Genomic DNA, 57671 nt, shown 5'->3' on the forward strand with positions numbered 1-57671 from the left:
CGTTCAGCACCGGTCGCAACCATCTCTAAAACATGGCGAGTTGCCGAAGCGATCGATGGCGCTAGAGAGTTAGAAAACAGATAGGGGCGAGAACGCTGACGCAACAGGTCCGTGACCGATTTGCTTGCCGCCGTGTAACCACCCGATGCACCACCAAGCGCCTTACCTAGGGTTCCGGTAATGATATCTACACGATCCAATACCCCACAGTACTCGTGGGAGCCCTTGCCATTAGCGCCCAGGAAACCTACCGCATGCGAATCGTCAACCATCACCATGGCATTGTACTTGTCCGCCAAATCACAGATCGACTTAAGATCAGCGATGACACCATCCATTGAGAAGACACCATCGGTGGCAATCAGTTTAAATCGAGCGCCCGCTTTGTCAGCAGCAATTAACTGCTCTTCCAGTGCGTGCATGTCATTATTTGCATAACGAAAACGCTTGGCTTTACAAAGACGAACACCATCGATTATCGAGGCGTGATTGAGAGCGTCGGATATAATGGCGTCTTCTGGCCCTAATAGCACCTCGAACAAGCCACCATTAGCGTCGAAACAGCTAGCATAGAGAACGACATCCTCGGTACCAAGAAATTTTGCAAGATCTGCTTCAAGTTGTTTATGAATATCCTGTGTACCGCAGATAAAACGCACCGAAGCAACTCCGAAACCATAGTCAGCTAAACCATTCTGGCCGGATTTAATCAATTCAGGGTCATTCGCCAAGCCCAGATAATTATTCGCACAAAGATTAATGACTTCACCGGTGCTTTGAACATTTATCTCAGCGCTTTGCTGCCCAGTAATAATTCGTTCACCTTTGAACAACCCTGCCGCTTTTATATCTGCAAGTTCAGTATTTAGATGCTCGTAAAACGCAGATTTCATCATCATCTCCCACTCAAAATTAACGCCGATTGAGACTATTTTATCCCCAATACAGTTAAATAGACAATTAAATAAACGTATAGATTTACTTATGTAAATATTCTCTCCCGCCAACGGAATCCCCTCCAGAAGAATTACAAGAGGGGTGAAGTAAACCGAAAATAAGCGGCTCAGCCTTAAATGTAGCTTAAAGCTCAGACAAAGGAGAACTGTCACCGTTGACGAAGTACTCGCGGGTTCCCGAGCGTTTTCTTAAATAGAGAAAATAATTACTAATTTTGTGAACTTTCTCGACTTACCCCGGTCTGATAATTCAGATACCCGCTTGAAATGAGTATCTCTCCCCCAAAAAAGAAACGGCCCAGTTAGTTAACTGGGTCGTTTCTTTTTCTAGCTACTTACTCAATTTTTTATATTTGCGCTTTATCATTAAGCTAGCACTTAGTGATTCACTTCGTCTTATGCTCAATAAATTCTTCGGGCTGGCAAATTACCTCCTGAAGAGTAGCCAATAGCTCAACGACTCGATGATCCGCCAAACGATAGTGTACTTCAGTTCCCTTTCGAGCAGTGGACACAACCCCGGCCTGCCTAAGGTTGGCCAAATGCTGGGATAGCGCAGATTGTGAAAGCGAAAGTTTAGACTGCAGCGAACTCACTGATAGTGTCTCTTCATGGAGATAGCATAAAATCAGCAACCGATGACGATTAGCCATTAGCTTCAATAAGGCCGCTGCTTCCCCACTTCGTTCCTCCAATAAATCCGCTTCAATACTAGGCATCTACAGCACTCCGATATATAACGCCAAACTAATAATTAAGGCATACGAAAACGTTTGCCAAATGCCGACAGTAAAATAGTCTTTGGTCTGATACTCGCCAGACGCTTGCACCAGTGTATTGACCTGTGAACTGGACAGCACAAAGGTGTTCGACACGGCAATGGCTACGCCTAGCGCCAGAGAGTTCACGTCAAGGTCCATTGCCACAGCTATTTGAGCCGCCACCGGGATCATCACTGTTGCGGCACCGACGTTGGTCATTGCCATACCGGCAACTAACGCAAAAAATGAAAGGAACATACACATCTCGAAGAAGTGCATCCCGTAGAAGAAGTGCTGCAGAATATCGGCTAAATAAGCTGCACTGCCCGAGAAAGAAACCGCTGAACCAATAGGTATCATGGCGCCCAATAGAGCTACTGTCGACCAATTAACCTCTCTGATGACATCTTTAAAATTAAACAATTTCGCTGACACCATCCAAGCCACGCCCAAGCTAAAGGCTAGCGATGAAGGGATTTCGAGCAGTAGTCCAACTGCCGCGATGGCGAGACCTACAAGAGCATGTGGAGCCTTGTCACGATTGTAAGGCGTGGGTGCGGTTCCTAGTAGCCAGAGCTCTCGAGGCTTATTAAAGCGAGTGAGGTTATGCCAAGCGGCGTAGCCATAAATCATATCTCCTTCACGTAATCTCCGATTGCGGAGATTATATTGTTTCAATTTACCACCAGAGGAAATTACCAGTGGCGCAACGCCATAGTTCTTCCGAATACTGACTTTGCGAATACGTTGTCCTGCCAATGGTGAGCCTACGGGAACCAGCATTTCAACAAAATCTGCAGTCCCCGTGGAGAATGCACTGGGCTTTAGTTTGCAGTTATTAATTCCTGGTTCTTTGATCAAATCAGCGAGCTCTTCGTCGGTTGCAAAGACGGCAATAACGGTGGATCGTGGAATCGAATCGTGACGATAGGGTGTATAGATCCACTTTCCATCGCGCAAGTATGCCGCGACAGTAATCCTAAAGATTCGTTCAAATGAACCAAATTTACGTCCCACAAAGCGACTATGATTATCGAGTGTAATCCCTCGCAACCGAGGACGAATACTATACTGGTCACCGCGACTTAAGGACTTTAAAACGGATCGACTTGGCAAGAGGCGCTGGCCGATTAATAGATGAATGACAATGGCTGCGAGTAAAATGAACAAACCCGTAGTGAAGGGAGCAAGAAAACCAATATCGACGTGCTCGACGGGGATTAGATCCTGAACCAAAATTAACGGCGCGGTTCCCACCAATGTCATGGTGCCTCCGGCGGCCGCAGCTATAGCAATCGGCATTGCTAGACGAGAGATAGATATCTTAAGCTGTCGAGAGAGGACCGTTGCCACAGGCAAAAATAAAGCAACTACCGCCGTATTTTGAATAACAGCAGAGACCATCCCGGCTACCAACATCAACAGACCAGTGACTCTTAACTCATCATTTCGACCGTGCCGTGCAATCCAGCGACTAATACTGTCCATCAATCCTGCCGTTTGCAGGCCGACCGCAACTAACATAACGGCGACTAACGAAATCACTGCATTAGATGAATAACCATCCCAAAGGCTGTTGATATTAGGCAAAAGTTCTAGCCCAAAGTAGCTAGCACTGCCGAGCACCAACATTCCCCCCAAGGCCACAGATTCCGAGCGAAATCGGCCCACAAGAAATAGCACTAGTAAGCAACTAACTAAAGTAAGCGTGAAAAAAATACTGGGAGTCATCAACGGTCCGCTAATAAAAGACAACTTTAATTTTAATATTAGTTAAATCTAAAGTATTAGGGGAAATTTTTATACAAGAAATCACATAGCTACAGCGTATTTCCGCGGATAGTACTCAAGTTGCTAAATTGAGATTATAAATCCCGCAAGCAGTAGCAATTCTCTCTACGAGAATTTTTAATCCCGGTACTCTCCCCCTTATATAGAGCCGGGATTTTTTTTGCCTATCGGAAACTCAATTATTCTCGCTCAGCGCTCGGTTGATTAACGAGCTGATCTTGAGCCCAAAGTTTTCGCCGCATCCCCGCATCGACATTTCCTCCCGATAAGACGATCAAGATGCGCTGAGGCAAAACTGAACGCTTAACGTGTTGTAACACCGCCGACATCGTCATGGCACTAGTCGGCTCAACTTGAAGTTTTAGAAGATGATTCAGCCATTGATACCAATAGACAATATCCTTTTCAGAAACCTCGTAGAAACCATCTAATTGCTGTAATAGAGGGAAGTTATGTTCCCCCACGCGCAATGTCATAGCGCCATCGGCTAGCGTGCTTGGCGCCTCGGCCAATCCGCAAATTCTTCCCGCTCGCAAAGATTGTGCGGCATCGTTAGCCGCCTGAGGCTCTGCACCCACAATTTGAGCATGGCTTCCCGCGTTCTTTACAGCAAGTAATGAACCCGCTAGGAGTCCACCGCCACCACAGGGGGCTGCAATCACATCAAGATCAGCGACTTGCTCGAGTGCTTCGGCGACCGCAGTGCCCTGCCCGGCAATAATATCGGGATGATCATAGGGGGGAAGCCAGAGCGTACCGGGTTCTGTGGATAATCGATGAACTTCTCTATCTACCCAAAACCGATCCTCCCCAAGGATAACTTCAGCGCCATAACCTCGGGTTGCCTGAGCTTTCACTGGCGAGACACTCTTGGGCATTAATATTGTCGCTGGCAAGCCCGCTTCACGAGCGGCCCAAGCAACTGCCTGAGCATGATTACCAGAACTATTTGCTACCACTCGTTGAATACCATGATCAGGACTAGAAAGTGCCTTAGTTAGCATATTTAAAGCGCCTCGAGCTTTAAATGCACCAACTGACTGTAGACACTCTGCCTTAAAGAAAAACTCATGACCTAGGTAATCATTAAGCAATTGACTACTAAAAATGGGCGTCCTTTTTATTCTCCCCGCTAGGCGAACCTGAGCCTCGCGAATTTCTCTCGGGTCAATCACGTCATCTCCTCATTCAACATCTCATTCAGTGGCTCGCTCAACATCTTATTCGAGATATCAGTTAAGTTCTCACTCAGCGTCGCGCTCAACACCTTGAGGAAAGTTACGAGGGGAATCAACTCATCTAAGTGAATGATAGCCATTAGCGTAGCCCCAACGCCTGTTTCAGCGGAGCAAGTTGCTCTGAGTATCGTTTCCATGCAGCAACCGATGATTGGTAAATTGGCTGCCTTACCTGCGAGGCACTCGGTGTACGAACAAGGCGTTTTGAAGCATGAAAATCAAGCACTTCAGCTTCAAACTCCAAGTCGATAAAGTCCAGTAAATGCTTGGCTTGAGTCTCTAGATCGGCAACCGTTGCCTCATATTCACAGGCGTAAACCCGCCCTGGGAATTGCTGCTGCCAGCCTGCCATGAGGTGTTCGTAACGGCGATAGTATTGCCCAAGGGATTGCAAGCTGTGCGCGTAGGATTGGGAATCGCCAAAGGGTAATTTAAAGATCGAAAAACAATTATCCATCGGTTCACGAATGCAGTTAATGAACTTCGCGCTTGGGAAAATACGCGCCAATAGCCCGATGTACTGAAAGTTTAATGGTGTCTTATCAACAATCACCTTATTAGCAAGTGCTTCTTCGCTAAACCTAACCAAGTACGCCTTTGCCAGACTCGAAAGCTGGTCGGCCTTCAGGGATTGTACCCCAGCGGGGTATGTCGCTCCGGTTAAATTCTCTACATCACGCGCAACATCATAGGCATAGGAAACTTCGCCCGCACCAAACACATCACTATGGCTAGCCAAAATCTGTTCAGTTAGAGTGGTACCAGAACGCGGCATGCCCAGTACGAATACTAACTGAGGGCTGTCCTTGAGTGAGTCTTCGACATTCACTGAACAGGCTGCTGACTCACTCAATAGACTGTCTAGGTAACGTTCAGCCTGAACGTCATCATAGGGGTTGTGTTGGGCATTAATCTTATTTCCCGCTGCCAAGAAGGAAAAGGCTTCGTCATACTCGCCCTGTTGCTCAAGTGCCTTGAATAAACCGAAGCCCAGGTGCATTCGTTCTTGCTCAGGGATGCCGTCAAGATTCCATAAACGTTTCATCTCTTCAATTTCTTCGAGCGAGGAGCGTCGTCCTTTTAACTGCGCCAACTGATAATGCGACATGACATTATTTGGCGCTTCATCAATCGCTCGCAAAAAGTATTCAGCAGCCAAAGTTAAATCGCCTAACTGCTCCGCCAACACTCCTAAACTCGTTAGCGCTTGAGGATTATTCGGTGAAAACTCGAGCACCTTTTCTAGCACCAATTGAGCCTGTTTAGGTTGCTCACTTTCACGTAGTACATTCGCTAAATTAATATGAGCGTCTGTATAGTGCGGGTGAATCTTAATTGCCGCCCGATAATCCAGGATCGCCTGATTAAAGTTGGCGAAATGACGTGCGATCTCAGCTCGGGTATTGAGTGCCTGGGCGATATTAGCATCCAGTCTCAATGCCCTGTCGCAGGCAATAGCGGCTTCTTTATGCTGGCCTGTCATTAATAACGCTGAGCCAAGGTTAGTCCAAGCCTCGGCGTACTGAGGAGCCTCAGCCAAAGCCCTATCAAACAGGGGAATGGCCTCTCCCGGGCGTTGTAATTCCGTAAGTAGGTTCGCGAGGTTGTTTAAGACGACAGGGTTGCGGCCATTCAAACTAAGACTTCGTTTAAAGTGCTGCTCCGCCAACTCGGCTTGGCCCAGTTCACGATATGCTAAGCCAATATTGCCATGCGCCTGAGGATCAGCTTCGCGATATCGAAGCGCTTTTTCAATGTTCTTTGCGGCCGATTCGGCTCTACCCTGACCAAGTTCCGCAACCCCAAGTAAATTTAACGCCGGAACATTGCTAGCATCCTTATTCAGAACCTTCTTGAAAAGCTTTATTGCCTGATCAACCTGACCTAGCTGCTGCGCTTTCAAACCGGCTTTAAGCCACTCGGCTAATTTTGGATTCATTACTTATCCTAAAAACAGATTAACAATAGACTAGCAAAAAAAAGCCCCGCTAGGCGGGGCTCATTTTATCATGAATATTCGCGAGCGTTAGAAGTTGTACGCTACACGAACACCGAAGGTACGCGGTGCGTTGTAATCACCCATTGCGCGGCCACGAGAGAATACGGTTGTTTCAGTGAGGTAAACCTCTTCCGTCACGTTCTTCGCGTAAGCCTGTACTGAGACGTCATCTAGCGGCGTGAACCAAGTAGCACGCAAATCTAGTGTAGTGTAAGCCTCTTGCTTAGCGAAGAAGTACTCTACGTTCTGCGTCTTGTACTCAGCCGAATGGTAAAGGAATGCTCCTGGAACCAACTCACCCATCGAACCCAGTGGGATGCTGTAAGAAGCGCCTAAGGCAATCGTGTAGTCAGGCGAGAAGCGAGCGTCTTTACCCTGCAGGTAATGGAAACGATCACCCGAATCAGGATCAAGTGTACCACCTTCGTCGAAACGACTTTCCTGCTCAGAGAACTCATCCAACTCGGAGAAGTCAAATGATACACCAGCGTTTAGGAACAACTGACCAGTTGCCTGCCAGTTCATCTCAATCTCAAGACCCTGCGAACTCATGCTGCCGCCCGGAGCCTGCTGCGCCAAGATAGTACCATTCTGCTCTACGAAGACAGTAGTCGAAAGACCATCAAAGTCATTTCGGTAGGCCGCGGCGTTCAAGCGCATTGAGCCGTCTAACAACGTAGACTTAACACCAATCTCGTAAGCATCAACTGTGTTTGGATCCGTCAATTCGAAGCTACCGCCACCTTTTGGTGAACCACCGATGTAACCTGTTGCCACCGAACCGTACATCATAACGTCATCGTTTAGGTTGTACTTAAGTGCCAATTTGTAGTCAGTATTGCTTGCCTTGCCATTGATCTCTTCACCTTTAACGGTGAACAACGTCGGCCAATCTGATGTGCGATCCGCAACCCACTCTGGATTATCAAAGCTTGGCGGCCAAGTACCCCAGTTTAGACCCGTGTCTAGGTACATGGTGTAAGAACGGCGCTCATCTTCCGAGTAACGGAGACCGGCTTCAAGCGTTAAGTCATCAGTTAGATCGTATGCCGCTTGACCGTAGATAGCCTGAGACTGAGTCCCACCATTACCCTGATACAACCAGTGGGCCCATACTGGGTTTTGCGGTGTAGCAGATGAGGTGTAACCCCAAACGAATTCACCACTTGTGTCACCATCACCTGAGTCATCATAGAAGTAATAGCCAAGAGTCCACTGCAGTGGGCCTTCGCTGTTAGAGTTCAAGTTAACGTCAGCTTGGATAGCTTTCGAATTAACACGCTGACCGGCTACCAGACCACAGTCTGTTGCTGGGTAGTAGTTCCACCAGGTGCAATCCAACGCTTGAGGACCACGGTTATCAAGATCTGCAGACGGGTTTGGTGAAAGGTCAGAATCCGTCAAACGGTATTCTTCATAGTCAAATAAGGTCGCAGCAGCGCGGAGCGTAGCGAAGTCTAGATCCCAGTTCAGTGCAGCACTGAAAGAGGTCTCTTTAATGTCTCGGCTAGCACCAAAATCATTCGCGATACGGTATGGATCTGGGTCAGTCGCTGCCGTGAAATCAGTTGGGTATTCGCCGGCCTGCGGACGACCGCCATTAGCGGAAGCACTAGTACCTTGACGAGGCTCCATCACGCCAGTCATACCGTTGGTTCCGCCGGTAGACGGGTTAACTGGTACACCCAATACTTTGTACGCGTAGTCAGCATTACCGTTAGCGGTATCTTCCCAGTAAGTTGCCGTTAGCGTTAGATCGAAATCATCGCTTGGATAGAAACCAAGTTGTGCACGAGCGTAGGTGTTGTCGGCATCTTTAAGGCCACCATCTTCGTTGAAAGTGTTTACAACGTATGGGTCACGGAAGGTGTCACTCGCGGTAATACGAGCGGCAAACATATCGCCCATAGGAATATTAACAAAACCTTCAACCTTACGAAGAGAGTAGTTGCCTAGCGTTGCTGCAGCCCCGAAGTCGAAATCTTCGGTACTGGGCTTGTTAGCAATAACGTTAACCAAACCACCTAAAGTGTTACGACCAAATAGCGTACCCTGCGGACCTCGAAGCACTTCGACACGCTCGACGTCTAGGTAAGAGGCTAGTGCCTGACCAGCGCGCGGTCGGTACTGTCCATCAATGTAAACAGGTACTGAGATATCGTTAGTACCAGCTGCACCAGCACCACGCATGATAATTACCGGATCGTTACCGGAGTTCTTAACCTGCATACCTGGAACGGTCTTGTCGAGATCGAGGATATTAACGATTGATAGCTCAGTTAGCTGATCCCCAGTAACAGCGGTTACTGCGACAGCCAGATCCTGAACACTTGACTCACGTTTAGTAGCGGTAACGACAATTTCCTCTAGTCCTACCGACGACTGGCTTGATGCTTCCTGTGCAGCAGCAGTGTTAGCTGCAAGTACCGCAGCAATCGATGTCGCTAGGACTGAATGCTTGGCCTTAAAGTTTGTACCCATGCCTGACTCCTCAGATGTACGTATTTGTATAATTATATTATCTGACCGATAGGTACTAGTAACTACCCATCTAGCTGCATTCTGTACTTCGAATGCAAAAAAAGTCAATAGTAACCCGCAAAAAAGTAGAATTACCTTTAACAATTAGCTGTAGAGGCTTTACCTAGTCTAGTGTTTAAAGCACAGTTCAATAAATTCACTGAGAGCTTTATTTGGAGGGTTATTATTAAAAAAATAATCATCGATCGACAATCAAAGATGGTCAACCTCTGTAACGATAAAGCAGTATTATTTGATAATTAACTCCGAATGCAATATTGGACAAAAAATAAGCAATACTTACCGCGCTTCGAATGCTTAACGAAGCTATGCCGAAAGCTAATTTACCTCGCTATTCGATACCTTCGAAGTTAAGATCAGTTTACGACTTAAGAACAGGGCACACTGAGTATGTCGGCTATAAGAAACTTCATTAAAAATGCCATCATTGGCGGCGTGGTAGTTATCCTACCTATTATGATTTTAGCGCTACTATTTCGCTGGTTATTCAGTGTGATTTCCGAGTTAATCAGCCCGATCACATTAGTCCTTCTAGAAAATTTTGATCTACCGCCCCTAGTCGGAGATATTCTCGCTCTTTCACTCATCTTGGCGCTCTGCTTCTTGCTGGGAACACTTGTTGCCACCAGTATTGGCGCTTGGGCTCATGAACGCTTCGATCGCTATGCCTCCCGATTAGCGCCGGGTTACAATTTAATCAAGGAGATTGTAGGGCAATTTTTTGGTGATAAAAGTAATTCACCCTTTGCTAAGGGCGAGGTTGCCGTGGTGCAACTTTTTGGCGTTAACTGCCCTACTAAAGTAACCGCCTTGGTTACTTCGAGACATTCGAATGGTGATTTCACCGTCTTTGTCCCCACTGGCCCGAACCCCACTTCAGGGTTAATGTATCACCTGCCACCGGAAGCTGTGACCTTATATCCTGACATTGGCGTTGAAGATATGATGCGCACAATTATTGCTTGCGGAGCGGGAACCGGAGCGCTTCTTAGTCGCCATGAAGGTGTCGCTCAAATAAAGACGGATAGTTAGAAATCTTCGCCCACGCAGTCATTGCGGCGTGTTAGATCTAGAACTATTATAGGCTCATCAATTTTTAACCTCTTCAGGACTTACTGCGCTATGCCATCCTCTCTTCAAGACCAATTACTTGCAGCCGGCCTTATTTCTAAAAAAGATGCCACCCAAGCCAATAAAAAGAAGAACAAACAGAAGAAGCAGCAACTCAAAAGCAAGCAGCCCGTTGTCGACGAGAATAAATCCAGATTGGAAGCCGAGCGTGCTGCAGCGGCTGAGCGCGACCGCAAACTCAACCGAGCGAGACAGGAAGAACAGCGCAAGAAGGAGCTTGTAGCTCAGGTTAAGCAACTCATTCTTACCAATCGAATCGCCAAAGACGGTGAGGTCGACTACAACTTCAGCTACCAATCTAAAGTCAAAAAAATTTCCGTTAGCGCGAAGCAGTTCACTGCGCTTGAAAAGAAACTTTTGGCGATAGGTATAAATGGTGATCAGTTCGAATTAATTCCAGCCGCCGTGGCATCCAAAATTGAGCAGCGTGTCCCTGACGCCGTATTATTCTGCGAAAACAAAGATGTGTTCGAACTGAGCGAAGAAGAGAAGGATTGGTACCAAGATTTTGAAATCCCTGACGACCTCGACTGGTAGCATTCCAGAGAGATGTTTTTTTGCATCCAAATAAGTGGCTCTGCCGTCTATTAAGGTAAGCAAGAAAAATTCATCTTAATAAGGAATGTAATCATGACTGAAGTTATCGCAATTTTAACGGTTTTCGGCGTTCCAGCGCTCGTACTCACTTACTTTATTCGAGCTCGAACCGCATATCGCCTCGCGATGCAGGAGACGCTTCGTTTGGCTATAGAAAAAGGCGAGACCTTGACGACCGAAACACTAGAAAATCTCAACAGAACTCGTCGAGCACCCGATGCCGACCGCCGAACCGCGTTGATTCTTCTCAGCCTGGGTGCGGCTGCGATGGCTGTTGGCTTCATGAATGGAGATCTTGAAGGATTTAAATATGCCGGTATTTTCCCATTCTGCATGGGCATAGCACTGCTACTTAACTACCAACTCCGTACTACTCAAGAAGCCTAATTTTAGTTAAGTGAACAACACAAAGCCTTCAGTTTATTGAGGGCTTCGTTGTTTCAGTTGTATCTATCCACTCCCACGACTATAATCAGGTTGAACTGACGTCATTCATACAGCTTACTCGGGGGGCAAATGAACATAACGTCCTTCAAGCGTCTAACTGTTATCGCCGTACTAGCCATTTTGGTTAGCCTGCCTATTCTTTCGTCTTTTCATAACATTGACCACCCTGGGCACACCCACGGAGAAATCTGTGTAAGTTGTGCGGTGATTGATGGTTCGTCGAAAGCGGTTAACACCACTTTAGACTTTGCCCACCGTGTCGTTTCAGACTTATTCGATTGGGCATTCCAGCAAGTAACTCCCACATTTGAACTTGCCGAGCAGCCCAAGGCAAGAGCACCGCCCTCGTCCACCTCTATTAGCTAAACCACGCTCAAACGCAAAACATATCTAATAGCACTAGCCTGCTGGGAAAAATCCCTGCAGCGTTATGGACGATTTTTAAATGAAAACTAAAACATCTAACATCTCAAAAACTACCTCTCTCAGCAGCGCAATCGCTTTCGCTTCGTTGGCATCAACACCCGTTCTGGCTCAATCAGACATTAACATTTCTGCGGTCCTTGATGGGTACTACCAAGAGGACGCATTAAGTGAAGGATTGCGCGAGGACGGATTCAATCTAGGGCACTCGGAACTTGCTATCTCTGCACCCGTTGATGATTCCTTTTACGGCAAAATGACATTGGTCGTCGCTTCGCACGAAGGTGAAGTTGAAGTTGAGCTTGAGGAAGCCTTCATTCAAACCACAGCATTACCTGCAGGCTTTGGTATCAGAGCGGGACGCATGCTGTCGGATATTGGCTATTTAAATAACCAGCATTTGCATACTGATTCTTTCAGCGAGCGCCCTATCGCCTATCGTGCCATGTTGGGTTCACATTATGCTGACGATGGTATTCGTGTTAACTGGGTCGCTCCTACAGAGACTTACCTCGCCTTTGGTGCAGAAGCGTTTTCAGGAGACGCTCTGGCACTGGAAGACGCCGAGGCTTCAGATAGCAGCATTGGTGTATCGACGCTCTATGCAAAACTTGGCGGTGACATTGGTGCATCAAGTAGCTGGCAGTTGGGTGCCGCTTATCTCCGCAATGAAAATGCTCAACGTCATTTAGAAGAGCACGATGATCATGGCGAACACGAAGAGCACGAAGAGCACGAAGAGCACGAAGAGCACGAAGAGCATGGTGATGTCGACGCACACGATGACCATGCTCATGGCCACGGTCCTGCGTATGGCGGCAAGAACATGGCAATCTTCGATGCCACCTACAAATGGGCGCCAAATGGCAACTACAAGTATCAGAGCCTTTCACTAAGCGCTGAACTGCTAATCGCCGACGACCTCTACGAGGAAGTCGATTTAGATGAGCAAAACACCGGTTGGTACGTGTCTGGTATTTACCAGATCAATCCAAATTGGTCAGTTGCTTCGCGCTACGGTAAATTCAAAGGCTGGAGCTTCCATGAATTCCATACTGAAGCTGATGGCACCACCGTTGCTGAGTTCGAAGCGGAAGAGACAACTAACACTAGCCTTTCCGTTGGCTGGCATCCGTCACACTTTTCGGTGATTCGATTATTTGCCGCGAAAGAAGAAATTTCCGGGGACTCATCAAGCAGTGACACTGTTGTCGGCATTAGCTTTAACACTGCCATAGGAGCTCACGGTGCACACGCCTATTAAAAAAATGGTGTTGGGGGCGGCGCTTATAGCAGCGTCCGCCACCTCTCAAGCACTAAATATCTTCGCCTGCGAACCAGAGTGGGCGGCCCTAGCTAAAGAGATTGCGCCGGATGCTAGCATCTATGCCGCCACTAGCGCACTGCAAGATCCTCACAACGTTCAAGCAAGACCCAGTCTGATTGCACAGTTTCGCCGTGCCGACTTGGCGATTTGCTCGGGGGCGGAACTCGAAGTTGGCTGGTTACCGATGCTGCAAATGAAGGCGAATAACCGCGATCTACGAACAGGTCAACCGGGTATGTTTTTCGCCGCGGAAGTAGTGGAGACGTTGGATAAACTGGAACGAGTAGATCGCTCAATGGGTGATGTGCATGCCGCTGGTAATCCTCATTTCCACCTCTCCCCAAGCCGGGTTGAGTTGGTGGCTAAGGAGTTGACTAAACGCCTTGGTGAGGTCGACGGGGAGAATCGGGCGAGCTATCAGCAAAACCTGAGCGACTTTTTGACCAGATGGTCTACTGCAACGCAGCGCTGGGAAACACGTGCCGAGGTGCTTAATGGCAATAAATATATTGCCTATCACTCTAGCTTTCGCTATCTATTCGATTGGCTTTCGTTGGAACAGATTGGCGATTTGGAGCCTCAACCCGGCCTTCCGCCTACGCCTGCTCACCTCGCTTCACTGCTCGAATTGAGTCGCAGTGAAAACGTGGCCGCCATTGTCTACACTGGCTATCAAGATAGCCGGGGTGCCGAGTGGCTAAGTGAACGTACTGATATTGAAGAGAGCCAGCTATCTTATACAGCGAGTGAGGCCCATCCAAGCTTATTCGATGTTTATGAATCTCTAATCGATGAGTTAATGCGACTGCACGATGATAAATAGCGATCTCATTGGTATCCTTCTGCCCGCTCTCGTAGCGGGCCTTATTGTCCTGGCGACACATATTCCGCTTGGCAAGCAGGTACTCAAGCGCAATATTATCTTCATTGATCTCGCAATCGCTCAGATTGCGGCATTCGGCGCCATCTTGGCTGAACTCCATCACCACGAATGGACGTCAGAACACTGGCATTGGCTACTTCCCATCGCCTTCGCGCTCGCCGGCGCCCTGCTAATTAGTCAGTTGGAAAAGTTGGTTCGCCAAGAATTAGAGGCCTTTATTGGGTTGCTCTATGTCCTTGCTGCAGTCTGTGGCGTGCTAGTTCTAGCGGACTCACCCCATGGCGATGAATTACTTCAGTCGATGCTGGCGGGACAAATTCTCTGGACTGACTGGGGTGACCTCTTCGTTCCAGCCATTGTTTCTGCAGTGCTAGTAGGCTTATGGATATGGTTTCCACCTCAGCAAAACGCAACCATTTTCTACCTCAGTTTTGCCGTCGCAATCACCCTTAGCGTTCAACTTGTTGGTGTATATCTCGTCTTTACCAGCTTGATTGTCCCCGCGGTTGCCACCAGCGCACTGAAGAGCTATCGCACAACCATTGCGGTGATCATTGGCGTGCTAGGCTACTTCTTGGGTTTGCTAAGTTCTTTACTCTTCGACCTCCCCTCGGGCGCCGCCATCGTGGCAACGCTGATTACGGTAGGACTATGCAGCAAAGTCATCATCGCGCTCCTATACAGATTAGGAGCCGTTGCTAGCTCCTAGTTTAGTTAGAAGCTCGGTTAAGGTTGTCGCTGAATTTACTCCCAAGCGGCATCCTTTTTCCTTCCCTGCATCGTTTATGAATAACAACTTTTACCTGTACTACGCTGGATATTCCTTCGTCGAACACTCGGAAATTACCCACCATTTTAATCTTGACTAGTTTACTAGGTTATTTATAATGCGCGGCAGTACACGAGGTAAATTTCATGCGCTTAACTACCAAAGGTCGATATGCTGTAACGGCATTGCTAGATCTCGCAATTAATCAACGTAATGGCACGATTAGCTTGGCAGATATTTCTACACGTCAAGAGATCTCCTTATCCTATCTTGAGCAATTATTCTCTAAACTACGCAGACGTGGCTTAGTAAGCTCTGTGCGCGGTCCAGGTGGCGGCTATCGTTTAGCCGTGGATACCAACGATATCAACATTGCCGATATTGTCGACGCGGTTGACGAAAGCATTGATGCAACGAATTGTAACGGCCGAGGCAACTGCCACGAAGGCAACATGTGTTTAACACATCACCTATGGATGGACCTGAGTGTGCAGATTCGTGACTTCCTAAAAAGTATCTCTCTGGCCGCCCTCATCGAGCGCGAGGAGATCCGACGAATTTCAGTTCAACAACAGCAATTACAGACTAGCGGCAAGATCCCTCTAACCGCCATCTAGTTTAACCACTGGGTCTGTTCTGCCGCTGAGTAAGCGGCTTCTGATTTTTAGAGACTTATTATGACTGAACAAATAGATCAAGCCATCCAACGAGAGTACGAAGCGGGTTTCGTTACCGACGTGGAAACCGAAACCTTTGAGCCCGGGCTGAATGAAGATGTCATCCGCCGAATCAGCGCGATGAAGAATGAGCCTGAATGGATGCTTGAATGGCGCCTCGATGCTTACCGTGACTGGTGCAAAATGGAAGAGCCTGATTGGGCTCACGTTGAATATCCAAAGATTGATTTCCAAAAAATCGCCTACTATTCGGCACCTAAGAGTATGGCCGACAAGCCTCAAAGTCTTGATGAAGTTGACCCTGAACTATTGCGTACCTATGAGAAGCTGGGTATCCCCCTTGAAGAACAAAAGATGTTAGCTGGGGTAGCCATGGATGTGGTCTTCGACTCGGTTTCAGTCGTGACAACCTTCAAAGAGAAGCTCTACGAGGCAGGAGTCATCTTCTGCTCGATTTCCGAGGCTTTGCAGAAATATCCAGAACTCGTTAAACAGTACATCGGCAGCGTGGTTCCGAAAAAAGACAACTACTACGCAGCGCTAAATTGCGCCGTATTTACCGATGGAAGCTTTGTCTATATCCCTAAGGGCGTTCGCTGCCCCATGGAACTGTCAACTTACTTCCGTATCAATGAGCAGAACACGGGGCAATTCGAACGAACACTCATCATTGCCGACGAAGGAAGCCACGTAAGTTACCTAGAAGGTTGTACCGCACCCCAACGCGATGAGAACCAGCTTCACGCTGCAGTGGTTGAATTGGTTGCGCTAGACGATTCGGAAATTAAGTATTCTACCGTGCAGAACTGGTACCCCGGCGACGAAGAAGGCCGCGGTGGTATTTATAATTTTGTTACCAAGCGTGCCGTCGCGCACACCAATGCGAAGGTTTCTTGGACGCAGGTGGAAACAGGTTCGGCTGTCACCTGGAAATACCCAAGCTGTATCCTCCGCGGTGACAATAGTGTGGGTGAATTCTACTCGGTGGCATTAACTCGGGGCCGTCAGCAAGCTGACACTGGAACCAAGATGATTCACCTTGGTAAAAATACGAAGTCGACGATTATTTCCAAGGGAATTTCCGCCGGCAGATCCAATAATAGTTATCGAGGTCTTGTTCGCATGGGTCCACGCGCCGACGGGGCACGTAACTTCACCCAGTGTGACTCGCTGCTGATTGGCGATCAATGTGGTGCACATACTTTCCCGTATGTAGAGACTAAGAATCCTACAGCCATTGTCGAGCATGAGGCTACCACCTCGAAGGTCTCCGACGATCAAATGTTCCTCTGTCAGCAACGGGGTCTAGATCCAGAAAAGGCGGTATCAATGATCGTCAACGGTTTCTGTAAAGAAGTGTTTAAAGAATTACCCATGGAGTTTGCCGTCGAGGCGGGCAAGTTACTTGAAATCAGCCTTGAAGGCTCGGTCGGTTAAGCGTTTAGGAAACAACATGTTATCAATCAAAAATTTACACGCACGCGTAGAAGAAAAAACCATCCTTAAAGGACTTAATCTTGAAGTTAAGCCGGGTGAAGTTCACGCTATTATGGGTCCTAACGGAGCTGGTAAGTCTACCTTAGGTTATGTACTGTCTGGCCGCGACGGCTATGAAGTAGAGTCTGGTAGCGCCAGCCTAAATAACGCCGATCTCCTCGACTTAGAAGCCGAAGAACGTGCCCATGCCGGATTATTTCTCGCGTTCCAATATCCCGTTGAGATTCCTGGCGTTAGTAACCTGGAGTTTCTCAAGGCGGCTGTTGATGCAAATCGTGCTGCGAAGGGCTTAGAGCCAATGTCGTCAAAGGAACTTCTTAAGACGGCGAAGGAAGTCTGTAAGGAAGTTGATCTTCCCATTGCTTTCCTCAAGCGTGGCGTCAACGAAGGCTTCTCTGGTGGTGAAAAGAAACGTAACGAAATCATGCAGATGATGATGTTGAAGCCGTCACTGTGCATTCTAGATGAAACCGACTCAGGTCTTGATATCGACGCGCTGCAGGTTGTTGCGAAAGGCGTTAATAGTCAGCGCAGTCCAGAGCGTTCATTCGTAGTGGTCACTCACTATCAACGCCTTCTAGACTTTATTAAGCCGGATTTCGTTCACGTACTTGCGGACGGTAAGATTGTGAAGTCTGGCGGTCCTGAACTGGCCCTAGAGCTCGAGAAACACGGTTACGCTTGGTTAGAGGAAAAATCGGCATGAGCCACTGGTTTGATCGCACCCAAGACGCGGCAAAGCGTGGCCCGTTAACCCAGTTTCAAGCACAGCAGCTCCAAGCTCTTGCGAATACGGCTTGGCCTACTCGCAAGACCGAAGCGTGGCGCTACACGAGCCTATTCGGTCTGGCTGAAGAACAGTTCGCTGCACCGAGTCAGCAGTTGTTGAACCCGGACTTCGCTGACATTGAGACCATTGATGTCCTATTCGATGGCGAGCAATGGCAGCTGCCAACGTCGCTACCCAATGGCTTAAGTATTCGCTTAGAAACAGTTGATACAGCGCTGACTAAGCCCAACCACCATATTTTTGGCTTGATTAATGACACCCGTACCCAGCAGTCACTAACTATCAAAGTAGCTGAGTCGGCTTCCATTACTCAGCCGATTCGAATCGCTGTAGCAGCTCAGCTTAACTGCGAGCAATTTGCTCGTGTTACCGCCGAGCTAGGCAATCACTCACAATGCACGGTCATTGAGCAGCTCGCTGGCAACAGCGAAGGATTGAGCTCCCTGTTCTGCGAGTACGACGTTGCTGATTCGGCTCACCTCAACCACTATCGCTTCCAATTACAGGGCGACCTACATTACAGCATCGGTGGTAACCATATCCGTCTGGGCAACCAATCGCAGCTCGATAGCCATGTAGTCGGGTTTGGCTCAAAGCTAAGTCGCTTAGATATTGACGTAGAGCATGCCGGTGAGCACGCGCAAGCTAATCTCAATGCCATTTTCTTGCTCGATGGAAAAGAACATTTTGACCTCCACACTACCATTGAACATGCGATGCCTAATGGCACCACGGAAGAGAATGTTCGAGGCATTGTGGCAGACCGCTCAAAGGCCACCTTTAACGGTAGAATCCATATCCATCGTGATGCTCAGAAAACCTTGGCCGAGCTAAATAATCGCAACCTATTGATGTCCCGTAATGCGGAGCTCAATACCAAGCCAGAGCTTGAGATTTACGCGGATGATGTTCGCTGTGCACACGGTGCTACGGTGGCTGAACTCGATGAAAAGTCGATGTACTACCTCACCTCTCGCGGAATTTCGCGTCAAGATGCCCAAATTATGTTGAATTTTGGTTTCATCAATGAGTTAGTCGACCAAATGCAACATGAGGCCGTCGCCGAATGGTTGCGCCCTCAACTGCGCCAGCGCTTCGCTCAGATGAAGCAGGTTTAGGAGAAGTCAGTGTTTAACGTTGATGCCATTCGTCAAGAATTTCCCATTCTTCAACGAGAAGTGCATGGGAAGCCACTAGTTTATTTAGACAATGCAGCGACTACCCAGAAGCCGCAGTGTGTGATCGACAGCCTGACAGCCTACTACACCTCCACGAATTCAAACGTCCATCGAGGTGCCCACTGTCTTGCTGACGAAGCAACGCGCGCCTATGAAGGGGCACGGACACAAGTGGCAGGCTTTATCAATGCCGCTACTGAGCGAGAAGTTATTTGGACCAGTGGTACCACTGAAGGCATCAATATCATTGCCCGCGGTATGGCGGATCGTTTAGCGCCGCGTCACAACGTTATCGTCTCGGAAATGGAACACCACGCTAACCTCATTCCCTGGCAGCAGGCGTGTCATCGCAGCGGCGCTGAGTTGCGTATTGCCCCTATTAATGAAGCCGGTGATATTGACCTTGAGGGTCTAGCGAAGCTTATCGATGCCAATACTGCAATCTTAAGTGTGGCGCATATTTCCAACGCTCTGGGTACCATCAATCCCGTCAAGAAAATTGGCGAGATGTTAAAGGCGACTAATCCAACTGCCCTGTTAATGATTGATGGCGCCCAGGGAATTGCCCACGGCGATGTCGATGTGCAAGCGCTTGGCTGTGATTTCTACGCCTTTTCTGGCCACAAGGTCTTTGGACCAACCGGCGTTGGCGTGCTTTGGGGACGCGAAGCCGTTCTGGCCGACTGGCCGGTTTGGCAAACGGGTGGTGAGATGATCAGCTCCGTTACCTATCAATCGGCCGAGTGGAACGTTCTGCCTTCGCGACTCGAGGCAGGTACGCCTAATATCGCGGGTGCAATTGCCCTAGGTACTGCTATTAACTGGCTAGGCCAACAGGATCTCGAAGGCTTACGCGCCCACGAGCAACAACTTATTCGTTATGCCGATGAACGCGCAGCGGCACTATCCGGCTTTAGACAAATTGGTACCGCCCAACAGCGTATTGGCGTATTGAGCTTCGTCCTGTCTCAGGGGCACGCTGCGGATGTCGGCTTCCTTCTCGATCGTCAGGGAATTGCTATTCGCACCGGTAATCACTGCGCTGAACCCTTAATGGAGCGCTTTGGTTTGAATGGCTCTGCACGCGCATCCTTTTCTATTTACAACACACTCGATGAAATCGATCTGCTGTTTAATGGCATTGAAAAAGCCAAGATGATGCTGGAGTAGACCAATGACCACTGCCTTTGATCCAACTCAAGAACTAATTTCCGTCACCGACGCCGCGGTAGAATTTCTCAGCGCTGCCGCCGCTAAGCAGCCGGAAAAGTCGGTGAGGTTTAGCACTAAACCAGCGGGCTGTAGCGGCTACGCCTATACGCTCGATTTCGTCGACGAGACTCACACTAGCGATGTAATGGTTAGCGCCGGTAATGAGCTTAAAATTGCTGTTGATACCGAGTCCATCGCGATGCTGAAGGGCACGATTATTGACGTCGAGCAGCTTGGCTTAAATCGAGTTATTAAATACATTAATCCCAACGTCACCGGCGAGTGTGGCTGTGGCGAAAGCTTCTCCGTAAGCTAAGAGACCGTTATTTTATGCAACAAAAGTTGGTCACAACTGTGAAAGAATGCCCGGCTCGTCGAGTACCAAGTGGTGAGAGCGCCATCATTCCGGTCGGTCAATTTATCACGATCAATCAGAGTCTAGGTGGTAACTTCACGGTAACGTACCTGGGTAATATGTATCGAATTGATGGAACCGATGCCGATGCGATTGGCCAAACCGTAGATGTAGTCAAGTTTGCACAGCACGGTGGTACACATGTTGATAAGGATCAGATTTGGCAGGCATTAGATTCAATCTTCGACCCTGAGATCCCTATTTCGCTAGTCGAATTAGGGCTCATCTATAAAGTCGCCATCAACGATCGTGATAATAGTGTACTGATCGATATGACACTCACTGCACCAGGGTGCGGCATGGGTCCGGTTTTAGTTGGCGACGTGGAATACCGTGTAGCCAAGGTTCCCAATGTAAACAGCGTAGTCGTTAACCTCGTTTTCGATCCACCATGGACGCGCGAAATGATGAGTGAAGAAGCACAACTTGAAGCAGGACTCTTTTTCTAATGAATTTGACCACTACCGAGATCATTGACGATTTAGAATTCTTTGATGATTGGGAAGAACGCTATAAGTACATTATTGACTTGGGCAAAGAGCTTCCGCCCTTCGAGGAACAGTTTCGCCTTGATGAGAATCTCGTAAAGGGCTGTCAATCGAGTGTCTGGCTACATACTGAGCGCGATAACAACGTTTTTCGCTTTAGCGTGGATAGCGACGCAATCATTGTTCGAGGACTACTAGCGCTAGTTTTGGCGGCGTTTGATGAGAAAACTGCGGCGCAGATTACCGACTTTGACATCGACGGCTATTTCTCGGAGATTGATTTAGAAAATCATCTTTCGCCTACGCGCGGAAATGGCTTGAGAGCAATCGTTGCTAAAATTAAGGCGTTAGCTGCAGCAGCTTAGCACTGCCCGCAAACTATCTTGAGTTCCCTAAGCGTCCGTCAGTGCGTCGGCGCAAAGTTTGATGTGGATGGCCATGTGTGCATCGCGCTGTAACTGACGCACGGTATCTTCTAGATAAACAATCCTCGCCTGCGCCTCAGCGGCAATCACCGCGGCATCTTCAACACTCGCTTCGCCAGAGGCTATGGATTCGAGCTTATCTTTCACTGACATCTTATTCTCTTTATCTAGCAGGATGGGATTGGTACGGCTAAGTTATTATCACAAAAAACAACGCGTTAATGAATGATTAATCTGTGTTTTGATCGGTTAATAATAGCCGCCTGCCTATTAGCCCTACCGACGAGGTATAGCCACGACTCAGATAAAGAATTTCACCCGGATAGTTAATCCAAAGGTATGTAGGCGTTACACTTGCTCCCATTGACTTAAACCAGCGGCCTTCGCGATCATTATAAGCCACAAAGTCATAGCCTTTGCGGCTTATGAAATCCTGTATCTCGCGATCGCTACCAGACTGAACTGCCACGGTTGTGCTGAGATAGTCCCTACCGTAGTCACTAACGTTCGCTGAGCTGATACTACAGACCGAGCACCAGGTGGCCCAAATGTAGACGAGAAGAGGCTCACCAGCCTTAAACCGCTCCAGTTCCTCAGGAGCAAGTTGCGCGACGATGGGTGCGAGCTGAGCAGCACTGAGCCCCGCTCGCTCGTTAGTTGACAGGAGCCAACGTTCGAACGCAAACAGTACCGCGATAAATATGAGTATTTGGATGCCCAGCGTCGCGATCAGCTTTGCCGGGCGTTTAGGCCACGCTATTTTTTGAGTGAGGCCACTTGGAAATAGTTTCATTGGTTGAGATTAACAAACTGCGATCAACTTCTCTATTGCGCAGTTACCGAGGCACTTAGCTCTGCATTCGTATCCGCCGTCGAATCTAGCTCCATCATAATTTCATTACGACGAAAGAACGGGAGTATCCAAGGCGCATCATAGAATGCATATACTGGAGCCCCCTTGACTAGCAATTCGTTGGCTTCAATGTAGGCCATGAGTTCCGCCTGATGTTCGCGCATGTTTGCACTGGTGTTTCTGCCCGAGAATTCAATGGCGACGTAACGTTTAGCCGAGATCGGTTTGATCTCAATACGCTCGTTTACAGGCATAGGAAGTGTGTTCATGGTGTATTCTGAAGGCATAACAAAGCTCACCTGCCAACCTTCGTCGTTAAGCTGTTGCTGAACCGGTGCTGTCATGGCAATCTCGGCACTTTGATTTTGCTGAACTGGAGCCGTCATCGCAATTTCTTGATTAACCGTGTTATTGCCAAAAATATAGTCTGCGAGAATCCTGAAGCCGTCACCCATGGCATCAGTGCGTTCTCCCGTCATTCTAACCTCGGCAATAATCATCGGCTGATATTCACGGATCTCGATATTGTCGGTAGAGCGAATAACGTCGTAGCGTGGTATTTCAACGTCACTCACCGCGTTCCCCGCAAATAAAATCCCGAAAACAGTAAAACTCACTAGCGTGTAAGTCCATTTCATTATCATCGTGTCCTCTCTAAACAACCGTAAAGGTTGACCATGATTTATCTCAAAAATTATCCGAAAGTAAGCAGGAAGCTCAATGCTCAATGCTCAATGATTCATTTCATAACCGTCTTCGTTCTGATCAAGCTGTTGGATCATTGGACTAATACTTAGTATTGGGTAGTCGAATCGCGTCTACTTGCTAAAACGAATACTGGGGATCTACTAACCGAAGGTTCAACGTACGGCGCCGATGGGCACAAAGTGTCAGGAACACAAGTGTCGATGTTTCGCTACCCGGCCCGATACCCGTTTACGCCAAAGTTTAAAACTCGACGCTTTCAGATGCCTCCTCATCAAACGTATTGTTTGCCGTTCACTGAATCCGGTTTCTAACTCAATATCATCGAATGAAGTTTTATCACACCACGCCATAGCGACCAATTCGCTAACAAGGGCCGGGGATAAGCTATCAGACGAAGGATGTTCTGCGTTCATATCAGCGCCCCCCTTAAGTGTCTAACAACTTTAGCGGCTGACGTGAAGGCACCTTCTACCCGCCCTCCTTCACACCAGTCGCCGCAGACGGCGAGATTAAGCCGAGTGTCCACAAACGCGTCGTGACTAAGATGATGCTGAGTGTTGTTGGCGTATCTCCAGGTGTGCAGTGCTTGATGTTGTGCTTGGCTTAAATCATGTCCTATTACGCGCCCTGCTTCAGCAATCAGGTGGGACATCGATCCACTGGGATCATCAAGGTTTAAGCGTCCGTACTCCTCAGAAGAATGTACCACCAACGAAAACGGCTCGGTTCGCCCGGGTTTAGAGCTATTCACCGCAATCCAGCTAACGTCTGACTGTTCAATATGCGCGGCATCAAAGTTGACCTCTATGGCGCTTTCAAAGCCTAGCATTAATGAAATACAGCCCACCATTTGAATGGCCTTAATAGCTCCTAAATGTTCAAAAGACTGAGGAAGTAGCGCGACAGACTGCGGAGCAGGCGCGCAAAGAATCACCCAGTCGTATTGGCCATGGCGAGTGCCACTCTGATCAACCAAGTACCAACTATCATGCTGCTGTCTAAGGGATTCTATTCGCGTCCCAGTAATGACTTCGACCCCACCAGCGATGTGCTTACAAAGCTGGTTCATGCCGCCAACTCCCACATAGCGTGGTTCGCCGGTAGTCCAATCCGATACGTCAATAACTTCGCTGCCCGCAAACTTTTGATAGCGAGCGTTCCAACGCGCAATCGCGCCACTTGAGACATAGGGTGAAATAAAGGCAGAGAATTCGGGGGTACGAGCGGTAAAGTACTGTGCTCCGTGATCAAAAACATAGGGTAAAGCACGCCGAGTAGCCTGGCGCCCACCTACTCCTCTGGCTTTATCAAATACTGTCACCGAGGCATAATCTCTGAGTAGAGTTGCCGCTGTTAGACCGGCTAAACCTGCGCCTATAATGGCTATTTTCGTCATTACGAATCCTCAAGTAGCTAATTAACAATAGTTTGTTGGCTTCGCCACCCGTCAAATGTGGCCCACCATTACCCACCTTTAATCAGAGCGTGACGCAGCTAATAGGATGGGGAAATTTAAGGCTATTTTAGAGTAACCCTTATATCGGTATTGGTGGTGTTTGGATCAGCCTTAGTAGGTCAATGTGTTCAAACGGTTTGTCTTGATCTGCTATGCCAATCAATTCTTCAATTGCTAAAAATCGATGGACGAAGAGACTGTGTAACGTTAATGATGCGACTCATGTCATGCTGGTCTATGATCAATTTACGTTACCAAAATATAGTCAGGAGAACTACGGTATATGTTTGATACGCTTGATCCTGTGTTGCTGGCGCGCCTCCAGTTTGCCTTTACGGTTTCTTTCCACATTATTTTTCCAGCTTTTACCATTGGTTTAGCCAGTTGGTTGGCTGTAGTGGAATGGCGCTGGCTGAGAACAGGCGATAAAACCTACGAGCAAGTTTATCGGATGTGGGTTAAGATTTTCGCCGTTTGCTTTGGTATGGGCGTCGTCTCAGGTGTGGTGATGTCGTATCAATTCGGTACCAATTGGTCATTATTTTCAGACAGAGTGGGCAATGTGATTGGGCCTCTATTGGGCTATGAAGTACTCACGGCTTTTTTTCTAGAAGCCTCATTTCTCGGAATTATGTTATTTGGTTGGGGGCGTGTCAGTAAAAAGATGCACTTTGCGTCCACCTGTATTGTCGCTGTCGGAACGATTATTTCAGCATTCTGGATTTTAGCTGCGAATAGCTGGATGCAAACCCCACAGGGATTTGAAATCGGTCAAGACGGCTTACTTTATCCAACCAGTTGGACTGAGATTATCTTCAATCCTTCCTTTCCTCCCCGGTTCGTTCACATGGTAACAGCGGCCTATCTCACTACTGCTTTTGTAGTGGGTGGTGTGGGTGCCTATTATCTTTGGCGAGAAAAATATCTAAAACATGCCAAAATCATGTTCGGTATGGCCATGCTGATGGCTATCTTTGTGGCGCCGTTACAATTGATCATTGGCCATTGGCATGGTGAAAACACGATGCAGTACCAGCCAATAAAGGTTGCCGCTATGGAGGGTAACTGGGACCGAGGAACTAACAAGCCGTTGTATCTCTTTGGGATTCCCAACGAAGAAACCGAGACGACAGATTATGGCATAACCCTCCCTGGCGCTGCGAGCTGGATATTGACAGGGAGTACTGATGGAGAAATACCGGGCTTAAAAGACGTGGCTAAAGAAGATCGTCCGCCTGTTGGTATTGTCTTTTGGTCCTTTCGAGTAATGGTGGGTGTGGGCTTAGGTATGATCCTAACTGGTGCTATTGCGATATGTTTGTACTTCCGGAAACGACTATTTGATACTCGGTATTTTCAGTGGTGGTGTATGGCTATGACGCCGGCAGGATTTATCGCCGTGCTAGCCGGTTGGTTTGTGACCGAAGTAGGCCGTCAACCTTGGACCGCTTATGGCGTGATTCGTACTGCTGAGAGTATTTCACCCGTCATAGCCGAACAAGTCTTGGTCACGCTGGTTGGCTTTGTGGTGGTGTACACTTTTGTCTTCGGAGCTGGAAGTTACTATATCGTTAAGTTGATTCGTACTGGCCCTAAGATTATTGACGAGGGTGAGGAATTTTATAGTCTCAGGATGGACGCAAGTGTAACGAAGCGTGTCACCGGTGGAGGTACGAAATGATTGATTTTTCAAGTTGGTTAAACCTCCCTTTGATTTGGGGTGCAATCATTGGAATCGCGGTTTTTCTCTACGTGGTGTTGGATGGATTTGATTTGGGCTGCGGTATTCTTTTTCCCTTCGCGCCATCAGATAAATGCCGCAGCCGTATGATGAATTCCATCGCCCCATTTTGGGATGGTAATGAAACCTGGCTGGTCTTAGGCGGGGGCGGTTTATTTGTTGCATTCCCCTTAGCTTATGCGATTTTATTACCGGCATTATATTTACCCATCACACTAATGCTCATGGGGTTAATATTCCGCGGCGTGGCTTTTGAGTTCCGATTTAAAGCAGGAGAACGTGACCGAAAACTATGGGATATCGCTTTTCACGGAGGTTCGTTATTGGCAACCTTTATGCAAGGAGTGGTACTGGGCAACTTCATCCAGGGTATTGATGTAGAAGGTCGGCAATTTTCCGGCGGAGCATTAGATTGGGCGAATGGTTTTGCTATCGTGACCGGCATTGCTTTGGTGTTTGGCTATGCTTTACTCGGCGCCACTTGGCTAGTAATGAAAACGGAGGACGAGACGCAAGCCTGGGCTCGCAGTGCTGCCAAATATGTGTTGAGCTTCGTGGCACTGGCAATGCTTGTGGTGAGTATTAGTATGTTATTTATCGATACACGCATCGTTGAGTTATGGTTTTCTAGCCCAAATATCTTTTTCTTGGCGCCGATCCCATTACTCACAATAATGGCATTTATCCTATTAGGGCGCGACCTATTCAAGGGCGACAGGGAAGTTAGGCCGTTTCTTTTATCGCAGGTCATCTTTCTATTAGGGTATATCGGATTTCTTATTAGCCTTTATCCATGGATTGTCCCCTTTGAGTTCACGCTCTGGGAGGCTGCAGCAGTTTCTACGTCACAGACAATCACCCTAATCGGTACGGTAATTATGCTGCCCATTATTCTTGGCTATACCGGATATTGCTATTACATATTTCGAGGTAAAAGTAGCCATGAAAGTATGTACTAGATTGATCATTCACAATTAGATCGTGGTAAGCACTCGGATGGCCAAATTGGAAAATTGGTTAGTTGCCAAACTAGACCAAACATTTAATAGATTTTTTTCACCTAAGCAAAAACAATGGGCATGGTTTGTCCTGCTTTGGTGTTCAGGACTTTCCGCTGTATTGCTTATGGGGTTTATTATTCGAGTGGCGATGGGGATTGATTAATTCAATCATACTGAATTGAGGTTTAACCTAGTCAGTCGATTATCACTATGTCGATGGCGAGTTTAAATAAAGTATTTTTTGGAAGTCTTAGTGAATGGCGCTAAAGCGCGAATAATCGTATGAGTCAGGGCACTATTAAGTGACAGAGTTATTACCGAAAATGGCGGAGAGAGAGGGATTCGAACCCTCGATACGTTTCCGTATACACACTTTCCAGGCGTGCGCCTTCGACCACTCGGCCATCTCTCCAACAGTTATTCACTGATTTACAGTTCAGTGAACAACGGGCGCAGATGATACTGGGGAGACCTCGATAATGCAAGCAAGAAAGTAACGCCATGGGCTGTTTCGAACTTGTCTGGAGCGTTTATCTCGGCAAGCTACTCAGCCGCGCCAATATGCGACGAAACTATCCAAATTTAAGGCCTTGATAGACTTCCGTTTCCCGGCCGGAGTACCAAGGTAGATAGCGCCTGCGATGGTCTCATGTGCAGCAATTCCCAAGCCCTCTCGCATGACCGGTTCAAACATTATATTACCTGTGCGCCACATTCCTCCAAGCCCCATTGTTTCCGCAGCCAGCAGAAGGTTTTGAACGGCCGCGCCAGTTGAAAGTATCTGTTCAACTTCCGGAACTTTTTCATGAGTTTTGAATACGGTGACTGCAATAATAATGGTGGGTGCTCGAAAGGCATTGTTGTACAAACGATCTCGCTTCGTGTCGTCGATCTCTGACGTTGCTTCTTTAGCCGCAACCATGAGCTTGCCGAAGGCCTCTCTCGCCTCGCCCTGAATCACCATAAAACGCCATGGCTTCAGCTGCATATGATCAGGTGCCCGGCCTGCCGCTGCAAACAATTTTACCAACTGCTCAGTAGTGGGGCCTGGTGCTTCAACTTTCGGAAAGCTGACTCGCTGAGTAAGAAATTCAAGCGTCGACATAGTTCAAATTCCAGTAAGATAATAAGCACTATTCTACCCAATTGTATGAATCTCAACAATTAATGACTTCACCTAGTTACCTTATGCTGGGATACTTATCGTCAGAATGGTAATTGGGAAGAACCTGTGCGTAAGGATCATCGGCCCGCGTGGCTAAAACACCTACAAATCAAATTGAATCGATTCTACGTGCAACGTTTTGTTGCGCCGGAGCTAGACGAACTCGGAAGTTATCCGCATATTGTTGGACCTCGCCACCTCAAGTTGTTTGGCGCGGGAATTCGAATCGGTGACTGCCTTCATATGGCCTGTGATTCCGATAGAAACGTCCGTTTAATTTCCTGGCCTAGCCAATCTGGTCCCGCCTCGATTCACATTGGCGACTACTGCCTTATCTCACCTGGTGTTAAAATTCAGGCGGCTAAGTCCGTCATAATTGGTGATAACTGTATGCTAGCAGCGGAAGCTTCCATCTCAGATTCCGACTGGCATGGCCTTTACAATCGTTTGCGCCCTTTTGGTAAAGCAACCGCGGCGGTCACCCTTGGCAATAATGTTTGGATAGGTGAACGAGCCATTGTGACGAAGGGAGTATCGATCGGTGATAATTCGGTAGTCGGTGCCGGTGCTGTCGTTACCAGTGATGTACCGGATAATGTGGTAGTTGCTGGAGTGCCTGCTAAAATTATAAAGAAGTTAAATCCAAAACGAAGAATGTTAAAGCGAGAGGCCATGTTTTCCAACCCGCAACACTTCGAAGCAACAGCTCAGGAGTTGGACCGTTATGTGATGGAAGGAAATTCTTTCTTTGGCTGGGCGCGTCAGCTTGTAGCACCTAACAAAAAGCGTTAGTCTTTTTGTCTAAGCAATTGTTCCTATTACAACTATAGAATGGATAACTAACAATCTAATGCTAAATATACGCGAGAACGAGGGCTCTGTTTCATCCGAATCTACGGCCCGAAACCAGTATTTGTTCCGCACACTCAGTTGCATTGCCGCTGCGGCAACGTTATATACCACGGCCGCAGAAAGCTTGAACTGGACTATTTATGGCTACGCATTATTCACCCTAGTGTATCCTGGAATTAGCTACCAAATAACTAAAGCATTCGAAAAGCAGCTCAAGAATAAGGTCCAGTGGTTTAATGCCGCCGATGCGGCCTTAATTGGTGGCGCACTGACGTTAATTGACTTCAGTCTCCTACCAACCATTATGTTTGTTGCACTGGTGCAATTTAATGCCTTGGTTGCCGGTGGCGGTATCAAGTGGCGTAACGATAATGTTGCCTTTATCGCGGGTATCGCAACCATGACGTTGTTTCATGAACCCGTACTGACATTTAGTAATGATCTAGCAATCAGCAAGGCGGCCTTAATTGGTATCACTAGCTACTTCTGTATTTATGGCCTATTCATGCACGATGCGGTTCGCCGTGAGCGTGAAAATAGTAAAGTCTTCAAGGAAGAACATATCGCCCTGCAGCTGAATAATTACAAGCTGAGCAAATACATATCGCCACAAATTCATCAACAAATCATGTCGGGACGAGACGTTCGCTTGGGCACCCAGCGTAAAAAACTCACGGTCTTCTTTTCAGACCTAAAAGAGTTCAGTACGTTGGCCGAAGAGTTAGAGGCTGAACCTCTCACTGAGCTTCTTAACACGTATCTTACCGAAATGAGTCAAATTGCCCAACGCTACGACGGTACGATTGATAAATTCATCGGTGATGCCGTGATGGTATTCTTCGGAGATCCAGAGTCTGATGGCGCTAAAATGGACGCTATGAAGGCTGTGGGAATGGCCATTGCCATGCGCAAGCACTTACGTAAATTACAGAAGCAATGGCGTCTCCAGGGTGTCTCAAAGCCACTTGAAATGCGCATCGGCATTAATACGGGTTACTGTACCGTTGGAAACTTTGGCACCGAATCGCGAATGGATTACACCGTTTTGGGAACCGAAGTAAATCTAGCCTCAAGACTTGAAGCTGCCGCGCAGCCTGGACAAATATTAGTGAGTCACACCACCTATGCGCTCATTAAGGATCGAATCATGTGTCGTAAGGTGGGACAGATTGACGTCAAGGGATTTAGTCAGCCAGTAACGGTTTACGAAGCACTGGATTGGCGTAAAAATTTAGGCGGAAAAAAATCTTTCATCGAACAATACGCGGATGGATTTAGCCTACACATGGACCTCGATGAACTCAAACCTAAGGACAGAGCCGAAGTACTTAAGGCTCTGAAATCCGCTGCAGAGCACCTTCAACAAAAGGGTTAGCGGCTAACTGCTAGCGCTCTTATTCTTGATTAAGCTTATTGTCGAACCAAACGCGTTTCAATTCGAGGCGCGTCTGCTCGGCTTGAGCGGAATGGATTAATATCCAACCCTCCTCTACGCGTGTACCTCGCCACCACATCCAAGTAGTCAAAGTTAAAGCGATTCATCAAATCCACATACATCCGCTCTACGCAATGTTCATGAAAGTCTTGGTGCTCGCGAAATGAAATCACATAGGCAAGAAAACTCTCTGGCACGATTTGCGGACCTTTATAGCGAATAATGACACTGGCCCAATCCGGTTGACTCGTGACTGGGCAGTTACTTTTAAGTAAATGAGAGCAAAGTGCCTCTTCTACAAGCATGCTGTCATCTACAGCCAACAAACTCGCATCCGGCTCATATTGAGTCACCGTAATAGCCAAATCATCAACGCAATCTATGCCGGCTAGCGCACCAACCTGAAGTGATGTTTCAGCTGCATCTAAACGCTCCAAAACGACACTAACCGATTCACCCGCTGCCGCACTTAAATCCGCCTTCAATTGTTGCTCAACCGCCTTGAATGAGTCGAACTCAGAGCCGTTGTAGGAGTTTAAGTAGAGTTTGAAGCTCTTTGATTCAATAATGTGTGTACTGGTACTCGGAACATGGCAGCGCATGACTGCCACAACCGGCACCCCGCCGGGCTTAAGCCAGGACATCTCGTAGGCGGTCCATAGGTCCTCACCAAACATCTCTCGCTGACACGCAGCTAACGTACGACGAGAGAGCCCTCGAGGAATTGGCGCCAGCAGCGCTGGATTGTAATGAGATTGATACTCGGTACTCTTGCCAAGCGGGATTTGTTCGTGAATGTTATTAATTTCGGACACTTCTACGCTCTCATTCTACTGCTATTGAGCAAGCGTAGAGCTGCCCAGACCAAAATAGCCGTTAGACCTAAGGTCATCACAATGGCAATCATTGGTGAGACATCGCTTTCGCCCAAAACCCCATAGCGGAAGGCATTGACCATATAGAAAATCGGATTGGCCATACTCGCACTCTGCCAAAAGGCAGGAAGTAGCGTAATTGAGTAAAAAATTCCGCCAAGGTAGGTCAACGGCGTTAGCACAAAGGTAGGAATGATGGAGATATCATCGAAGGTTCGCGCATACACGGCATTAATAAAGCCAGCTGTGGCGAACAGGATTGCCGTGTTGAGAATTACCAGGCAAGTCAGACCTATATGCGTAACCGACAGGTCTGTAAAGATCAGCGTGAGCACGGTAACCACTGCTGCAACACAGAGACCTCGGGCGACACCGCCGGACACCCAGCCCGCTAAAATAACCCAGTTAGGGGTTGGCGATACTAATAGTTCCTCAACGGAGTTCTGAAACTTGGCGCTAAAGAAACTTGAGGCAACATTTGAGTAGGAGTTGGTGATAATGGTCATCATAATCAAACCGGGGGCGACAAACTCCATGTAGTTGAAGCCTCCCATGGGCCCAATTCGTTGGCCAATCAAAGCGCCAAAAATTACAAAATAGAGTCCCGTAGTCACTGCCGGTGGCAGAATTGTCTGTGGCCAAATGCGAATGAATCGGCGAACTTCTTTCCTCACAATTGTGAGATAGGCAATCCATAATTCCCGTGAATTCATTGCTTCGATTCTCCAGTTAGACTAATAAACAGCTCTTCTAAACGATTAGCTTTGTTACGCATTGACGAGACATCGAGGTTTAGTTTTGAGATTTCGCCGAATAATTTACTTAAGCCCTGAGATTTTTCTACATCCACCTCAAAGGAAGAGTCGTCAGTCCAACGAAGTTCGTAGCCGTCCACCGATGGTCGGTGCCCTGCCTCGCTAGCCAGGTCAAATACGAAAGTCTCCCGTTGAAGCCTTCCGAGTAGCGATTTAACGGTGGTATTTTCAACAATGATACCGCGATCAATAATCGCGACATTACGGCAGAGACTTTCAGCCTCTTCAAGGTAATGAGTCGTTAAGATGATCGTTACGCCTTCGGCATTCACCTTCTGAAGGAATGCCCACATGCTGCGACGCAGTTCAATATCAACGCCCGCAGTCGGTTCATCCAGAATCAAGATACGCGGTTCATGAATAAGCGCCCTAGCAATCATTAATCGGCGCTTCATACCACCAGATAAGTTACGAGCTACATCATCTCGCTTGTCCCAGAGCCCAAGCTCCTTAAGGTACTTTTCTGCTCTCGGTTTCGCGTCGGCCTCGCTAATACCGTAAAAACCCGCTTGAGTGATCAGAATGTTGTAGACCTTCTCAAAGACATTGAAATTGAATTCCTGAGGTACGACACCCAGAAATTGCTTAGCCTTGGCAAAGTCGTCATCAATATCCACGCCCATAATGGAAACGCTGCCCGTCGACTTACGCACTAGCGAACTTAACACGCCGATAGTCGTTGATTTACCGGCTCCATTCGGGCCGAGCAGCGCAAAGAAATCGCCCTGCTTTACTTCGAAGTCGATGCCCTTGAGAGCCTCGAAACCGTTTTCGTAGGTCTTTGTTAATTGTTTGATCGACAGCGCACTGGTCATGTTTTATCCAACGGGTTTAGAAAAGCTTAAGTATACCGAGCATCGGCATTGCTGCAAAACTGGATTAACCGAAAGTGCTTCATATGTGGCGCTTTGGTCGTATTTTGGGGAATCACGTGTCGTTAAATCTTTAATCAAGCATGACCATCCACTCGTCCACGCATTCGTTTGGTGGACGCGTGTTTCGTCTTACTATCCAATCGTTTTCGCTGCGAGGATTTAGTAGGTTTAGTCGCTTTGCGTGTCGGCACGACCTTAATCGCCTCTAGAATCAACTCTTTCAGGCGAAGTAGAGCATCTTCGCGGTTCTTTTCCTGAGTCCGATGTTGCTGTGCCTTAATGACGATGACGCCCTCTTTACTAACACGACTATCGCGCAGTTTTAGTAGGCGTTGTTTATGGAACTCAGGGAGTGACGATGCCTTAATATCAAAACGGAGATGGATGGCGGAGTTAAGCTTGTTGACATTTTGTCCACCCGCACCCTGTGCGCGCATGGCATTAAATTCCAGCTCCGCACGGGGTATTTCCACGTTATTAGATAGGCGTAGCATTTCTGTATTACTTCAGGAAGGCACGAATGTCGGCATTAAGCTGCTTATCGGAGCTTCCCTTGGCACTGACCGCTGCAAATTTACACCGTTCGATCGCCTCTTCTTCACGCCCCATTTCTCGTAATAACACGGCCCAATTGAAATTGATTGACGAGATATAATCGCGCGTCTCTAAGCGAGTAGCTACCTCAAGTGCGTGTTGGTAACGAGCCAATGCCAACTCTGCATCTTCAGTGAAATCAGCAAGCGCCTCCCACTGAGCGGGGTGATCATTTTCGGAATCTTGATGCTTTTGGCATAACTCGTTTAGTTGCTCGAAGAGTCGTCCAAACAACTCTTCATCACCGTCATCTGCGGCTGCCATAAGTTGAACCGCATAGCCATGGATTTGTTTGTATAATCGCTCTTGCATGATATTCGCCTAGGAAAAAACGCCATTGTACTCCTCGCAAGGAGTGACGTCTAACCAGCGAGAACACCTACATACTCTACAAATCATCAAAACCCGGATTATGTTGCGCCACCACTCTACGCATGGCCGCATATTCTCGTCGACCTAAGCCCGCCGAGCCAATTTGAGTCTCGAGTAGCTGCTCGGTTTTTTCACCAATCTCAGCGCTAATAGGAATCACTTCTTGCCCGGTGGCATCGCAAGCTACTTGAATCTCGCAGGCGCGTTGAAGTGTCCAAGTGGCAATAAAGGCTTCTTCGATTGTTCCGCCAGCACTTAATAACCCATGATTGCGAAGAATCAATTGCGAGTGATGACCCAAACTGGCCACGAGTCGCTCTTTCTCACCATCGTTGACGGTTAGCCCCTCAAAATCGTGATAGGCAACGCGATTGTAAAGCATTACCGAATAGAAGTTATCGTGACGTAAGCCGTTTTTGGAGCAGGCTACCGCCAAACCTTCGTTGGTGTGGAGGTGAGTGATACAGTGCAGATCGGGCCGCGCGGCATGCACCGCACTATGGATCACCATTCCCGCTGGATTAGCGTCGTATTCACTATCGTCAATCTTGTTCCCTGTAATACCTACCTTCAACAGCGAGGATGCCGTTATTTCACTGTAATGTAAGCCATAGGGGTTGATTAGAAAGTGATTGGGAGTATCGGGAATCTTTACCGTTATATGGTTATAAATCAGCTCATCCCAACCAAGATGGGCGAAAATTCGATAGCAGGCTGCAAGCTCGATTCGCAACTTACGTTCAGTCTCAGTCATAGCTCCATGGCCTCCAATGGTTCTCCCGCTAAGGTAATTCGATGCATCAGTCTGCGTTCACCCTGATAGTCGTTATCAGCAAAATGCCAAGTCATACGATTATCCCAGATAGCAATAGAACCGGGTTCCCAGTTAAATGAACAGGTGTAATCAGCTTGATCTACAAATTGATATAAATATTCCAATAAGGCAGAGGCTTCCGCTTTGTTCCAGCCCTCAATACCTAAAACGTGCCCTGGGTTTACGTAAAGCACTTCAGCTCCCGAAACGGGGTGACGGATAATCACTGGATGCGTTGCTGAACCCACTTCCGATGAACCACTCAGTACCTCGGCCAGATCAGTTTGACTATAGAAACCATTCGGTCCATAGATGTGTTCATTCGAGTGCACCGCTGTAAGCTGCGATAGCATTTTACGAAACCCCACCGATAAGCCGGCGCAGGCTCGGCCCAGGTGCGCAAAGCGAGTATTACCGCCATTCGAAGGTAACTCACGAGCTACCAAAATAGACCCCAATGCGGGTTCAACATCGTAGGAATGATCGGTATGCCAGCCACCGCCAATGTTCATTTCCTGTTTCGCCTCTTTACGAACCTCGGCAATACTCGGAAATTTAGGGACGGGCTTAAAAAATTTATTATGAACAATCTCACCCAATGCATTGGCTAGATCAATATGGGCGCTCTCCGATAGTTGTTGCGCGCGAAAAAAAAGTACCCCGTATTCGGCAAGCAGCTTCTTAAGCTCTTGCGCTTCGTCTGCCGAAACATGGGCCAAATCTATATTTGAGACCACCGCTCCGCAGCCCTTTGAATAAGGTTCTATATGCATTTTACCTCCCACTTTTCGTGGTTAATTATAGTTATCCTAGCAGCTTAAGCTTCTGCTTAAACACAAACTATCACCTAGGCGACATCTATATTTAGTGCCGAGGCCAATGTCCATGATCACCGTGTACGGCGGCTTCCCTCGGGTATCCGTGACTGAGATCACGTTTCGCTCTCGCTGGCTCCATGCATTACAGGGCTTTTGGTCTATTTGGCTCCATATCCGTCGTCCAACTGGCTCTATTCGCCCATACCCCGATACCGATAACATGACATGGCTGTATATAAAACAACCAATAAATAAAAGGAAGTGTTCGAAGGCGACTGCATTGAAGTAATCAGTGAAGGTAGGACTGCGCGGTCTCTTGTAGTTAGAACCATTGGATTAACTATCATTGTTTTCAAGGGGGTCCCATGGACTTTAAGACACTATCACTACCACTTTCACTCTCACTGAGCTTAAGTGTCAGCGCTGTGGTGCAAGCGCAAATCACCGAAGATTTTGAGGACGGCAACCTAGATGGCTGGCAGCTTGCCGGTACCGTTGCTATCAACAGTTTTAAAAGCATCGACAACTACTCAATGCGCCTCAAAGGCGGCGCTGTGGCGATTCGCGAGTTCCCCGCAGATGGCGATGTTAGCTTATCAATGGCTGCCGGTTCACTAGAAAACGGAAACGGCTGCGACGTGTACGTCTCAACCGATGGCGTGAATTGGGGAGCGCCAATTCTATCGCTTTCACCGGCTCAAGATCGAGATGACTTCTACTCAGCGACCACTCAGACATCGGGCGGCAGTACCTTCGTCCGTTATGTGCAAGTTGGCTCAGCAGCAGATTATTGTTACGCCGATAACATTAGCATTTCCGGTGGCGGCGCGCCCTCTCCTAACGCTGCGCTGGACGGCAATGGAGCCTTTGGTTCAGTCCAAGTAGGCGACAGCGCTGCTAGAACCTTCACGCTGAGCAATACTGGCAACGCGGATTTAGCAGTAGGAGCCGTCACTGGCTACACAGCGCCATTTTCTATCACCGACGATACCTGTTCCAATACTTCCGTTGGCGCGGATTCAAGCTGTAACCTAAGTATGAGCTTTACGCCGGTAGGCGCTGGCTCGGTAAACCAAACTCTATCCATAGCAACCAATGATGGCGAGCAAACACTGGCACTCTCGGGCTTTGGATCAGACACCACTACGCCGCCCCCTCCTAGTGGAGACCTGCACCAGTTTAGTGGCAGCGGTGATGTCGCTCGATCAGCCTTAACGCTCTCCGAGCTTCAGGGGTCAAATCTTGCTCTCAATGATTACTCGGCCTATTCACACGGTGTAACAGAGGCCAATGCCGACCAATCCAACGCCCGAGAACCAAGTAATAACTTCGAAGGTCGCCTGGTTATTAATGGCGGACAGAAAGTCGCACTGAACTTTGACGAGCGAACCTCTGGTAAGGCACAAGCCGGACTCTATAGAGATCCTAGCAGCTTCCCCGGTTTCGATTTTGAGTTCGTACAATCGGGTTCCCACATCATTCCTAAAGATCGTGGGCTGATCGTTACGGGTCACGGAGATTGGAACCTTATCTTAGAGCCTGGACGTGTTTGGGACGAAAACAACGACAACGGCTTCAGCCGTGTTGCTATCCCATTCTCGTTACAGGAGGTTCAAGCCAACTGTACCCATAATGGCATCATGAGTTTTGCCTTTAAGGATGATGGTTCCATTACCAACGTCGCTATTCAGGTTGGTGCCGAGACTTGTCTCTACTTCCAGTATGACCTTTGGGGGCTCGCCGCAGCGGATTATCAAGCCCAGAGCGTCACCGGAGCGGCAACATTGATTAGTAATTACGAATCTGAAGTTGCCAGCCGGATACCAACTCGTCCAATCTCGGATCTAGACGACGTTTACAGTGGTGTGATCAGTGCCAACATTGGCTCTGAACAGGCTTCATCTCCCACCACTCACGGGGTACTTGTGGATGGCGTCCACTACGCTGCCAGCTGCTCCACGCGCTATGGTGATTATCCCTTCTGTGAAGTGATGGGTCTACCCTCATACTCCACTGCAAAAACTGCGACAGCGGCCTTTTCTCATGCATTACTTTCTCAACAGTTTGGCGATAGCGCACGCTACATGAACATTGCCGAACAGGTTGCCGAGTGCCAAGACGGTATTAATGGCACCTCTTCAATTTGGAGTGACGTGACCGTTGAAAACGCGCTAGATATGGCGACGGGCAACTACCGCCTAGCGTCCTATGAAGGTGATGAGGGTAGCTCGAATGTACTCAATAACTTCTTCCTAGTGTTTACTCACGATCAGAAGATCAAACATGCCTGCGAGCGCTATATTCGCAAGGCAACTCCAAACAGTCACTTCTCGTATCACTCCTCGGACACCTACATCGCCGGTGTGGCCATGGATAATTACTACGCAAGTGGTGATCTGTTCGAGAAACTGGTGGAAGAAGTTTATAAGCCATTGAACTTGAGCCCAGCGACCTACACCACGGTTCGCACTCAGGGTTCGCCAGCAGATCCATTCTGGAGTCATGGTATGACTTGGCACGCCGATGATATGATCAAGCTTGGTCAAGTTATCAACGATGGCGGTGTCATCAACGGCCAACAGGTGCTAGACCCAGCAATTATGGACGACATGTTGGTAAATGGCGGTGACCTGGGCATTGAGACCTACGGCAGTGAGTCGCGCTACCTCAACAGTGTATGGACCTACGATATGGGTCAGCGCGCTAGTCCACTATGTAGTGCCGGTTCTTGGGTCAGCTATATGTCAGGCTACGGCGGCATTGGGGTTGTGATGTTCCCGAATGGGGTTATCTATTACTATGTGAGTGACAGTAACGCCTTTGCATTCGGCAGTGCAGAAACCGAGCTGAATAAAATCGCTCCTATCTGCGGCAACTAAAATCGTGATAGAAACAGGGTGACTCTTGATATTCACCTCAAATAAAGAAAGCGGTTAGTGATACATCACTAACCGCTTTTCTTTTAGCTAGGGCACTAAGTCTAGGGCAATCCAGCGTTCAGGATTTCGCTAGCTGAAAGGAGGCTAAGCCCGCTTTTTGTTCTTCGTTCATGGGCTCACTGACTTGATTCTGGTAGTCAAAATGAACCATTACAGTACTCCCTTGCGCACAAATTTCCCCATGCTGAAGAACCTGCTGAGTTACTACGAAAGAGGAATTGCCGATTTTACTCACCCAAGTCTGAATTTCGACCGGATACTGATAGTGAATTTGAGCGGTGTACTCAACCTCAATTTTGAGCACGATCAAACGCCATTCAGCAGGGTTTAAATCCGGGGTGAAGATACGAAACAGTGGCAACCGTGCTTTCTCAAACCATTTCGGCACTACCGTATTATTAATATGCCCTAGGGCATCAGTCTCAAAGAAGCTTGGTTCAATCGCTTCACGTAATAAACTCATTAATTCTGCCTTCCTATTGTTCAAACACTAGCGTCGCTTACGCTGCTTCTTTTTCTGGTCCTTAGCTTCCGCTTCGGCCGCTAGTTTTGCTTCAACCTCAGCTTCTTCGGCTTCGGCCATCTGAGGGGTTTCTAAACTCAGCAATCCCAGCGTTGCGTCGCGGTATTCGGTTAGGAATATCTTCGCGATCTTTTCGAAATCAATCTGATTGCCTCGGCTAATACAGCCGCGTCGCTTACCCGCCTGCTCAAGGAAATCGATTTCATCGCGCGGTGTTTCAGCTAGCTCGTAGCGCTTAACCAAGGCCTCGGGATAGGCGCGTAACAGATATTCGGCTGCCCACGCGGCAATGTCGTCATTACTAACCGCGGTTTCTTTTATCGCGCCTGTGGTAGCAAGGCGATAGGCAGCGGCTTGGTTGTGAAATTTCCCCCAAAGAATTCCCGGTGTGTCCCAAAGGAACAAACCATCCGGTAAATTAATCTTTTGTTGTCCTTTAGTGACCGCCGGTTCGTTGCCCGTTTTAGCAATAATACGTTGAGCTAAAATATTAATAATGGTGGACTTACCCACGTTAGGGATGCCGGTAATCATGATATGAATAGGACGGCCGCGCTCAAAGTTGTCAGCAAAGAGATTACGAATATCATGCAAGATTGCTCGAATTTGATCCGGCTTATGGCTCGTCACGGCCATCGATCTAACGGACTTATCCTGCTCGAAGTGGGCAATCCACTGCTTGGTAACCTCAGGGTCAGCAAGGTCACTCTTATTGAGTAATTTGATACAGGGCTTATCGCCTCGTAACTTTGTAATGACAGGATTAGCACTACTGTAAGGGATTCTTGCATCCAGCACTTCAATAATAAGATCTACGCTGGGTAGACGCTGCTTAATCTCTTTCGTGGCCTTATGCATGTGGCCGGGAAACCAGTTAATTGTCATAGTGAATCCTTTGCGAATTGAGCGCAGTATAACGCATTACCCTACTGAAACGGGTAAAGATCCACGTGCTGTGCGTTCGCCGCTCATAATTTCCGCCAAGCTTTTGTATACCGGAGAGAGTGCTCTCTTGGTTTCCGGATGCACTGCGGTGGAATAGTGATAGCTGAAGAGCACAGTAGCTTGCGGCAGAATACGGGGGTTAATATAGGGTGAGCGCATCGCCAAAAACCAATTGCGTCCACCCGCAACACGGTTGCTTGAGAGCACATCAACAATCTCAAAATCATTGCTCTGAGTACTATCGTCTGTCTCACTAAAGTCCGTTCCACCCCAGTCTACCGCACTATCATTGGGTGACAATTCAACCCAAACTAGCTGGCAATTTAGATACTCTTTAAGTTCGTAGGGTCGAACATTAAGACAGTCAAAGCCCAGCAATTTAAGCTCGCTAGCTATAGATATGGCTAACGCAACTGAACTACCTGACACAACCACGGACTGGCTTCGATTCAAGCTGTCCTCACCTATCGAACAAATTGACAACTGGGCTAACTCCGTTTCAAGTGCAAGATGGCTAGGGCTGCGAATCACGGCCGGGTTTAGAGCGATTGGCGGATAACGCGCTTCGAGCGCTTCAATGCGCGCAATTGATGCCGACATTTCCCGTTGAATACTGGGAAATTCAGCTACGCCAGCCACCAGCTCATCAAGAAACTGCTCAAAGCGGATAAAATCAGCGGGGCCTTCGATACGGAACGGCATGAGCAAAATGTCCGCACCCGCTGCCAAACTTTCGAGCGCAGCCTGCACCAGATCAAAGTTCTCAGCAATGGCGCCCATATCCAGCGCGTCGGTGATGATACAACCTTTAAATTCCAGCCTATCGCGCAGCAACTCGCTAAGGATTCGCCGTGATAACGTGGCAGGGCGAATAGCCTCTTGCCCATTCACATCAACCAACGGCGAGTTGTCTAGAGAGGGATACTGGATGTGCGCAGTCATAATAGCAGCGGGGTTTTGGCGAGCAATGAAGTGACGATAGGGAGCTAGGTCTATGGCGAAGGCCTCATCCTCATTTCGATCCACGCGAGGAAGGCCAACGTGGCTATCGGAATGCGTATCGCCGTGACCGGGGAAGTGTTTCAGTACCGCCCCAACGCCACTGGCTTGCAGGCCCGCGGTAAAGGCTCCGCCCTCACTGCATACCAGTTCAACGGACTCTCCGAATGCTCGGACATTGATGACCGGATTGGCCGGATTACTATTCACATCCACGGTGGGGGCGAAATTTAAATTAATACCCAATGCCTGAAGCTCAAGCCCCATCGCCGCGGCCACCACATGGCTGCGCGACATACCGCCTGCCGCGGCTGCCCCCATGGCCATTGGCCCAGCAAAATCAGTACACATGCCACGAGGCGTTCGCATTACCCTACCGCCCTCTTGATCGATGCCAATCAACATCCTTGGATTGCTGCTAGCTTCTCGGAGTGAGGCGGTTAAGGCTACACACTGCTCAATCGTGGAAATGTTCTCGGCAAACAGCACCACGCCCGCCAGCGGGTTCAGCTGGAGGAATTCACGCCACTGTGTTGGCAGCTGAGTCAGGGGAGCGGTTGTCTCCTGAGTTTCCCCAAATAACCTTAGGTCTAACATCATCCGGCGGCTAAGTTGTTGGCGAAGTGAATTATCTGGGCGCACTAGCGATTCCATTCAAGCTTAATAGAGTAATAAGTGTAACTCAGGGTCGAGGGGCTGTCTCGTGAGTGCTGTTCTGTCAGCGAAGTCCTGTGAGCGAACTCCTGTCAACGAAGTCCTGTCAGCACAGTTTGGTAACTCGCGTTTGACTGACATCAGGCGGATGTCACCCAGTAGTTTCTAATCGCGTAACGCAACTAGCTCTCTGTCCGATAGGGCAGATATTCGGAGCAGGCTTGAAACTCACTGTTTATATCCAACGCTTCACGCTGCAGAAAATCGGCAATCGCAGCCTTGAATTCAGGCTGATAAATAGCGTGGTACGAATCTGTAAGGACGGGTTCAAAGCCTCGCTTTAGTTTATGAACCCCCTGTGCTCCCGCGTCAATCCGCTGAAGCCCGTTGGCGATGGCAAATTCTATGGCTTGATAGTAACAGAGCTCAAAATGCAGTTCGTCCACGTCTTCAGAGCAGCCCCAATAACGTCCATAGAGCGTCGTACTATCCTGCATAAACCACGCTGCGGCAATCCATTCGCCATCGCGGAACGCCTGTGCCATATGGATTTGCGGCGCTAGCGACTCACCGACGCTGCGAAAAAATGCACCATTGAGATAGCCATTATGTCCGCTTCGTTTGCGATAGGTGGATTGGTAAAAGCGAGTAAATTGGTCCCAATCGGCTGCGCTCAAATCCGTGCCCTTAACCATTCGACAGCTGACACCTTGATCACTAACACGTTGTCGAGCCTTTCGAATCGCCTTTCGGTTGCGTGACTTCAATTGTCCCAAAAAGGAATCAAAGTTGTCATAGCTTCGATTAAACCAATGAAACTGTATTGAACTACGGTGCAGCAGTGCTAACTCACTAGCAGGGCGATTCTGAGCAAATAAATAGTGCCAAGAGCTGGGCCGCACGGATTCATCACTAATTTGAAAGGCGAGTTGCTCCATCGTTTGTGTGAAATGTTGCAGGGCGTCTTGCTCGCTAACCGTCGTAGCAAGGCGAAGTCTTGGGCCGGTAGAGGGTGTAAAGGGTACTGCGGTCAGTAACTTAGGATAGTAGGCCAACCCAGATCGTTCGTAGGCGTCAGCCCATGCGTGATCAAATACATATTCGCCGTAACTGTGCCATTTTAGGTAACAGGGCATAAAGGCGAGCAGTTCGCCGTCTTCAGCAAGCAGTGCAAAGTGGCACACTTGCCAACCAGAATTTCCACCTACTGAACCAGAGTGTTCAAGCGCCTGAAGAAACTCAGCGCGAAGAAAGGGATAATCATTAGCGGGGAGCGCGTTCAGTTCATTTGAATCTATCTCATCCACCGAGTTCAGCAATTTAACCTGCATGACAGCCTCTCACACTCGCCTACCTTTTATTGTGCTCGAATATCGATTCGATAACATCGCACTCATCCTACCTTTTAATCGCCAAGAATATAACGTCCCATGATGATTCACCAAAGCCTTTGCCTTCTCAACTAGAACACCAGTTATTGATGATAACCGAAGTGACCGCAAACGCCCTTTCGCTTTAGACTGATCTAAATAAACCCTATAGAGAGTGTTCAATGGATCCCGTTAGTCAAGCTGTCGTCGGCGCAATCGTCCCCCAATCCGCAGCGAAGCCAAAACAAATTATCGCTGCCGGTTTGATTGGCGCACTTGCTGGTATGGCCCCTGATTTAGATGTACTAATCCGCTCCAACTCCGATCCACTGCTCTTTCTGGAATATCATCGTCAGTTTAGTCATTCACTAATTTTCATCCCGGTGGGTGGGTTGATCATGGCGCTACTATTACACCCCTTATTCGGGCGAAGGAGTGATATGACCTTCCGCCAAACACTTTTATTTGCGACCTTAGGCTTTGCTACCCATGGCTTATTAGATGCCTGTACCACCTACGGAACACAGTTGCTGTGGCCCTTTAGTAATGAGCGGATATCCTGGAATACCATTGGTATTATTGACCCGCTGTTTACCCTTCCACTGGTGGGTTTAACCCTGGGCGCTGCCATTAGCAGGAATCCGAAGTGGGCACGGATCGCGATTGCGTGGGCGTTGGTGTACCTAGTGCTGGGAGTTGTTCAGCGGGAGCGAGCTGAAGAATTAGCGCATCACGAAGCTGCGCTACGGGGTCATGTCCCCGTTCAATTGAGCGCCAAGCCAACTATTGGCAACCTGTGGCTGTGGAAGACCGTCTACGAATTCGACGGTCAGTTTTATATTGATTCTGCACACTTAGGATTCAATCAGCGTTGGTATCCCGGCGAAAGTATTCAACGTCTGACGGCGGAACAAATTCCCGAGTGCCTTTCTGAAGCTAGCCAACAGCGCCGTGATATAGCTCGCTTTAATTGGTTTTCACAATCCTTTACCGCCGTGCAAAGCCAGCCGGAACTCAGAGTTATCGACGTCCGATATTCCATGGTACCCAATCAGATTGAGCCACTGTGGGGGATCAATCTAAATTGTGACGCCAGTGAAGACTCACACGTAGAATACTTTACCAGCCGTAATCTCAGTAACGAAACGAAAGCTGAATTCATTCGACAGCTCTTGGGAGATTGACAAGGTATCGTGCGTCATTGCGGCGGACTTCAGTCCTCCATTCATTACAGCGCCATACTTTCTTAATAAAAAAACATCCAAAAAAGAACGATAGTCTCCAATACAGTGACGCTATTTACTCTAAAGCTTCATCAATAATACTCATTGATTACGCAGCATAAACATTGAATGGACCTGAAAAATAGGGATTGAGACCATGTTAAGTGGCAAACGGCCCAATTTGGTTTATTCTACTTTGCAGGTTAAACTTAACGCTACGCAAAAGGTCACTGCTATGCCGGCATCTCGTTCAACTTCATTATTAACCCTAATTCTCCCAGTGATTTTAGCAACGGGATGCGCTTCAACTTCCGATGACATTGAGCACGCGGGAGACTCGACCGGTGAAGCACTAAATACTGCGGCTGAAAAGAGCGGTGAGGCGTTGAGCGACGCTTGGGAGGCTACGTCAAATGCCACCCAATCGGCAGCCGATTCAGTGAGTGAGTCAGTCGATGATGACTAATTGGCGTTGGAGCTTATTTCATGATTGACCAGGGTCAGCTATTCCAAATTCCTAACCCCTGCCGCAATATCTGTGAAGTTAACAGTAGAGGATTCTGTAAAGGTTGTTATCGCAGCCGTCAAGAGCGCTTTAATTGGAATGATTTCACTGATTTTCAGAAACACTTAGTGGTTCAGCAATGTGCCCTTCGGGAACGCCGACTTCACATAGCCTTAAGATTAAAGCGTGAGCAGGAAGCGCTCGAAATGCAGCGACAAAAAACTCAGTTTGATCTCTTCGGTGAGCCCATCGTTTTTGAAGAGCCTGAGATAACCCAAGCGGAAGATTTTTCACCGCAAATGCCACTCATCTAAGCGTGTTAGAAACTGTCACTTCGCAGATCGGAGTCTGTCATAGTGTGAAGCGTTAACTCGGGGCTCGATTAGCCAACTAGGATAGTTGCAGTTTCGCTTTTTGAATAATTTGACCTAGCCTTGTTAAGTAATCTAGCGAGGAGATATACTATGGAACTTGAAGCGATCCTAATCATGTTGGTGATTGGTGGTGTAGCTGGTTGGTTGGCCGGCGCTCTGTTAAAGGGCGGTGGAATGGGACTGAGTGGTAACATCGTGGTAGGTATTATCGGCTCGGTCGTGGGCGGCGTTATCTTTCAGGCAGTAGGTATTAGTATTGGCGGCGGATTAATTGGCGCCATTGTTTCTGCAACCGTAGGAGCCGTTATTATTCTGCTTGTGTTGGGCGCTATTAAAAAATAATCACAAGCCCATAACATCGTATCTATACAGTTAAAGGGCTTGGATGGGTTCGTAGCCGTTAGCGCTTTATTGTCTATACCCTTTTTTGTTACTTGAGATCATTTTATGTCGCGTTTAGTAAACAGTCGTCCCTACTACTTGTCCATCGCCCTAATTTTAATAGCAATCTCTGTTTGCTTCTTCGCTGCAACGCGCCTCCAGGGGCAGCAGTTAATACTACTGATCCACGAAGGCGGCATTGTAGAGGTGCTCTCCGCACTAGGATACCTAGTATGTATCGCAATAATTCTGCGCCAGGGCGGCCTTAACTTCGCGCGTCAACATTGGTACTTTGTTGCGATGCTCGCCGCCTTCTCTGCCCGAGAATTCGATTTAGATAAACGTTTCACAGCGGTAGGGATTCTCAAAAGTAAGTTTATAGTTAGCCCTGATGTAGGACTATTCGCCAAAATTATTGGTGTGACGATACTATGCATAATCCTCGCTGCGCTAGGCCAAATCCTTTGGCGCTACTCCCGCACGTTTCTTAGAGAGGTATGGCGGTTTAAACCATTTGAGTTGGCAATCGGCTTAGCCGGGGGATTTTTGGTTATCGCAAAAAGTATTGATGGTATCGGCCGCAAGCTAGCGAGTTTTAATATCTCCGTTGACGCCAATTTGGAGGGTAAACTTATGTATCTAGAAGAGTCGCTTGAATTGGCCGCCCCCTATCTACTATGCGTTGCCGCTAGCTATTATTTTGCTTCGCAAAAACCCAACATTGTCGACGAAGATTGAAGCTCAATCGAATACAAGCTTCTTCACCAGCTTGGGTTTGATAGGTAAACAGAAAACGCTTACTTATCAAACCAAACTCGAGTCGCAACCTATTTCCTGAGATTTAATGAAACGGGAAGAGATAGTTCATCCAAGATGCCATTCTCAGAAGAATCTTTCGCATAATGGCAACGTGGGTGAAATGCGGGCTATAAATAGCCGTTTGAGCATAGGCGCCGCCGGGCAACTGACCTCGATATTGTTCATAACGCTCATCTGTTATCTCAATAATGACCGCGATTCGCCCAGGTACATTGGAAGTTCGGGAACTGATCAAGCTGCTTGAGGGCGAAATTTGGCCTTCAGCCATCGCGCCTAGAACTTGTACAACTTCACCGGTGAAAACCGTACCTGGAACACTATCGAAAGCAACCTCAGCCTCATAACCCTCACTAATCCGTAGGGCGCTATTCTGTCGATACCAGCCTACAAGATAATGAGACTCCTCATTAACAAATGTCATCGCTGGTGACAGCGGTAAATTTACGGCCATCATTCCTGGACGAAGCGCTAGTTGAGTAACGTGGCCACGAGAAGGCGCTCTCACTACGGTGTGCTCTAAGTCGTATTTTGCAGCAGCATGCTGAGCCGTTAAATCATCAACACTTGCGCGCGCTGCATCCACCGATCGTGCCGACGCCGAACCGCTTCGAACCAGTGTTTCTGCTCGTTCGAGGTCATCGCGAGCTTTAATTAATCGCGCTTCCAGCGAAGCAATTCTGAATTCATAAGGTTGAGGATCAATTTTAAAGAGCACATCTCCCTGCTCGACCGTTACATTTGGCTCAACGGGAACGTCAATAACTCTTCCCTTTACAACCGGAATGACTGGATTGGTGACAAAGTACGTACGGCTGTTTTCACTGAAGGGATGGTTGTAGTTCATTAATACAATCAAGCTACCAATCAATACGATCCCCCCGAGTACCGCAGTAGGAACGGTCCATTTAGTCAGCGGAATCTTGAAGATTTTGAAGATCGCAGAACAGAATGCCGCGTAGGTTAAAATAAGTAATAAATCCATTACTCGGCTCCTTGCTCAGACTGACTGTTAGCTGAATCATCGCCCGCGCCCTGATTTCTCTCTGCGAGGGTGATGAGTTTATTAATAGACGCCTGCTGATTTTCTAGCTGTGCTTCCAAACGCGCAATGCGTTCATCGCTTCGCGATTGCGTGGCGTCCGTATCTTTTTTAGCCGCCATACCCCACCCTCGGTCCTCACGATATAGTGTTGCCCAAATCCAAAGAAATGGCCAAAGTACATGCAGCGTAAAAAGACTAACCCAACCGGCATAGTGAATGGCATCTTGATGCGGGTGATTTCGATACTTTGAAATCTCATAGGGAATATCGTGGATAGCGATGATTCCGTAGAATAAGATCAAAGCGGCTACCACGAGGATTACCAGAGCTAAATATTCAAGCATTACAATACTCCTTGAGGTCCAAAAACGGTTAAGGCCACAACTCATAATGAGTGGCGGCCTAAAATCCGAAATTAGAACAATTCTATTCTGAGCTTAATTTACGGGCGATATACTCATCAACGAGTTGCGTTAATAGCGATAGCGGAACCGATCCATTTGTGAGGATAACGTCGTGAAACTCCCCCCAATCAAAACGCTCTCCCAGAGAATTTTGAGCCTTACTGCGTAGCTCCCAGATAGTTAGCATGCCCACCTTGTAGGATACCGCTTGCCCAGGCCAAACAATATAACGACGAATCTCCGACTCGATGTCACCCTGCGTCATTGGCGTCGCCATTAACATATAGTCTCTCGCTTCCTGTTCTGTCCAGCGCTTAGCATGAATTCCACTATCTACCACCAAACGAGCTGCGCGGAATACTTCATAGGAGAGCCGACCAAAATCTTGGTAAGGGTCCGTAAAGAAGCCCATGTCTTTACCTAGCATTTCCGAATAAAGCGCCCAGCCTTCGCCATACGCCGAGTACCAAGCTAAGCGTTGAAACATCGGCGCATCCGTTAGCTCCTGAGAAATTGAGCTTTGGAAATGATGGCCTGGAGAACCTTCGTGGTACGCTAGGGTTTCTAACTGATAGGCGGGCAATTCGCTCATATCGGACATATTGACGTAGTACGCGCCCGGGCGCGTCCCGTCTAATGATCCAGGTTCATAGAAGGCCCCCGTTGCCGTTTTGATGCGATAAGGCTCAACGGGGCGAATTTCTAGATCCGCCTGTGGCAGCGTATTAAAGTACTCGGGCGCTTTGTTTAACATCTCCGTTTGAACTCGGGTTGCCTCAGCGAGATAGGCCTGACGACCGGACTCATCATCTTCATAGTAAAATTCTGGGCTGGTTCTCAGGTGAGTGAAAAACTCCTGTAGTGAACCTTCGAAGCCCACTGAATTCATGATGTCGCGCATTTCTGCGTGAATTCGGTCTACTTCTGCCAAGCCAAGTTCATGAATGGCATTAGCATCAAGATCTGTGCGAGTAGTGTATTCCTCAAGTTGTGCTTGATAGAACGCTTCGCCCCGAGGTAGTTTCCAAACGCCGTCGTCATCGGTGGAATTTAGGGCGTGCTCGTTCATTGTGGCAATGAGATGCTGGTATGCGGGCAGCACATCGAATACCAACGCATCCTCGGCTTCTGCCAATAAACGCTCCTGCTCTGCCTCACTAATTTCAAGTTCCGCGAGCTTCCCTTTAAAGTCAGCCCATAGCGCAGAATCATCACCGTCGGCAAAAGGCGCCCCGCTAATAAGCCCCTGTGCCGTTTCGATGATGATTGGATAGGCAAAGCTCGGTGGTTGGACACCAATCGCTGCAAGATCATCAGCTCGCTGGGTATGAAGATTCAAAGTTTCGTCAAAGCTGTCTAAACGCGAGATATACGCCTCGGCATCTGCAACTGAGCTAATAGAATGGTAGCCAATTAAAACGGTAGACATATCGGTATGCGGCCCAAAGAATTGGGTGAAGACATAACGATGGTCATTGAATTCAGCTTGGCGAATTGCGTTATTCGCAATAGCAATCGCGAAGTCATAACTCACTTTGGCGGCTGGCTCTAATTGCTCACGATTGAACTCGGTCGTTAACACTTCCAGTGTCTGCTCGGCACGGAGCAATTGCTGAGCCACCGCTTCATCGGACACATCATCCCACTGCCCGTAGGCCACCTTGTCTTCGGTCTGCCCAAGATAGGTTTGACTTAACGGTGAACGCGCAAGCTCGTTCTCAAACTCGGTTGCGAAATAACTGTGAAGACGCTGAGTCTCCGTAATCTCCACCTGCTCTGCAGTAGATTCGGCAGGTTGCTCAGTGGTACTACGTGTGTCACAGGCCGTCAGGACAGCCCCAGATAAAATAGTCGAGATGGCAATAGCAAGTTTCTTTGATGAACGTTTCAATGTCTGCACCTTCAAAGTTAATGTTATAGATCTTAAAGTACCACAATGTGAATTTAAGCGTCGCCTCTTATGCGGCCTGTATTGGGTAGCTGATGACCACCTATTCGTTATAAAACAACAAATTCAATCTCAAAGGGTTAGCACGACCTTGCCCATAGTATTGCCACACCTCAATAGTTCGATGGCCGCCGGTGCTTCATTGAATGGGAACTCATGGCCCACATGGGGAGGCTCCGTAGTATAAGCTTGCATCGCTTCCATCAAACCCGAGAGGTAGGCGACATTTTCATAGAGCCAAATAAGGTTAAAGGCCATGACCGATTTGTTATCACTGATCATATCCATGACATCGTATTTAGGCCGCCTGATATACTTAATTGCTGCCTTCAGGTAATTTGGCCGACGTTTTCCCGGAGTAAATTCCGCGGCACCAAACACAATCAAACGCCCCATTGGATTCAGGGCATCAAAGCATGCCTTTTGGACAGCGCCACCAACCCCATCTAACACTAGGTCAATATGGATACCTTCGCGCATAAGTTGCGCCGCAAAGTCATCTTCACGGACTAAGACCTGCTCATCTCCCCGTGTTGCCAGAAATGCTTGCTTCGCCTCGCTTCGAACCGTCCCGATAGCCGTGGCACCCATCGCTTTAATCAACTGCATAGCCTGAAGCCCCACGCCACCCGCCGCGCTATTGACTAAGACCGAGTGGGAAGGCTTGAGGGCACCCAGCTCCTTGAGCGCATAGTACGCGGTAAGGGTCTGTACAGGATAAGCGGCCCCCTGTTGAAAACTAAAGCCAGCTGGCAAAGGCGAAAGATAGGCCGCTGGCGTATCGATCACTGAGGTGTAGCCTCCAAAACGCGTCACGCCCATGACTTTATCCCCCACGGAATAATCACTCGTCTTCGACTCAGCCACTACACCACTAAACTCCAACCCGGGAGTAAAACCTCCAGAAGGCGTTGCACTATAAAGCCCCGTCAGAGCAAAAATATCGGCAAAGTTAAGACCGACTGCTTTAACCTCAACTCGTACTTCGTTGTCGGCTAGCTCGCCAAGTTGATCATGAACTAAAGTGAGCCGAGCCGTGTCGCCAGCTTTAGGTGTATACCATCGTGTTCGTTCCATTTCCGCTCCCTCTAGAAACTGCATCGTTGTGTGTGAGTTAAGGCCATTCGTAAAAAAGCCGCAACATCCGTCGCGGCTTATCGTCTCTTTACTAGCGCCCTGTGCTCTTACCAGCCACAGCTTCGACCAGCATTCTGTTCATCTAGCCAATTCTTGAGTGGCTGGAAATATTCGATGACAGCGGTAGCGTCCATTTGCCCAGATTCATCAATCGTAGCAAGTGCCTCCTGCCATGGCCTACTCTGACCCATTTCCATCATTTGCATGAGCTTATCGCCGGCTTCTTTGTTGTCATAAATTGAACAGCGATGTAACGGACCTTCAAATCCTGAAGCCTCACAAAGTTCACGGTGTAATTGGAACTGGAGGATATGCGCCAAGAAATAGCGCGAGTAAGGTGTATTACCCGGAATATGATATTTCGCGCCCGGATCAAAGTCAGTGTCGGAACGTTCAACCGGTGATCTTACACCCTGATACTGTTCACGAAGCTGCCACCAGCCCTCATTATAGGTCTCTGGTGTTAACTCTCCGCTGAATACCTGCCAACGCCACTTATCTACCATCAGACCAAAGGGCAAAAATGCTACTTTGTCTAACGCCATACGCATCAGATAAGGGAGATCACCTGAGGCATCAGGCTCCTCTTCAATCAAGCCGATGGCCTTCAGATAACTGGGCGTAATAGACAGTGCCACGGTATCACCCAGCGCCTCATGGAAGCCATCGTTGGCGCTGCCGCGATACAGCATTGGCTGCGTTAAATTATAGGCGCGCTGATAGTAGTTGTGTCCCAGCTCATGATGAATGGTTTGGAAGTCCTCTGCATTCACCTGAATACACATTTTAATGCGATAGTCCTCAGTGGTGACATCCCAGGCACTGGCATGACAAACTGAGTTACGGCCTACCGGTTTAACAAATTGTGAATTCGTCCAAAAGGTATCTGGCAGCTCTTCGATTCCCAATGAAGTAAAGAAGCTTTCTGCCTGTTCAACCATTTGTACTTCACTATAATTTTCGGCCACTAGACGCGCTGTTACGTCAACACTCGAACCACCTTCTGGCGCGACACTATCGTAGATATTGCCCCACTGTTGAGCCCACATATTGCCGAGTAAATGAGCTGGAATTGCGCCGTTATCGGCAACAACATCGTTACCATATTGCTCGTTCAAGCTTTCGCGAACATGACAGTGAAGTGCTTCATAGAGCGGCTTAACTTGTTCCCAAACACGGTCCATCTCCGCGGCAAAATCATCCGCTGGCATATCATACTTAGAACGCCACATTGCACCCACATCGGTAAAACCAAGATCTTGTGCCCCGAGATTAGCAATCTCAACAAGACGCGTGTAGTCCGCTTTCATTTGCGGCGAAACCTTCCGCCAATCAATCCATGCCTGAAGCATTTCATCCGGATCTGATGATTCGGCCAAGGTATTTGAGAGGGCTATCAAATCGTGCTGAGCGCCCTCGGCATCGTATCCAGCGCCATACATCCCTCCCAAGCGACTTTCAATGCTGGCAAGCTCAGCTGCTAGTTCTGGTTGAGCAACCGGAGCTGGGAGTGTTAGACCAAGTCGCAGCAAATTGAGTTTCCGCTGCGTATCTTCAGGAAGGTCCATACCATTAAATTGCGCAGCACCATTAGCTAACTCAATTCCCAATACTTTGAATTGCTCATTGGCTAAGGATTCGAGGTACTGGGTGTCTTCGTTAATATAAGTCTGAGCAACCCAAGAAGCCTTAGCCGTGTACTCATACAAATTCTCAATTCGTTGCTCGGCCTCAAGCACGTACGCCTGAGCATCCTCAGCAGTCTTAGGAGGCGTCTCGTCCTGGGGTTGCGAACACCCCGCAACGGCGGTCGCCACGGCAGTTGCCATGATCAGGCGATTAAATAACTTAGTAGTTGTGACCATCTTGGTTTCCTATGTAATTATTATCGTGACTCTACATTAATAGGACTGACAGATAGGTGCAACCCCAAACGGAGGACTATACTCGGCTCGTTGGCGCTCAACAATTAGCAGAAAAACAGGCTAACTGTGTGTTGCTTTATTCAGCAAAATCGAATGTCACTGAGTATGATCCACAGGCCGAGAATGTTACTTTCAAGGGCAAAACCAATTACAGTAAGAAAACGTAGGATTTACAACTAAAAGAGACGAGGCAACTACACTATTTCAGTAATTGCCCAGCTGCCGAACTGCAGGGACTTTCAACCTAGTTCAGCGCCTACTCACTATCCAGGGGACAAGCAATGCCAGATCAATTTATTAAATCAAAAGCTGCGGTAGCATGGGCAGCCGGAGAACCATTAACCATTGAAGAAGTTGACGTTATGCGCCCACGCGCTGGTGAAGTCATGGTTCAGATCGTTGCCTCTGGGGTGTGTCATACTGATGCATTCACATTATCCGGCGAAGATCCCGAGGGCGTGTTTCCTGCCATCATGGGCCATGAAGGTGGCGGAATCGTGGTAGAGATTGGTGAAGGTGTTAGCAGCGTAGCGGTTGGCGACCACGTTATTCCACTCTACACCGCGGAATGCGGCGTCTGTAAATTCTGTACCTCCGGTAAAACTAATCTTTGCCAGGCGGTTCGCGAAACTCAAGGTAAGGGTTTAATGCCCGATGGCACGACGCGCTTCTACAAAGACGGTGAGCCCATCTATCACTACATGGGTTGTTCAACCTTTTCTGAGTACACCGTACTGCCAGAAATCTCCCTCGCTGTGGTTAACCCTGAGGCGCCACTAGAGGAAGTTTGCCTGCTAGGTTGTGGCGTTACCACGGGGATGGGCGCTGTGCTAAATACCGCAAAAGTTGAAGCAGGAGATACCGTAGCGATCTTTGGCTTGGGTGGTATTGGTCTATCCGCAATCATTGGCGCCAGAATGGCCGGCGCTAAACGTATTATTGGCGTTGATATCAATGAGTCTAAGTTTGAGCTTGCGAAGAAGCTTGGCGCTACCGATTGCATCAATCCGAAAAACTATGACCGCCCCATTCAAGAGGTGATTGTTGAGCTGACCGACGGCGGCGTTGACTACTCCTTCGAGTGTATCGGTAACGTAGATATTATGCGTTCGGCGCTTGAGTGTTGTCACAAGGGTTGGGGCGAATCCATCATCATTGGCGTTGCGGGAGCGGGCCAAGAGATTTCCACTCGCCCATTCCAACTCGTAACGGGGCGAGTCTGGCGCGGCACCGCCTTTGGAGGCGTCAAAGGCCGCAGTGAACTTCCTGGTATCGTAGAGCAGTACTTGGCGGGCGATTTCGCCCTAGATGACTTCATTACTCATACACTCCCGCTCGAAGGCATTAACGAGGCATTCGAATTAATGCATGAAGGTAAGAGTATTCGCAGCGTGATTCACTTTAATCACACTGCTAAGTAAGTAATTGGCTCCACTAGGAAGAATTTATGACGGACATTAAGCAGCTCTCACAGACCAAGGTATTCGAGGGTTATCACGCTCAATACAGCCACCAATCCAGCACCCTCAACTGTACTATGCAGTTTGCGATCTTCCTGCCCCCAAGCGCCAGTGAAGATACTCCCGTACCGGTGCTATATTGGCTTTCTGGTCTCACGTGTACTGACGAAAACTTTATGCAAAAGGCAGGCGCCTTGAAGCTAGCGGCAGAACTTGGCATTGCTATTGTGGCGCCGGACACCAGTCCGCGTGGTGACGATGTTCCCGATGATCCGGATGAAGCCTATGACTTTGGTAAGGGCGCGGGATTCTATCTAAACGCCACTCAGGAACCTTGGAACACGCATTATCAGATGTACGATTACGTGGTTTCTGAATTACCAAAGATTATCGAAGCTGAGTTCCCAGTAACCAGTAGGAAGTCTATTTCTGGTCACAGCATGGGCGGACATGGGTCGCTTACCATCGCTATAAAAAATCCGGATAGTTACTGTGCAGTGTCAGCTTTAGCGCCAATTGCCAACCCTTCTAATGGCCTTTGGGGGCAAAAAGCCTTTTCCCATTACCTCGGTGAAGACCGCTCAACGTGGAGTGAATATGATGCCACGGCGCTGATTACCCAGCGTGGGTTTGATAAGCCTATTTTGGCTGATGTGGGCACGGATGACAGCTTTGAAGCTGAAGAGTTACACTCTCAGATATTCCTCGACGCTGCTAAAGCTGCTGGGGTAGACATCGAGTTCAACTATCACGAAGGCTATGATCATGGTTTCTACTTTGTCGCCAGTTTCATTGATGATCACCTGCGTTTTCATGCCAAATATCTACTCGCCGACTAAGTCTATTACGAGCCCCTTAAGGGGCTCTTTATATCTCTAGTGAACTTATAGCAGACCTCTAAACACCTTCGATGGCAACCTTTTTAGGTGTCGTCACAGCGTTTGCTCGCAGGGATAGACGATAGTCGATTAAAGCGGCAACCGCTGAGATCCCTAACAGTATAAATACTTCGCTGCTTACGGAAGAGAACGGTGCTTCGTACAAATGGATTTGAAGGAAATACTGTATACCCGTGGTTGCAGGAAGAGCACTCATCACAAAATGCCACCAGCCTGGTATTGATTCAACTGGCCAGATAAATCCAGCAGTAAACACCAATGGCAATGATGACATAATGACCATCACCACCACCATTTGCGGATGCGATATCAGGCGCCCAAGCAGCTGACCAATTAACAGGGTCGCGATAAAGAAAATACTAAGGTAGGCCATCACGCCAATGCTGAACGCCGAGATGGGCACGTGGTAGAGCGGTAACAACCCATAAAAATACAGCAACGAAAGTCCGAGAAACACCAACAAAAAAGCGCCTAACCTGGCCGAACTCTCTCTAAACCAGCTCTGTTGATAACGATTGCTAGCAATCCCCCGCTGATTTTGCACCCACGTCATCGTGGCCATGCCCATTAAGGCGAGTTGATGCAAAATCAGTAAAAATACGGCAGGAATCACATAGTTACGGTAGCCCAGTTCAGGATTAAACGCATTGACTAGCGCAAGTTCAAAGGGCGTTGATGAATCATTAACAACGGCTGGAGCCCCCCGTAATTGAATCATTTCACTCAGCTCATCGTTAAGCGCCCCCACTGCACCCATTACACCTTCGGCTTGAGTGGCATAGAGCAAGTAGTAAGCCCCATCCCCTCCTAGCGCCAGCGTACTACTCGATCGTCGATACATTGCACGGCTAAAATCCTTGGTTATAACCAGGTAGCCTCGTACCGATTGAGCTTCCACCAGCTCTTGAGCAACTAGCTCACTATGCACAGATCGATCGACGGACACCTGGGGCGTGGCATCAATCATGCGAAGTAAACGCCGTGACGCCACCGTCTGATCTAAGTCTACGGCGACAATAGGAACATCGGTCGGCAGCTGATGCTGATAGGGTAAGGGGTATAAAATAGCGTAGCCAATGGCTGCGATGAAAACGGTCATTCGGGTATTTTCATGAGCAACCAACGCACGTAACTCAAAGATAAGGTCTCGCCACCAGCTCACGCGTGCCTTCCTTTATACACAAAGTGATAGAGCGCGAAGGGTAAGCCAATGATTATAAGCTGACAGCCAATTGCCGTGACGGGATTGAAGGCAATTTCGCCATAGTTGGCTATCGCCAACATCAGCTCGGATGACTGTGCCGCGGGAAGAACATCGCGCCACCACAACGCTAAGCTCGGCATATCACTACTAGGGAAGGTAACGCCCAAAAACGCGAAACTCGGCGCCGTAATAGCCCCTGTTAAACTTGCAGCCTTTGCCGGGTCAGATGGCACTAACAAACAGATCGACCACGCTAAGGCTTGGCAAGTAGCCACAAACAATAGGCTAACTATGACCATCACCAACCAATTGCCAAAGAACGGGTAGGCGAAGAACTGAAAGAGAATAATGCCCGCGACGAAACCCTGAACCAAGAACCACGGGAGCAGCGCTATTTGTCTTCTCATCATTGCCTTAAGTCGCTGTCCTGTTGAGATCCAACCTTCGTCACTTGCGGCAAAGCCTTCGGGTCTTTGGGTAAAATGAACAACGGTTGTTATAGCGATTAGAATTTGCCAAATAGCAAGAAAAATTGCCGGTAGCAAAAACTGACCATAGCTTCCTGAGCGGTTGTAGAGCGAACTCAGCTGTACTTGAACGGGCGCCGCTGCGAACGCTGCATCAGTAGGAGAGAAGGTTAGCCCTAAGGTCTGAAGCCCGCGATTGATAGCCTGATCAACGCCTAATACCGAGGCCACGGCAGAGCGAATCACTTTGGCAATAAGTACTAGCTGACCATTGACTACGGCTCTGACCACGGGCTGTCGACGCGTTAGCACATCACTACCGAAGTTAGCGGGAATGATTACCAGCCCATAAACTTCACCAACTTTCATAGCCTGTTCAGCTTCGAGTGCTGAGGCATAGGAAACCAGTTTAATCGACGGGGATGAATCGAGCTGCCGGAATAGCGAGCGTGATGCTGATGAGTGATCAATATCCACCCATGCTACCGGAACATCCCGAACTACCTGCGCGTTAAAGATGACACTCAGCGCGAG

At 48.3% G+C, this 57671-nt stretch carries 58 protein-coding genes and 1 tRNA gene (2 of these 59 only partly in view); 27 read left to right on the forward strand and 32 right to left on the reverse strand.

Annotated elements, in window-relative coordinates; all coding sequences use genetic code 11:
* From Q0698_RS04140 to Q0698_RS04170, 7 genes are all read right to left on the reverse strand, one after another.
* Positions 1-893, reverse strand: partial view of a glycine C-acetyltransferase gene (locus tag Q0698_RS04140; protein ID WP_298634021.1) — the 5' portion only. The gene continues 301 nt to the left of window position 1, outside the view; the window shows 893 of its 1194 coding nt (coding positions 1-893); its start codon is at positions 891-893; its stop codon lies beyond the left edge, outside the window.
* A 449-nt stretch (positions 894-1342) separates the two neighbouring features.
* Positions 1343-1675: a metalloregulator ArsR/SmtB family transcription factor gene (locus Q0698_RS04145; RefSeq protein WP_298634023.1), complete on the reverse strand. Its 333-nt coding sequence runs from the start codon at positions 1673-1675 to the stop codon at positions 1343-1345.
* A complete protein-coding gene (locus tag Q0698_RS04150) occupies positions 1676-3448 on the reverse strand; it encodes an SLC13 family permease (RefSeq protein WP_298634025.1) in 1773 nt (590 codons plus the stop codon).
* A 239-nt stretch (positions 3449-3687) separates the two neighbouring features.
* Complete coding sequence (locus Q0698_RS04155; RefSeq protein ID WP_298634027.1) at positions 3688-4683, reverse strand: serine/threonine dehydratase; 996 nt, start codon at positions 4681-4683, stop codon at positions 3688-3690.
* On the reverse strand, positions 4680-4826 hold the full coding sequence (locus tag Q0698_RS04160; protein WP_298634029.1) for a hypothetical protein: 147 nt from the start codon (positions 4824-4826) through the stop codon (positions 4680-4682). The genes Q0698_RS04155 and Q0698_RS04160 overlap by 4 nt, the downstream gene beginning before the upstream one ends.
* Positions 4826-6685, reverse strand: coding sequence for a sulfotransferase family protein (locus Q0698_RS04165; RefSeq protein WP_298634031.1), 1860 nt, complete (start codon positions 6683-6685; stop codon positions 4826-4828). Before Q0698_RS04165 ends, Q0698_RS04160 begins: the two co-directional genes overlap by 1 nt.
* Positions 6686-6772: 87 nt before the next feature.
* On the reverse strand, positions 6773-9226 hold the full coding sequence (locus Q0698_RS04170; protein WP_298634032.1) for a TonB-dependent receptor: 2454 nt from the start codon (positions 9224-9226) through the stop codon (positions 6773-6775).
* Between the two features lie 450 nt (positions 9227-9676).
* On the opposite strand from Q0698_RS04170, the gene Q0698_RS04175 reads away from it, so the two are divergent.
* The 15 genes from Q0698_RS04175 (at position 9677) to Q0698_RS04245 (ending at position 21485) form a co-directional block, all read left to right on the forward strand.
* The gene (locus tag Q0698_RS04175) at positions 9677-10318 is read left to right on the forward strand and encodes a DUF502 domain-containing protein (RefSeq protein ID WP_298634034.1); all 642 of its coding nucleotides are present in this window, start codon (positions 9677-9679) and stop codon (positions 10316-10318) included.
* Between the two features lie 90 nt (positions 10319-10408).
* Entirely contained in the window at positions 10409-10954 is a 546-nt protein-coding gene (locus tag Q0698_RS04180) for a DUF2058 family protein (protein ID WP_298634035.1), read from the forward strand.
* Between the two features lie 93 nt (positions 10955-11047).
* On the forward strand, positions 11048-11401 hold the full coding sequence (locus Q0698_RS04185) for a DUF6249 domain-containing protein (protein ID WP_298634037.1): 354 nt from the start codon (positions 11048-11050) through the stop codon (positions 11399-11401).
* A gap of 129 nt (positions 11402-11530) precedes the next feature.
* Entirely contained in the window at positions 11531-11827 is a 297-nt protein-coding gene (locus Q0698_RS04190; protein ID WP_298634039.1) for a hypothetical protein, read from the forward strand.
* 79 nt (positions 11828-11906) lie between these two features.
* Positions 11907-13148 (forward strand): hypothetical protein, encoded by a 1242-nt coding sequence (locus tag Q0698_RS04195; RefSeq protein ID WP_298634041.1) that lies wholly within the window; start codon positions 11907-11909, stop codon positions 13146-13148.
* The gene (locus Q0698_RS04200) at positions 13132-14034 is read left to right on the forward strand and encodes a zinc ABC transporter substrate-binding protein (RefSeq protein ID WP_298634043.1); all 903 of its coding nucleotides are present in this window, start codon (positions 13132-13134) and stop codon (positions 14032-14034) included. Before Q0698_RS04195 ends, Q0698_RS04200 begins: the two co-directional genes overlap by 17 nt.
* Positions 14024-14803 (forward strand): metal ABC transporter permease, encoded by a 780-nt coding sequence (locus tag Q0698_RS04205; RefSeq protein ID WP_298634045.1) that lies wholly within the window; start codon positions 14024-14026, stop codon positions 14801-14803. The genes Q0698_RS04200 and Q0698_RS04205 overlap by 11 nt, the downstream gene beginning before the upstream one ends.
* A gap of 206 nt (positions 14804-15009) precedes the next feature.
* Positions 15010-15480, forward strand: a complete 471-nt coding sequence (gene iscR, locus Q0698_RS04210) for a Fe-S cluster assembly transcriptional regulator IscR (protein WP_298634047.1) — start codon at positions 15010-15012, stop codon at positions 15478-15480.
* Positions 15481-15540: 60 nt separating this feature from the next.
* Positions 15541-16977 (forward strand): Fe-S cluster assembly protein SufB, encoded by a 1437-nt coding sequence (gene sufB, locus Q0698_RS04215; protein ID WP_298634048.1) that lies wholly within the window; start codon positions 15541-15543, stop codon positions 16975-16977.
* A gap of 16 nt (positions 16978-16993) precedes the next feature.
* Complete coding sequence (gene sufC / locus Q0698_RS04220; RefSeq protein ID WP_298634049.1) at positions 16994-17743, forward strand: Fe-S cluster assembly ATPase SufC; 750 nt, start codon at positions 16994-16996, stop codon at positions 17741-17743.
* Positions 17740-18945, forward strand: coding sequence for a Fe-S cluster assembly protein SufD (gene sufD / locus Q0698_RS04225; protein ID WP_298634052.1), 1206 nt, complete (start codon positions 17740-17742; stop codon positions 18943-18945). Before sufC ends, sufD begins: the two co-directional genes overlap by 4 nt.
* A gap of 9 nt (positions 18946-18954) precedes the next feature.
* Positions 18955-20175: a cysteine desulfurase gene (locus Q0698_RS04230; RefSeq protein WP_298634054.1), complete on the forward strand. Its 1221-nt coding sequence runs from the start codon at positions 18955-18957 to the stop codon at positions 20173-20175.
* Between the two features lie 4 nt (positions 20176-20179).
* Positions 20180-20533 (forward strand): iron-sulfur cluster assembly accessory protein, encoded by a 354-nt coding sequence (locus Q0698_RS04235; protein ID WP_298634056.1) that lies wholly within the window; start codon positions 20180-20182, stop codon positions 20531-20533.
* 14 nt (positions 20534-20547) lie between these two features.
* Positions 20548-21081 (forward strand): putative Fe-S cluster assembly protein SufT, encoded by a 534-nt coding sequence (sufT, locus tag Q0698_RS04240; protein ID WP_298634058.1) that lies wholly within the window; start codon positions 20548-20550, stop codon positions 21079-21081.
* Complete coding sequence (locus tag Q0698_RS04245; RefSeq protein WP_298634060.1) at positions 21081-21485, forward strand: SufE family protein; 405 nt, start codon at positions 21081-21083, stop codon at positions 21483-21485. The genes sufT and Q0698_RS04245 overlap by 1 nt, the downstream gene beginning before the upstream one ends.
* Before the next feature lie 27 nt (positions 21486-21512).
* Here Q0698_RS04245 and Q0698_RS04250 read toward each other — a convergent pair whose 3' ends face one another.
* The 5 genes from Q0698_RS04250 to Q0698_RS04270 all read right to left on the reverse strand — a co-directional run bounded on the left by Q0698_RS04250 (position 21513) and on the right by Q0698_RS04270 (position 24502).
* Positions 21513-21698 carry a hypothetical protein gene (locus Q0698_RS04250; protein ID WP_298634062.1) on the reverse strand — a complete coding sequence of 62 codons (186 nt, stop codon included), beginning with the start codon at positions 21696-21698 and terminating at the stop codon, positions 21513-21515.
* A 76-nt stretch (positions 21699-21774) separates the two neighbouring features.
* On the reverse strand, positions 21775-22338 hold the full coding sequence (locus Q0698_RS04255; protein ID WP_298634064.1) for a redoxin family protein: 564 nt from the start codon (positions 22336-22338) through the stop codon (positions 21775-21777).
* A gap of 32 nt (positions 22339-22370) precedes the next feature.
* On the reverse strand, positions 22371-23036 hold the full coding sequence (locus tag Q0698_RS04260; protein ID WP_298634066.1) for a heme-binding protein: 666 nt from the start codon (positions 23034-23036) through the stop codon (positions 22371-22373).
* Positions 23037-23288: 252 nt separating this feature from the next.
* A complete protein-coding gene (locus tag Q0698_RS04265) occupies positions 23289-23519 on the reverse strand; it encodes a TIGR03643 family protein (RefSeq protein WP_298634068.1) in 231 nt (76 codons plus the stop codon).
* Entirely contained in the window at positions 23516-24502 is a 987-nt protein-coding gene (locus Q0698_RS04270) for an FAD-dependent oxidoreductase (RefSeq protein ID WP_298634070.1), read from the reverse strand. The genes Q0698_RS04265 and Q0698_RS04270 overlap by 4 nt, the downstream gene beginning before the upstream one ends.
* A gap of 343 nt (positions 24503-24845) precedes the next feature.
* Between Q0698_RS04270 and Q0698_RS04275 the strand changes: the two genes are divergently transcribed.
* Together Q0698_RS04275 and cydB are read left to right on the forward strand one after the other, a co-directional pair.
* Entirely contained in the window at positions 24846-26243 is a 1398-nt protein-coding gene (locus Q0698_RS04275; protein WP_298634072.1) for a cytochrome ubiquinol oxidase subunit I, read from the forward strand.
* Positions 26240-27262 (forward strand): cytochrome d ubiquinol oxidase subunit II, encoded by a 1023-nt coding sequence (gene cydB, locus Q0698_RS04280; RefSeq protein WP_298634074.1) that lies wholly within the window; start codon positions 26240-26242, stop codon positions 27260-27262. Before Q0698_RS04275 ends, cydB begins: the two co-directional genes overlap by 4 nt.
* Positions 27263-27628: 366 nt before the next feature.
* Here the strand turns inward: cydB and Q0698_RS04285 are convergent.
* Both Q0698_RS04285 and Q0698_RS04290 read right to left on the reverse strand, forming a co-directional pair.
* A tRNA-Ser gene (locus Q0698_RS04285) sits at positions 27629-27716 on the reverse strand.
* Positions 27717-27851: 135 nt separating this feature from the next.
* Positions 27852-28409, reverse strand: coding sequence for a nitroreductase (locus Q0698_RS04290; RefSeq protein WP_298634076.1), 558 nt, complete (start codon positions 28407-28409; stop codon positions 27852-27854).
* A 126-nt stretch (positions 28410-28535) separates the two neighbouring features.
* Between Q0698_RS04290 and Q0698_RS04295 the strand changes: the two genes are divergently transcribed.
* Both Q0698_RS04295 and Q0698_RS04300 read left to right on the forward strand, forming a co-directional pair.
* A complete protein-coding gene (locus tag Q0698_RS04295; protein ID WP_298634078.1) occupies positions 28536-29261 on the forward strand; it encodes an acyltransferase in 726 nt (241 codons plus the stop codon).
* Between the two features lie 58 nt (positions 29262-29319).
* Complete coding sequence (locus Q0698_RS04300; RefSeq protein ID WP_298634080.1) at positions 29320-30696, forward strand: adenylate/guanylate cyclase domain-containing protein; 1377 nt, start codon at positions 29320-29322, stop codon at positions 30694-30696.
* 35 nt (positions 30697-30731) lie between these two features.
* Here the strand turns inward: Q0698_RS04300 and queF are convergent, their stop codons facing one another.
* The 7 genes from queF to Q0698_RS04335 all read right to left on the reverse strand — a co-directional run bounded on the left by queF (position 30732) and on the right by Q0698_RS04335 (position 35874).
* Positions 30732-31571, reverse strand: coding sequence for an NADPH-dependent 7-cyano-7-deazaguanine reductase QueF (gene queF, locus Q0698_RS04305; RefSeq protein WP_298634082.1), 840 nt, complete (start codon positions 31569-31571; stop codon positions 30732-30734).
* 2 nt (positions 31572-31573) lie between these two features.
* Positions 31574-32344, reverse strand: coding sequence for an ABC transporter permease (locus tag Q0698_RS04310; RefSeq protein ID WP_298634084.1), 771 nt, complete (start codon positions 32342-32344; stop codon positions 31574-31576).
* Positions 32341-33261: an ABC transporter ATP-binding protein gene (locus Q0698_RS04315; protein WP_298634086.1), complete on the reverse strand. Its 921-nt coding sequence runs from the start codon at positions 33259-33261 to the stop codon at positions 32341-32343. Before Q0698_RS04315 ends, Q0698_RS04310 begins: the two co-directional genes overlap by 4 nt.
* A 134-nt stretch (positions 33262-33395) precedes the next feature.
* Positions 33396-33815 (reverse strand): alternative ribosome rescue aminoacyl-tRNA hydrolase ArfB, encoded by a 420-nt coding sequence (gene arfB, locus Q0698_RS04320; RefSeq protein WP_298634088.1) that lies wholly within the window; start codon positions 33813-33815, stop codon positions 33396-33398.
* Positions 33816-33822: 7 nt separating this feature from the next.
* A complete protein-coding gene (locus Q0698_RS04325) occupies positions 33823-34227 on the reverse strand; it encodes a hypothetical protein (protein WP_298634090.1) in 405 nt (134 codons plus the stop codon).
* Between the two features lie 76 nt (positions 34228-34303).
* The gene (locus Q0698_RS04330) at positions 34304-35041 is read right to left on the reverse strand and encodes a class II aldolase/adducin family protein (protein ID WP_298634092.1); all 738 of its coding nucleotides are present in this window, start codon (positions 35039-35041) and stop codon (positions 34304-34306) included.
* The gene (locus tag Q0698_RS04335; RefSeq protein WP_298634093.1) at positions 35038-35874 is read right to left on the reverse strand and encodes a TauD/TfdA family dioxygenase; all 837 of its coding nucleotides are present in this window, start codon (positions 35872-35874) and stop codon (positions 35038-35040) included. Before Q0698_RS04335 ends, Q0698_RS04330 begins: the two co-directional genes overlap by 4 nt.
* A gap of 410 nt (positions 35875-36284) precedes the next feature.
* On the opposite strand from Q0698_RS04335, the gene Q0698_RS04340 reads away from it, so the two are divergent.
* The gene (locus Q0698_RS04340; protein WP_298634095.1) at positions 36285-38798 is read left to right on the forward strand and encodes a choice-of-anchor D domain-containing protein; all 2514 of its coding nucleotides are present in this window, start codon (positions 36285-36287) and stop codon (positions 38796-38798) included.
* A gap of 118 nt (positions 38799-38916) precedes the next feature.
* Here the strand turns inward: Q0698_RS04340 and Q0698_RS04345 are convergent, their stop codons facing one another.
* From Q0698_RS04345 to Q0698_RS04360, 4 genes are all read right to left on the reverse strand, one after another.
* Positions 38917-39321 (reverse strand): acyl-CoA thioesterase, encoded by a 405-nt coding sequence (locus tag Q0698_RS04345; RefSeq protein ID WP_298634096.1) that lies wholly within the window; start codon positions 39319-39321, stop codon positions 38917-38919.
* A 27-nt stretch (positions 39322-39348) separates the two neighbouring features.
* Complete coding sequence (ylqF, locus tag Q0698_RS04350; RefSeq protein WP_298634097.1) at positions 39349-40266, reverse strand: ribosome biogenesis GTPase YlqF; 918 nt, start codon at positions 40264-40266, stop codon at positions 39349-39351.
* Positions 40267-40302: 36 nt separating this feature from the next.
* The gene (locus Q0698_RS04355) at positions 40303-41967 is read right to left on the reverse strand and encodes a glycoside hydrolase family 3 N-terminal domain-containing protein (protein ID WP_298634099.1); all 1665 of its coding nucleotides are present in this window, start codon (positions 41965-41967) and stop codon (positions 40303-40305) included.
* 194 nt (positions 41968-42161) lie between these two features.
* On the reverse strand, positions 42162-43310 hold the full coding sequence (locus Q0698_RS04360) for a GNAT family N-acetyltransferase (protein ID WP_298634101.1): 1149 nt from the start codon (positions 43308-43310) through the stop codon (positions 42162-42164).
* A gap of 221 nt (positions 43311-43531) precedes the next feature.
* Here Q0698_RS04360 and Q0698_RS04365 point away from each other — a divergent pair, with 221 nt between their 5' ends.
* The 5 genes from Q0698_RS04365 (at position 43532) to Q0698_RS04385 (ending at position 46570) form a co-directional block, all read left to right on the forward strand.
* Positions 43532-44533 (forward strand): metal-dependent hydrolase, encoded by a 1002-nt coding sequence (locus tag Q0698_RS04365; protein WP_298634103.1) that lies wholly within the window; start codon positions 43532-43534, stop codon positions 44531-44533.
* A gap of 196 nt (positions 44534-44729) precedes the next feature.
* Positions 44730-45038 carry a hypothetical protein gene (locus tag Q0698_RS04370; RefSeq protein ID WP_298634105.1) on the forward strand — a complete coding sequence of 103 codons (309 nt, stop codon included), beginning with the start codon at positions 44730-44732 and terminating at the stop codon, positions 45036-45038.
* A gap of 20 nt (positions 45039-45058) precedes the next feature.
* On the forward strand, positions 45059-45391 hold the full coding sequence (locus Q0698_RS04375) for a DUF1289 domain-containing protein (RefSeq protein WP_298634107.1): 333 nt from the start codon (positions 45059-45061) through the stop codon (positions 45389-45391).
* 150 nt (positions 45392-45541) lie between these two features.
* A complete protein-coding gene (locus Q0698_RS04380; protein ID WP_298634108.1) occupies positions 45542-45793 on the forward strand; it encodes a GlsB/YeaQ/YmgE family stress response membrane protein in 252 nt (83 codons plus the stop codon).
* 105 nt (positions 45794-45898) lie between these two features.
* Positions 45899-46570: a hypothetical protein gene (locus tag Q0698_RS04385; protein ID WP_298634110.1), complete on the forward strand. Its 672-nt coding sequence runs from the start codon at positions 45899-45901 to the stop codon at positions 46568-46570.
* Positions 46571-46673: 103 nt separating this feature from the next.
* Here Q0698_RS04385 and Q0698_RS04390 read toward each other — a convergent pair whose 3' ends face one another.
* From Q0698_RS04390 to Q0698_RS04410, 5 genes are all read right to left on the reverse strand, one after another.
* Entirely contained in the window at positions 46674-47633 is a 960-nt protein-coding gene (locus tag Q0698_RS04390; RefSeq protein ID WP_298634112.1) for a biotin/lipoyl-binding protein, read from the reverse strand.
* Positions 47633-48037, reverse strand: coding sequence for a DUF3302 domain-containing protein (locus Q0698_RS04395; RefSeq protein ID WP_366140270.1), 405 nt, complete (start codon positions 48035-48037; stop codon positions 47633-47635). The genes Q0698_RS04390 and Q0698_RS04395 overlap by 1 nt, the downstream gene beginning before the upstream one ends.
* Before the next feature lie 82 nt (positions 48038-48119).
* Entirely contained in the window at positions 48120-49988 is a 1869-nt protein-coding gene (locus Q0698_RS04400) for a DUF885 domain-containing protein (protein ID WP_298634115.1), read from the reverse strand.
* 129 nt (positions 49989-50117) lie between these two features.
* On the reverse strand, positions 50118-51122 hold the full coding sequence (locus Q0698_RS04405) for a zinc-binding dehydrogenase (RefSeq protein ID WP_298634117.1): 1005 nt from the start codon (positions 51120-51122) through the stop codon (positions 50118-50120).
* Positions 51123-51229: 107 nt separating this feature from the next.
* Positions 51230-53047, reverse strand: a complete 1818-nt coding sequence (locus Q0698_RS04410; RefSeq protein WP_298634118.1) for a M2 family metallopeptidase — start codon at positions 53045-53047, stop codon at positions 51230-51232.
* Positions 53048-53388: 341 nt separating this feature from the next.
* Between Q0698_RS04410 and Q0698_RS04415 the strand changes: the two genes are divergently transcribed.
* Both Q0698_RS04415 and fghA read left to right on the forward strand, forming a co-directional pair.
* Positions 53389-54528, forward strand: a complete 1140-nt coding sequence (locus Q0698_RS04415; protein WP_298634120.1) for an S-(hydroxymethyl)glutathione dehydrogenase/class III alcohol dehydrogenase — start codon at positions 53389-53391, stop codon at positions 54526-54528.
* Between the two features lie 26 nt (positions 54529-54554).
* Complete coding sequence (fghA, locus tag Q0698_RS04420; RefSeq protein ID WP_298634122.1) at positions 54555-55406, forward strand: S-formylglutathione hydrolase; 852 nt, start codon at positions 54555-54557, stop codon at positions 55404-55406.
* Between the two features lie 58 nt (positions 55407-55464).
* Here the strand turns inward: fghA and Q0698_RS04425 are convergent, their stop codons facing one another.
* Complete coding sequence (locus Q0698_RS04425) at positions 55465-56628, reverse strand: ABC transporter permease (RefSeq protein ID WP_298634124.1); 1164 nt, start codon at positions 56626-56628, stop codon at positions 55465-55467.
* Positions 56625-57671, reverse strand: partial view of an ABC transporter permease gene (locus Q0698_RS04430; protein WP_298634127.1) — the 3' portion only. Its footprint extends 63 nt past the window's final position; the window shows 1047 of its 1110 coding nt (coding positions 64-1110); the start codon falls outside the window, past its right edge; the stop codon is at positions 56625-56627. The genes Q0698_RS04425 and Q0698_RS04430 overlap by 4 nt, the downstream gene beginning before the upstream one ends.

The organism is uncultured Umboniibacter sp., from assembly GCF_947497555.1.
Classification (GTDB): Bacteria; Pseudomonadota; Gammaproteobacteria; order Pseudomonadales; family DSM-25080; genus Umboniibacter.

Bases quoted from the DNA above. Each gene is read 5' to 3' on its own strand.
- Q0698_RS04145 (WP_298634023.1), bottom strand. From the start codon at position 1,675: ATGCCTAGTATTGAAGCGGATTTATTGGAGGAACGAAGTGGGGAAGCA.
- Q0698_RS04150 (WP_298634025.1), bottom strand. From the start codon at position 3,448: ATGACTCCCAGTATTTTTTTCACGCTTACTTTAGTTAGTTGCTTACTA.
- Q0698_RS04160 (WP_298634029.1), bottom strand. From the start codon at position 4,826: ATGGCTATCATTCACTTAGATGAGTTGATTCCCCTCGTAACTTTCCTC.
- Q0698_RS04165 (WP_298634031.1), bottom strand. From the start codon at position 6,685: ATGAATCCAAAATTAGCCGAGTGGCTTAAAGCCGGTTTGAAAGCGCAG.
- Q0698_RS04170 (WP_298634032.1), bottom strand. From the start codon at position 9,226: ATGGGTACAAACTTTAAGGCCAAGCATTCAGTCCTAGCGACATCGATT.
- Q0698_RS04175 (WP_298634034.1), top strand. From the start codon at position 9,677: ATGTCGGCTATAAGAAACTTCATTAAAAATGCCATCATTGGCGGCGTG.
- Q0698_RS04180 (WP_298634035.1), top strand. From the start codon at position 10,409: ATGCCATCCTCTCTTCAAGACCAATTACTTGCAGCCGGCCTTATTTCT.
- Q0698_RS04185 (WP_298634037.1), top strand. From the start codon at position 11,048: ATGACTGAAGTTATCGCAATTTTAACGGTTTTCGGCGTTCCAGCGCTC.
- Q0698_RS04190 (WP_298634039.1), top strand. From the start codon at position 11,531: ATGAACATAACGTCCTTCAAGCGTCTAACTGTTATCGCCGTACTAGCC.
- Q0698_RS04195 (WP_298634041.1), top strand. From the start codon at position 11,907: ATGAAAACTAAAACATCTAACATCTCAAAAACTACCTCTCTCAGCAGC.
- Q0698_RS04205 (WP_298634045.1), top strand. From the start codon at position 14,024: ATGATAAATAGCGATCTCATTGGTATCCTTCTGCCCGCTCTCGTAGCG.
- iscR (WP_298634047.1), top strand. From the start codon at position 15,010: ATGCGCTTAACTACCAAAGGTCGATATGCTGTAACGGCATTGCTAGAT.
- sufB (WP_298634048.1), top strand. From the start codon at position 15,541: ATGACTGAACAAATAGATCAAGCCATCCAACGAGAGTACGAAGCGGGT.
- sufC (WP_298634049.1), top strand. From the start codon at position 16,994: ATGTTATCAATCAAAAATTTACACGCACGCGTAGAAGAAAAAACCATC.
- sufD (WP_298634052.1), top strand. From the start codon at position 17,740: ATGAGCCACTGGTTTGATCGCACCCAAGACGCGGCAAAGCGTGGCCCG.
- Q0698_RS04235 (WP_298634056.1), top strand. From the start codon at position 20,180: ATGACCACTGCCTTTGATCCAACTCAAGAACTAATTTCCGTCACCGAC.
- sufT (WP_298634058.1), top strand. From the start codon at position 20,548: ATGCAACAAAAGTTGGTCACAACTGTGAAAGAATGCCCGGCTCGTCGA.
- Q0698_RS04245 (WP_298634060.1), top strand. From the start codon at position 21,081: ATGAATTTGACCACTACCGAGATCATTGACGATTTAGAATTCTTTGAT.
- Q0698_RS04250 (WP_298634062.1), bottom strand. From the start codon at position 21,698: ATGTCAGTGAAAGATAAGCTCGAATCCATAGCCTCTGGCGAAGCGAGT.
- Q0698_RS04255 (WP_298634064.1), bottom strand. From the start codon at position 22,338: ATGAAACTATTTCCAAGTGGCCTCACTCAAAAAATAGCGTGGCCTAAA.
- Q0698_RS04260 (WP_298634066.1), bottom strand. From the start codon at position 23,036: ATGAAATGGACTTACACGCTAGTGAGTTTTACTGTTTTCGGGATTTTA.
- Q0698_RS04265 (WP_298634068.1), bottom strand. From the start codon at position 23,519: ATGAACGCAGAACATCCTTCGTCTGATAGCTTATCCCCGGCCCTTGTT.
- Q0698_RS04270 (WP_298634070.1), bottom strand. From the start codon at position 24,502: ATGACGAAAATAGCCATTATAGGCGCAGGTTTAGCCGGTCTAACAGCG.
- Q0698_RS04275 (WP_298634072.1), top strand. From the start codon at position 24,846: ATGTTTGATACGCTTGATCCTGTGTTGCTGGCGCGCCTCCAGTTTGCC.
- cydB (WP_298634074.1), top strand. From the start codon at position 26,240: ATGATTGATTTTTCAAGTTGGTTAAACCTCCCTTTGATTTGGGGTGCA.
- Q0698_RS04290 (WP_298634076.1), bottom strand. From the start codon at position 28,409: ATGTCGACGCTTGAATTTCTTACTCAGCGAGTCAGCTTTCCGAAAGTT.
- Q0698_RS04300 (WP_298634080.1), top strand. From the start codon at position 29,320: ATGCTAAATATACGCGAGAACGAGGGCTCTGTTTCATCCGAATCTACG.
- Q0698_RS04310 (WP_298634084.1), bottom strand. From the start codon at position 32,344: ATGAATTCACGGGAATTATGGATTGCCTATCTCACAATTGTGAGGAAA.
- Q0698_RS04315 (WP_298634086.1), bottom strand. From the start codon at position 33,261: ATGACCAGTGCGCTGTCGATCAAACAATTAACAAAGACCTACGAAAAC.
- arfB (WP_298634088.1), bottom strand. From the start codon at position 33,815: ATGCTACGCCTATCTAATAACGTGGAAATACCCCGTGCGGAGCTGGAA.
- Q0698_RS04325 (WP_298634090.1), bottom strand. From the start codon at position 34,227: ATGCAAGAGCGATTATACAAACAAATCCATGGCTATGCGGTTCAACTT.
- Q0698_RS04330 (WP_298634092.1), bottom strand. From the start codon at position 35,041: ATGACTGAGACTGAACGTAAGTTGCGAATCGAGCTTGCAGCCTGCTAT.
- Q0698_RS04335 (WP_298634093.1), bottom strand. From the start codon at position 35,874: ATGCATATAGAACCTTATTCAAAGGGCTGCGGAGCGGTGGTCTCAAAT.
- Q0698_RS04340 (WP_298634095.1), top strand. From the start codon at position 36,285: ATGGACTTTAAGACACTATCACTACCACTTTCACTCTCACTGAGCTTA.
- Q0698_RS04345 (WP_298634096.1), bottom strand. From the start codon at position 39,321: ATGAGTTTATTACGTGAAGCGATTGAACCAAGCTTCTTTGAGACTGAT.
- ylqF (WP_298634097.1), bottom strand. From the start codon at position 40,266: ATGACAATTAACTGGTTTCCCGGCCACATGCATAAGGCCACGAAAGAG.
- Q0698_RS04360 (WP_298634101.1), bottom strand. From the start codon at position 43,310: ATGCAGGTTAAATTGCTGAACTCGGTGGATGAGATAGATTCAAATGAA.
- Q0698_RS04365 (WP_298634103.1), top strand. From the start codon at position 43,532: ATGGATCCCGTTAGTCAAGCTGTCGTCGGCGCAATCGTCCCCCAATCC.
- Q0698_RS04370 (WP_298634105.1), top strand. From the start codon at position 44,730: ATGTTAAGTGGCAAACGGCCCAATTTGGTTTATTCTACTTTGCAGGTT.
- Q0698_RS04375 (WP_298634107.1), top strand. From the start codon at position 45,059: ATGATTGACCAGGGTCAGCTATTCCAAATTCCTAACCCCTGCCGCAAT.
- Q0698_RS04380 (WP_298634108.1), top strand. From the start codon at position 45,542: ATGGAACTTGAAGCGATCCTAATCATGTTGGTGATTGGTGGTGTAGCT.
- Q0698_RS04385 (WP_298634110.1), top strand. From the start codon at position 45,899: ATGTCGCGTTTAGTAAACAGTCGTCCCTACTACTTGTCCATCGCCCTA.
- Q0698_RS04390 (WP_298634112.1), bottom strand. From the start codon at position 47,633: ATGGATTTATTACTTATTTTAACCTACGCGGCATTCTGTTCTGCGATC.
- Q0698_RS04395 (WP_366140270.1), bottom strand. From the start codon at position 48,037: ATGCTTGAATATTTAGCTCTGGTAATCCTCGTGGTAGCCGCTTTGATC.
- Q0698_RS04405 (WP_298634117.1), bottom strand. From the start codon at position 51,122: ATGGAACGAACACGATGGTATACACCTAAAGCTGGCGACACGGCTCGG.
- Q0698_RS04410 (WP_298634118.1), bottom strand. From the start codon at position 53,047: ATGGTCACAACTACTAAGTTATTTAATCGCCTGATCATGGCAACTGCC.
- Q0698_RS04415 (WP_298634120.1), top strand. From the start codon at position 53,389: ATGCCAGATCAATTTATTAAATCAAAAGCTGCGGTAGCATGGGCAGCC.
- fghA (WP_298634122.1), top strand. From the start codon at position 54,555: ATGACGGACATTAAGCAGCTCTCACAGACCAAGGTATTCGAGGGTTAT.